This is a genomic window from Streptomyces sp. NPDC051567, assembly GCF_044454165.1.
GTDB lineage: Bacteria > Actinomycetota > Actinomycetes > Streptomycetales > Streptomycetaceae > Streptomyces.
In genome coordinates, this window is sequence record NZ_JBITDK010000003.1 from 181,156 (window position 1) to 235,368 (window position 54,213).

Genomic DNA, 54,213 nt, shown 5'->3' on the forward strand with positions numbered 1-54,213 from the left:
GACCTCGCGGTCCTCCTCCAACGGCTTCTGCCACCCGCTACGCAAGTACTCCTGCAACTGCTCCGGAGTACCCTGCAGCGCCTTCTTCGTCGCCTCCCGGACAGCGACACCGCCGACGTTGAACACCCGGCTCGCGTCGACGTAGTCATCGTCGTACTGGATCGCTTCGGACTCATCGAGGAACTTCTTGATGTCCTCGTCCGAGCCCCGGAGTGCCTGCTCGGCAGCCTCTCTGAGACCGGCGCCGCCGGTCTGCAGGGCGTAGACGGTCAGTGCCCGGTCCTCGAAAAGGACTGCGTCGGTATCGTCGATGTTCTCCCCGGCCATGGCCGGGGAACTGCCCAGCAGACCGACGGTCAGGGCGATGGGAACGAGGACTCCAGTAGCTCTGCGGAGTCCCCTCCCGATGGTCTTCGATCGTGTTGCGGAGCCTGACGCTCCGCCCAATAGCCTTCGCCGTTTCATGCGGCGTTTCCCCTCACTCACCCAATGCGGCTCTTCGCACATGCACGTTCACCGGGTGGTAAGCACAGGCCCTGGCCGCTACCCCCTTACCGCGCCTGTGAGTTGACATCGGTTGAGCTCAACAGCCAGCCTGGCTCCCCCCCGGGGCCATCGCACATCAGTACGAGACGACTATGATCTTACCTGTAATTCACTCTTCATAATTTGCAAGATCATCTCAGTGTGCCTTGCCCTGCCCTATCCCTGAAGGACTTTCGTGGCCATCTCCCGTACTCGTAAAGCACTGTTCACCGGTCTGGTCGGCTCAGTCGCAGCTGCCACCGTCATCGGCCTTGGTGTCGCCCACGCCGACCCCCAACCCACCAACGCGGCCGCCACTGAGATGCCGTTCGCCGTGGAGAACTTCTCCTACCCCGGCGCCGCGCAGATCCAGCAGGAGCAGCAGATTCTCCTCAAGCGAGGCGACGGCAACATCACCCTCGTCCCCTGCACCGGCAGCAACGACATCCTGGTCAAGTCACGCATCGGGCAGAAGTCGTTCTGCTTCGACGTCCGTGGCCCCAAGGGCTTCGTGACACTTGAGCTGAAGGACTCCTTCGGAATGTGGACCGGCGAGCACCCTGTCAAGGCCACCATCGACAGCAACGGCACGAAGACCGTCGTCGAAGCCCCCGCCAACGACTACCAGCCCATCGGTGAAACCGGCGACATCGGCCAGCGCTCCATCCTCGTCGAGCTCCGCGTCACCGGCTGATCGCGCGTACGCGCACCGTCCCTCGCGCATCCGCGCGCTGAATCTCCGTTCGTTTCGTAAGGAAGCTTCATGTCTCACCCCCGTCCGCGCACCGCGCGGATGTCCGCCGTTCTCGTCACCGCGGCGGCCACGGCCGTCTCGCTGGTGTCCGCCGCCGGTACCGCACATGCCGTAGGCGGGTCCGCCGCCAAGGAGGGAACGCACTCCTACGTCGGGCAGTTGAACATCGGTGACGAGGCCAGCAGTCGGGCCTGTTCCGGTGTGCTGGTCGATGCCAGCTGGGTGCTGACCGCCGCGAGTTGCTTCGCGCAGACGCCCGGCGGGGCGGTTCCGGCCGGCAAGCCCGCGCTGAAGGGCACGGCCACGTTCGGCAAGACGGTCGTGGATGTCATCGACCTGGTGCCGCGTGGTGACCGTGACCTGGTGATGGCCAAGCTCGCCCGCCCGGTCACCGACGTCCCCGCGGCGAAACTGGCCACGGCGGCATCCGCCAAGGGGGCCGATCTGACGGTCCTCGGCTTCGGGCGTACGAAGACCGAGTGGGTGCCCGGCAAGCTCCACACCGGTTCCTTCACGTCCGAGTCCGTCAGCGCCGTCGCTCAGCCGATGAGCAGCAAGGCCGGTACCACCGACACCGTCTGCCAGGGCGACACGGGCGGCCCGGTCCTCAACGGCAAGGGCGAGGTCACCGCCGTCTCCAGCAGGTCCTGGCAGGGCGGCTGCCTCGGCACCGACCCGGCCGAGACCCGCACCAACGCCATCGCCACCCGCGCCGACGGCCTCGGCAGCTGGGTGCGTACCACGGTCGAGCGGACCTTGATCAAGTCCGGCCAGGTCATCACCTCGGGCAGCACCCTCGTCGGTGACCACCTGAAGCTCACCATGCAGGCCGACGGCAACATGGTCATGTACCACAACAGCGGTGGCGAGGGTAAGGGCGCGTCCCTGTGGGCCTCCGGCACCTACGGCAACGCGGGCGCGTTCGCCGTCATGCAGGCCGACGGCAACCTCGTCATCTACAAGAAGGGCGCTACCGGCACCGATCCCTCCGGCGCACTCTGGAACACCAACACCTACAGCGCCGGCGCCTACCTCCACCTGCAGGACGACGGCAACCTCGTCATGTACAAGAAGGACAGCACCGGCCAGTGGAATGACGCCCTCTGGAGCACCGACACCTGGCAGCGCCCCAACAAGGTGCAGGGCGGGGAGCAGCTCCTGCCGGGTTCCTGGAGCCAGGGCGCGACGAAGCTCCTGCTGATGGCCGGCTCCGGCCATCTCGTCGTCTGGGACATGGTCGCGGGCAAGGAACTGTGGACCTCCGGCACCTGGAGCCCCGGCGCGTTCGCCCGGATGCAGACCGACGGCAACCTCGTCATCTACAAGAAGGACGGCGGCGAAGGCAAGGGCGGCGCCCTCTGGAACACCAACACCTACAGCGCCGGCGCCTACCTCCACTTCCAGGACGACGGCAACCTCGTCGTCTACAAGAAGGACAGCACCGGCCAGTGGAATGACGCCCTCTGGCAGTCCGGCACCTGGCAGTAACCACAACCGGACACCGGGGTGGGGCGGGTGGGGCGCCGGACAGACTCCGGCGCCCCGCTCCGCCCCACGGCAACCCGCCCGGACCCGTAACGGTCTGCCCTGTCACCCGACGGAACTCCGAAGAAGTGGCGCCTGCCCGACGGCGCTACTTGCCCAGCGCGCCCCCGCCGTTACGCGGCGGCGCGCTCGTCCTCGCCGGCGAAGGTGCGCCACAGTTCGGCGTACCGGCCGCCGCGGGCCAGGAGTTCGGTGTGGGTGCCGTCCTCCACGACCCGGCCGCGGTCCATGACCACGACGCGGTCGGCGCGGGCGGCGGTGGTCAGCCGGTGCGCCACGACGAGGGTGGTGCGGCGGCCCGCGAGCCGTTCGGTGGCCTGGTTGACCTGGGCCTCGGTGGCCAGGTCCAGGGCGGCGGTGGCCTCGTCGAGGAGGAGCACGTCGGGGTCGACCAGCTCGGCGCGGGCCAGGGCGATCAACTGGCGCTGGCCGGCGGAGAGGTTGCGTCCGCGTTCGGTGACGGTGTGCAGGTAGCCGCCGTCGAGCGTGGCGATCATCGAGTGGGCGCCGACCGCGCGGGCGGCGGCCTCCACCTCCGCGTCGCTCGCGGCGGGCCGCCCGTAGGCGATGGCGTCCCGGACGGTGCCCGGGAAGAGGTAGGGCTCCTGGGGGACGACCCCCAGCCGGTGGCGGTAGGCCGTCAGGTCGAGTTCCCGCAGGTCGGTGCCGTCGGCGGTGACCTTGCCGGAGGTCGGGTCGTAGAACCGGGCCACCATCTTGACCAGGGTGGACTTTCCGGCTCCGGTCTCGCCGACGAAGGCGACCGTCTGCCCGGCGGGTATGCGCAGGCTTATTCCGGCCAGTGCCTCGCCCTTGGTGCCCCGCTCCTCGGCGGCGCCGTACCGGAACCGTACGTCCTCGAACGCGATCTCGCCGCGCAGCTCCTTCACCTCGCGGGGATCGGCGGGGCGCGGGGTGGTGGTGGTCTCCCGCAGCAGCCCCTGGATACGGCCGAGCGAGACCGTGGCCTGCTGGTATCCGTCGAAGACCTGGGAGAGCTGCTGGACGGGGGCGAAGAAGAGGTCGATGTAGAGCAGGTACGCCACCAGCGCGCCGGTGGTGAGGGTCCCGGCCTCCACCCGGCCCGCGCCGACGATCAGCACGGCGGCGGCGGCTCCGGAGGAGAGCAGCTGGACGAAGGGGAAGTAGACGGATATCAGCCACTGTCCGCGGACCCGGGCCCGGCGGTAGGAGTCGCTGCGCTCCGCGAACCGGACGGCGCCCACGTTCTCGCGGCGGAACGCCTGGACGATGCGCAGCCCGGCCACGGACTCCTGGAGGTCGGCGTTGACGAGGCCGACCCGGTCGCGGGCCAGTTCGTAGGCGGCGACGGACTTGCGGCGGAAGAAGACCGTGCCGACGACCAGGACGGGCAGGGTCGCGAAGACGATCAGGGCGAGTTCGGCGTCGAGGACGACCAGGGCGATCAGGATGCCGAAGAAGGTGAAGACGGAGACGACGGCGGTGACCAGTCCGGTCTGGAGGAAGCTGGAGAGGGCGTCGACGTCGGTCGTCATCCGGGTCATGATCTTGCCGGTCAGCTCGCGCTCGTAGAAGTCGAGGCCGAGCCGCTGGAGCTGGGCGAAGATCTTCACGCGCAGCGCGTACAGCACCCGCTCGCCGGTGCGGCCCGTCATCCGGGTCTCGGCGAACTGCGCGGTCCACTGGCTGAGGACGACGAGGAGCGCGAGGGCGGCGGCGGCCCAGACCGCGCCGAGGGCGGCCTGTTCGACGCCCTGGTCGATCCCGTGCCGGATCAGGACGGGGAGCAGCAGCCCGGCGCCCGCGTCGACGGCGACGAGGCCCAGGCTGACGGAGAGCGGCACCCAGAAGCCGCGGAGCAGGCGGCGCAGGCCGTAGCTCTCCTCGGCCGACGCGGCCCGGTCCTCGTCCACCTCGGGGCGGTCGTCGGCGGGCGGCAGCGCGGCCACCTGCGCGAGCAGTTCGGGGGTGGCGGGCATCCCGCCCGCGGCGGCCCCGCCCGGCCCCGCCCCGCCCGGCCCGGCCCCGGGCACCCCGCCGGCGGGGCCCCCGATGACGGGTACGGCGGCCGGTACGGGACCCCCTGCGGCGGGGACGGCCCGGACGGCGGCGGGGACGGGGACGGTGGTGGGTACGGGGACGGTGGTGGGTACGGGGAGCACCGGGGCGGCGACGGCAGCGGTGGCGGCCGGTTCCTCCTGGCGGCGCCACAGTTCGGGGGTGATCCCGCCGGAGACCCTGCGCTTGGCGTTGACGGGCTCGGAGTCGATCTCGGCTTCGAGCTCGATCTCGCGTTCCAGGTCGAGGTCGAGTTCGGCGTCCCGCTCCAGCTCGCGTTCGAACTCCTCCATCGCCGGGGCCCCGGAGGTCTTCGGTGAGCCCGCGCCCAGCACGTCCGGGTCGGTGAGGAGCCTGCGGTACAGGGCGGAGCGGCGTTGCAGCTCCTCGTGCGTCCCGAGGTCGGCGAGGCGTCCCCGGTCGAGCACGGCGATCCGGTCGGCCAGCGCGAGCGTGGAGCGGCGGTGGGCGATCAGCAGGGTGGTGCGGCCGGCCATGACGGCCCGCAGCGCCTCGTGGATCTCGTGCTCGACGCGGGCGTCCACGGCGGAGGTGGCGTCGTCGAGGAGGAGGAGCCGGGGGTCGGTGAGGATGGCGCGGGCGAGGGCGACGCGCTGGCGCTGGCCGCCGGAGAGGGTGAGTCCCTGCTCGCCGACCTTGGTGTCGTACCCGTCGGGCAGGGCCCGTACGAACCCGTCGGCCTGGGCGGCGCGGGCGGCGGCCTCGATCTGCCCGTCGGTGGCGCCGGGGTGCCCGTAGGCGATGTTGGCGCGGATGGTGTCGGAGAAGAGGAAGGAGTCCTCGGGGACGATCCCGATGGCGGAGCGCAGCGAGGCGTAGGTCAGCTCGCGGACGTCGTGGCCGCCGACGCGGACGGTGCCCCGGTCGGCGTCGTAGAAGCGCGGCAGGAGCAGGGAGACGGTGGACTTCCCGCTGCCGGAGGCGCCCACGAGGGCGACGGTCTCGCCCTGCGCGATCGAGAGCGAGAACCCGTCGAGCACGGCCCGCCCGGGGTGGTAGCCGAAGCCGACGTCCTCGAACTCCACGGTGGCGGGGGCGTCGGCGGGCAGTTCGCGGTCGCCGTCGCGGATGACGGGTTCGGTGTCGATCAGCTCGAAGACGCGCTCGGCGCCCGCGCGGGCCTGCTGCCCGAGGGTGAGGACCATGGCGAGCATGCGGACGGGGCCGACGAGCTGGGCGAGGTAGGTCGAGAAGGCGACGAAGGTGCCGAGGGTGACCTGCCCCCGGGTGGCCATCCAGCCGCCGAGGGCCAGCATGGCGACCTGGCCGAGCGCGGGGACGGCCTGGAGGGCGGGGGTGTAGCGCGAGTTGAGGCGGATGGCGCGCATCCGCCCGGCGAAGAGGCGGCGTCCGGCGGTGCGCAGCTTGTCGGTCTCCTGCTCCTCCTGGCCGAACCCCTTGACGACGCGGACGCCGGTCACGGCCCCGTCGACGACGCCCGCGACGGCGGCGGCCTGGCTCTGCGCGTACCAGGTGGCGGGGAAGAGCTTCTTGCGGCTGCGCTTGGCGATGAACCAGAGGGCGGGGGCCATCAGGAGCGCGACGAGGGTCAGCGGCGGCGACAGCCACAGCATGATCCCGAGGGATATCCCGAAGAGGAGGAAGTTGCCGATGGTCATGGGCAGCATGAAGAGCAGCCCTTGGATCAGCTGGAGGTCGCTGGTGGCCCGGCCGACGACCTGCCCGGTGGACAGCTCGTCCTGCCGCCGCCCGTCGAGGCGGGCGAGGGTGTCGTAGATGTCGGTGCGCAGGTCGTGCTGGACGTCGAGGGCGAGCCGTCCGCCGTAGTACCGGCGTATGTAGGTCAGGACGTAGACGGCCAGGGCGGCGGCTATGAGCATGCCGGCCCAGGGGGTCATGGACCGGGTGTGGTTCCCGATGACGTCATCGATGATGACCTTGGTGACCAGCGGGACGAGCGCCATGACGGCCATCCCGGCCAGTGACGACCCGAGGGCGAGCAGCACGTTGAGTTTGTACCGCCACGTGTAGGCGGCCAGCCTGCGGCCCCAGCCCTGTTTCTCCCCCGCCGCCGTCTCTGCCGCCGTCACGTGATGCCTCCCCGTCGCTCCTGCCCTGCCGCCTCCCCCAACGCCCCGACCGGCGGATTTCATCCCCCCGCAACAATCGAACGGCTTTACGCGGTGCCGGGCGGTGCCACCCACTTCGTCGGCTGGCCGGTCACTCGGGCAACCGTCTCGAAGTCGGCGTCATAGTGGAGCAGGGTCAGACCTGAGAGCTCGGCGGTCGCCGCGACGAGGAGATCGACCGGCCCGGCACTACGATGCTCACCCCGGCTGGTGAGCTGCCGCTGTACAGAGCGGGCCCGGGCGTAGACGCTGTCCGGCATCGGAGTCCAGTTGAACAGCCTCTCCAGGAGTTCTTCCTTCTTCAGTCGGTCCGCGAGGGAACGGGCGGAGAAAAGGATCTCCAGTTCCGTCACCTCGCAGAAGCCGACGACGCCTTCGACCAAGTGGTCGCTCCACGCTTTACTGACATCCGCGTTCGTCATGATGCGCGCTACAGCGGAGGTATCGATCAGGTAGGTCAGCGAGCTCATCGGCGGTAGTTGGCCTTGTCCATGAGGATGTCGAAGTCGCCGCGCCCGCCCATTTCCATGAGCTCCTCAAGCGCCTGCAGCCTCCGACGACGACGCGCAACCTCGTGCAGGGCCGCGTTGACCGTGTCCTTCTTCGACCTCGTGCCCAGTATCGCGGCGGCCTCGGCCAACGCGTCGTCATCGACTTCCACGTAGAGGTTGGACATCACATATGTCTCCTATCTCGGTTACATATGAAGCATATCCTCGCGGTGAGGGTCGCGCAGCATTACAGCGTGTCGAACTCGTATTCCAGGACGTACGCCGAGGCGTCGAGGAGCGTCTCGTTGACCTCGACGGGCAGGAACCGACGCCGACGCACGCAGGTGGCCGCGCCGTCCCCGAGCCCGAGCACGCCGGCGACGGCCTGAGGTACCGGTTCTTCCGTGACGCCGAGGAACTCGACGACGGGGTCATGGTCCTCGATGTCAGCGGCCCAGATGGACCGCCCCCCGCCCCAGACCTGTGCGGACAGCCGCTGGATACCGCGCCGCCGGATACCGACCCGGAATTCGCGTACGAAGACCCCCGCCCCCTTGCGTGCCTCGGCCAGCCCCTCGGACTGGAGCACCCCGAGCGCCTGCCGTGCGGTCATCCGGGCGACGCCATAGGTGGCCATCAGGTCGTTCTCCCCGGGCAGCCGGTCCCCGGGACCGTACTCGCCCGACGCGACGGCGGCCTTGAGCGCTGCGGCGATCCGCTGGTACTTGGGCTGCTGCCGTCCGGCACCCTCACTCGGCATGCGGTCCTCCCTGCTCGTCTCCCTGCCCATACTGACGGCCGCACCCCGCCGCGCACTGCCTTCACACGCACCCGGGCCCTCCGCCGCGTCCTGAGGTGGGGGTGGGGCGTTGGAGGCAGGGGGGTTCGCAGGTTCGCAGGGAGGGGAAACGGATGGTCGGCCATGCGCGGTGGAGGGTCGGGCGGGGTGGGGAGGGCGGGCAGGAGGACGCCGAGGGGCCCGAGGTGGGCAGGCGGCGGGAGGAGATTCGGCTCGCGTTCACGCTCGGGCAGGCCGTGCACGATCGGCGGACCGCGCTCGGGATCTCGCAGACCGAGCTCGCGCGGCGGGCCGGGATGACGCGGCCGCAGGTGTCGGAGCTGGAGCTCGGCGGGACCGTGCCGACCGTGCCCCTGCTGGCACGGCTGGCGCGGGCCATGGAGTCCGAGCTGAGCCTGCGGCTCGTCGGAGAGACCTCGCAGGTCGTCTTCACCACCGCCTGAACCCGGCCGGAGGCCAGTGGCCGGGAAGCCGGGAGACCCCCGGCCTCAGCCTCAGAGGTGGGTCGGGGCGAACAGGCTGAGGGTGGCCGGGAGGAGGAGGACGGAGGGGCCGGGGGTTTTCAGGGCCTGGGCGAGGTCGGCCGTCAGGGTCTGCGGGGTGGTGGTGGCCGCCGGGACGCCGAAGGCGGCGGCCAGGGCCACGAAGTCCGGGCCGGGGAGGTCGGTGCCGGTCGTGGCGCCGAACTCGCGCAGGACGCCGTAGCCGCCGTCGTCCACGATCAGCCAGGTGACGTCCAGGTCGTGCTGGCGGGCCGTGGCCAGCTCCGCGATCGAGTACATCGCGCCGCCGTCGCCCGAGACGGCCAGTACCGGGGTGCCCGGCTCGGCGACGCAGGCGCCCAGCGCCGCCGGGAAGGCGTAGCCGAGGCCGCCCGCGCCCTGGGCCGAGTGCATGGTGTTCGGGTGCTTCGGGTCGAAGGCGGACCAGGCCCAGTAGGACAGGACCGTCATGTCCCAGAAGGACGGGGAGCGGGCCGGGAGCGCCGCGCGGACCGAGGCCAGGAGCTCCTGTTCCAGGGCCACGTCCTGGGTGGCGAGGCGGTCCGCGATGTCGGCCAGGACCATCCGGACCCGTTCGGGGGCGTCCGCGTCCTCGCGCTCGGCGACCGTCTCCAGCAGCGCCTGGAGCGCGAGGCGGGCGTCCGCGTGGATGCCCAGGCCCGCGTGGTTGGACTCCAGCTTGCCGAGGTCCGCCTCGATCTGGACGACACGGCCGGTGGGGAAGAAGGTGTGGTAGTTCGAGGACAGCTCGCCCAGGCCGGAGCCGACGACCAGGAGGACGTCCGCGTCCTCCAGGAAGTCCGTCATGTGACGGTCCTCCAGCCAGGACCGCAGGGAGAGCGGGTGCGTCCAGGGGAAGGCGCCCTTGCCGCCGAAGGTGGTGACCACGGGCGCGTTCAGCCGCTCCGCGAGCTGCCTGAGCTTCCCGGCGGCGTCGGAGCGGATCACCCCGCCGCCCGCGATGATCACCGGGCGGCTCGCGTTCTCCAGCCAGTGCGCGGCCACGGCGGTCAGCTCCGGGCGCGGGGCCAGCTCGTGCGGGGTCGCGTCCACCCCCGTGACCTGCGGGACCACCGTCCCGGCGGAGAGCACGTCCGCCGGGATCTCCACCCAGACCGGGCCGAAGGGCACCGTGAGGGCCGATTCCCAGGCTTCGGCGATCACCGACGGGATCTGGGAGGGGGTGCGGGCGGTGTGGACCGACTTCACCACCTCCCGGAACGACGCCGACTGGTCCCGCAGCTCGTGCAGGTGCCCGCGCCGGCCGCCGCCGAGGCCCGGGGACGGCACCTGCGAGGAGATCGCGAGGACGGGCGCGGAGGCCGCCGCCGCCTCCGCCAGCGCGGGCAGGGCCATCAGGGCGCCCGGCCCGGTGGAGAGCAGCAGCGGGACGGCCTCGCCCGTGATCCGGCCGTACCCGTCGGCCGCGAAACCGGCGTTGTTCTCCGTGCGCAGCCCGATCAGCCGCAGGTCGGAGCGGCCCACGGCGTCGAAGACCGCGAGCGCGTGCTGTCCGGGCAGCCCGAAGACGGTGGTCGCGCCGAGCGAGCGCAGCGTCTCCACGACCAGGTCCCCGCCCGTCCGGCCCGGCGGCGGCGCCAGGGCGGCGGCCGTCTGGGCCTCGGTGGGACGGAGTACCAGGTCGTGGTCGTGCGTCACGTCTACTTACGCGCCCTTCGGGTTCGCCGTCAGCGGTCAGCGGTCAGCGGTCAGCCGTCAGCGGTCGGTCTACTTCGCCCGCGCCGCCGAGATCTGCCGGCTCATGATGGTGGTCAGCTCGTACGCGGTGTGCGAGGCCGCGATCGAGGTGATCTCGGCGTGATCGTACGCCGGGGCGACCTCGACCACGTCGGCGGAGACGAGGTTGCAGGACGACAGGCCCCGGATGATCTCCAGCAGCTCGCGGGAGGTCATGCCGCCCGCCTCGGGGGTGCCGGTGCCGGGCGCGTGGGCCGGGTCGAGCACGTCGATGTCGATGGAGATGTAGAGGGGACGGTCCCCGATGCGCTGGCGGAGCTGGTCGGCGACCTCGTCGGCGCCGCGCCGGTAGACGTCGGCCGAGGTGACGATGCCGAAGCCCATCTTGGCGTCGTCGTCCAGGTCCTGCTTGCCGTAGAGCGGGCCGCGGGTGCCGACGTGCGAGAGCGCCTCGGTGTCGAGGATGCCCTCCTCGACGGCGCGGCGGAACGGGGTGCCGTGGGTGTACTCGGCGCCGAAGTAGGTGTCCCAGGTGTCCAGGTGCGCGTCGAAGTGGAGCAGGGCCACCGGGCCGTGCTTCTTCGCCACCGAGCGCAGCAGGGGCAGGGCGATGGTGTGGTCACCGCCGAGGGTCATCAGGCGGGACCCGGCGCCGAGCAGTTCGTCGGCGGCGGCCTCGACCGTCTCGACGGCCTCGTTGATGTTGAACGGGTTCACGGCGATGTCCCCGGCGTCCGCGACCTGCGCGAGGGCGAAGGGGGAGGCGTCCTGTGCCGGGTTGTACGGGCGCAGCAGGCGGGACGCCTCACGGATCGCGTTGCCGCCGAAGCGGGCGCCGGGCCGGTAGGAGACGCCGGAGTCGAAGGGCACGCCGACGACGGCCACGTCCGCAGAGCCGACCTCGTCCAGGCGCGGGAGGCGGGCGAAGGTCGCGGGGCCCGCGTACCGGGGGACGCGGGAGGAGTCGACGGGGCCGCGCGGCGGTGTGGTCATGGGGGTGCCCTTCTCTGGTCCGGGTCCGGGTCCGGGGTTCGGGTCCCGGGGCCCGGCTCGCCCGGCGTCCGGGCCCGGGTGCGGTACGGGGACGCGTGCGGGTGCGGTGGCTTCGAGCGTAAGGCGGCGCGGGCGGGACGCGAAGTGTACGTTCCTTCCATAGAACACCTCTGATGTGTACGGAGTATCCATGCAGGCCCAGGTTCAGGCCCCGCCCACTCCACCGGTTTCCCTCGGCGCGCTGCTCCCGGACCGGGAGCTGGGGCTGCTCCACCGCGCCGGGCCCGCCGGGGCCGAGATGCACGGGGTCCACGCCTCCGAGATGGCCGACCCCTCGCCGTACCTGCTCGGTGGCGAGCTGCTGCTGACGGCGGGCGCGGAGCTGGCGGGGCCGGATCGGGCGGGCGCGGACGCCGGGGAGTACGTCGCGCGGCTGGTCCGGGCGGGTGTGGCGGCGCTCGGCTTCGGGGTGGCCCCGGTCCACGAGACGGTGCCGGTCGCCCTGGCCGAGGCGTGCGACCGGCTCGGGCTCCCGCTCGTCGAGGTCCCGCCCGGGACGCCCTTCAGCGCGGTCGCCCGGTCTGTGTGGCGGCTGATGGCGGAGGCCCGGACCCGGGAGCTGCGCCGGGTGACCGAGGCCCAGCGCGCGCTGGCCGCCGCCGCGGCCCGGCCGGAGCCGGTCCCGGCGGTGCTCCGCCGCCTGGCCGCGAGCCTGGGCGGCTGGGCCGCCCTCCTCCCGCCGGGCCCCACGGCCGGTCCGGGCCCGGGGTGTGCCGCCGGAGCCCCCGCCGGGCCTGCCGCCGGAACCGGAGCCGCCGCTCCCGGAACCGAGGCCGCCCCGGACGCCCTGACCGCCCCGACCGCCCCGCCCCTCGAAGCCGCCGGGGTCGCGCCCGGGGCCGAGGCCATGGCCGCCGTCCCGCTGCTCGCCCGGCGGGTGGCCACCGGGGCCGTGGCGACCGCCACCGAGACCCTGGGCGGGCTCCACCTGGCCGCGTACGCCCTGGGCGAGGGCCGGGTCCTCGTACTGGCCGCCCCCGCCCGCGCCCCCGGCGACCACACCATCGCCTCGGCCGGCGCCGTCCTGCTCGCCCTGCTCACCGCCGACCGGCCGGCCGCCGGGCCCGAGGCCGCCGCCCTGACCCGCCTCCTCCTCGGCGGTTCCCCCGCCGAGGCCGTGGCGCCCGGCCCCTGGTACGCCGTCCACGCCCGTGGCCCCGGCGACCCGCGCGCCCTGGCGGCGGCGCTGGGCACCGCCCTGGCCGACCCGCGCGGGGACCTCGTACGCCTGCTCACCCGGCGGGACCCCGGCCCGCAGCCCGGCTGGCGGCTCGGGGTGAGCGCCCCGGCCGCGCCCGAGCGGCTGCCCGCCGCCGGAGCCGAGGCCGGACGGGCGCTGCACCGGGCCGAGGCGGCCCGTACCCCGCTGGTCCGGCACACCCCGGGCGGGCTGGCCGCGCTCCTGGACCCGGCCGAGGCCCGCGCGCACGCCGAAGCCCTCCTCTCCCCGCTGAAACCGCCGCACACCGGGACCCTGCGCGCCTGGCTGGCCCACCACGGCGGCTGGGACCGCACCGCCGCCGCCCTGGGCGTCCACCGCAACACCGTCCGCCAGCGCGTCGCCCGCTGCGCCGACCTGCTCGGCCTGGACCTGGACGACCCGGACACCCGGATGGAGCTGTGGTTCGCCCTGCGCCAGCTCCCGGAGGACGGGCCCGACCGTGCGGGAACCGCCGGACCGTGGACGGCGGAAGACCCCGCCCCTACGATGACCCGATGGCGTTGATCAAGCAGATCCAAGTCACCTTCGACTGCGCGGAACCCGAGCGCGTCGCCCGCTTCTGGTGCGAGGTGCTGGGGTACGTCGTCCCGCCGCCGCCGGAGGGGTTCGCCAGTTGGGGCGATTTCGATCGCGCGCTGCCGCCCGAGCGTCAGGGTTCGGCGTTCGCGTGCGTCGATCCCTCGGGCGTGGGCCCGCGACTGTTCTTCCAGCGCGTTCCCGAAGGCAAGGTCGTCAAGAACCGGGTCCATCTCGACGTACGGGTCGGCACCGGGCTCGTGGGTGAGGAGCGCCTGGCCGCGCTGGAGGCCGAATGCGCGCGCCTGCTCCCGCTCGGCGCGGTACGCGGGCAACTGCTGCACGCCGACAACTACGACGAGTCGTGCCTCCTGATGCATGACGTCGAGGGCAACGAGTTCTGTCTCGACTGAGTGGCCGCAGGAACGGACCGGTGCGGCACAGCGAGCCCCACGAGCCCGCGAGCCCGCGAGGCCACGAGCCCGTGGATTCAGGCACTCGTCACGCTCGGGCATTCGTCACGCTCGGGCATTCGGGCGAACTTCTGGGCGGCCGGTCGTCCGGCAGGGGCAACCGCGCCGGCCATCGGCCGGGGCTGCGGTAGGGACGTGGCAGACATGTCCCGCCCCTCCCCGCCTGCTGGAGTGCGCCCATGAGACCCCCCACCCGCAACCGCGCCGGGCTGATCGCCCTGATCGCGTTGCTGTTCACGACGTTCGGCATGCCGAACGCCGCCCCCGCCGCACCGAGGGCGTTCGCCACCTACGAGCGGTACATCGGCCTGGACTACGTCATCTCGCCCAACTCCACGATCTGGGTGCACTCCGTCTGCCCGTCCGGCACCCGCCCGTCGGGGGGAGGCGGGTACAACGACGAGGACTCCGTCTACATGGTCGCCTCCGTCCCCTCCCTGATCGACAACGCCTGGTACGCGCAGTTCGTCAACCCGACTTCCAACCGGTACGGCCGCGTGCACGCCGTCGCCATCTGTACGAACGCCCAGTCGTACGCCCACGAGCTGCGCCGGACCGCCTCGCCCTACGACTACTTGACCATGACGAGCTGGTGCGCGCCGAACGAACGGCTCAGCGGCGGCGGCTTCCGGGCCTGGGATTCGCGTCTGCGGGCCAACGCCACGTTCCCGGTGAACTCCGTCACCCAGCAGGTCACCGTCACCAATGCGACCGGTTCCAACATCGACGTGAGCGCCTATGCCGTGTGCGGCTTCGACCAGTACGCCACGCGGGGCGCTTCCTCCAGCGTCCAGGGCTACCAGAGCGGCACCGCGCAGGCGTACTGCAGCTCAAGGGAGGTGCGGACCGGTGGCGGCGGCTACGGCAACTCCTTCAACGACATCCAGATCCAGTACAGCTCCCCCACCGACAGCGGCTGGGTGATCCGGGGCAAGAACCTCTCCGGCGCCCCCCAGAACCTCCAGGCCAGCGTCCTGTGCGCGCCCCTGTAGGAACCGGCCACCACAACGGTCCCCGCTGACCGGCCGGTCAGCGGGCCGACCGGTCAGCGGGCCGGTCACTCCTCCGGCGGGGCCTCCAGGAGCGGCGCCGGGAGCCGGGCGCCCCGGCTGACCGCGACGCGGTGCACCTCGCGCAGCGACTCGGCCAGGCGCGCGGAGAGGTACCGGAGCTGGGTATCGGTGACCTTGAGATCGGTGATCATGTCGTCCGCGTGGCCGAGGAGTTCGGTGGCCATGCCGAGCTGCACGCTCTCGATGTTGTCGGCGACGCGGGAGAGGTATCCCGTCCCGTCGCTGGAGAGGTAACAGGGTCTGCCGTCCCGGCCCTCCCAGGGCAGCAGCCGCCCCAGATCCCGCGCCTGCCCGATCACGCCGCCACCTCCCGACCGTGGATCAGGCGCGGTCCGACGTCGACCCCGTGGAGCGCGAGCCACAGGGCCCACCGCCGGGCCCGCTGCCGCCGCGCTTCGGCCCGCCGCCTCCGCCGGAACGCGGCGGGCCCCGGCGGGGGCGGCCCGGGTACCGGGAGCCGCAGCGGCGGCTCGAAGAATCGGGCGAGGTGGTGCGGCACGTCGTCAGCTCCCTTGCTGGTGACCGACCCCCGGGCCGCCGTCAGGACCGGCCACGGGGAAGGTTTCGCATGTGTAGCGATCCAGTCACAGCGTGAGACCACCGGGAGTAGGCTCGCCAGGGGGAATTGGGTGACACCACCTACGTCACACGGGAGTTGACGATGGGCAGCATCTACGGGGACTGGCTGAAGTCCCAGCGCAAGGCGGCCGGCCTGACCCAACAGGACCTGGCCAACGCGGCGATCATGACCCGCTCACACATCGCCCACATCGAAGCGGGCCGTCGCGTCCCTTCCAGGGAGGACGCGCGACGGCTGGACATGGCCCTGGGCACGGGCAATGTGCTGAGCAGTTTCCTGCCGCAGGACGATGTGGCCGTCGCCGATTACTTCGAGCCCGCCCGGCAACTCGAACAACAGGCGACGATGATCCAGGAGTTCAGCTACGCATTGGTGCCTGGAATCTTCCAGACAAGAAGGTACGCACACGCGATCATGCGCGCGGGGTTCCCTCCACGGAGTGAGGAGGAGTGCGACAGCCTCGTTGTCACGCGGCTGGAGCGCGCGAAGATCCTCGCCGACCCGGTGACCCCCGTAGTGTGGGCGCTGTTGGACGAGGCGGCTCTACGGAGGCAAGTCGGCGGGCCGGAGGTCATGGCTGAACAGATCAGCCATCTCATCGGCCTGGTGGAATGCGAACGCGTGCGTGTTCACGTAATGCCTTCCAACCTCGGCTACCACTCCCTGCTCCAGGGCATGGTGTCTCTCATGTGGTTCGAGGACCAGCCACCGGCCGCGTACACCGAAGGCGCGTTCATGGGCAAGCTCCACGACTCCCCCGCACTGGTCCAACGCCTCCAAAGTGCATACGCTCTCGCCTTGAGCGACGCACTCCCGCAGAAACAGTCCCTGGCCCTGATGAGGGCGATTGCGAAGGAACACGAACAGCATGACTGAGCTCACCATCCAGGACTCGGCCACACTGAGCGGCTGGCGCAAGTCGTCCTACAGCAACAGCGACGGCGGCAGCTGCGTCGAAGTCCTGGACGGGTACGAGTCCGGGGTCCCCGTCCGAGACTCCAAGACCCCCCACGGCCCCGCACTGATCGTCCCGGCAGCAAGCTGGTCATCCTTCATCGCAGCCCTCAAGAGCACCTCACCTCCGGCCTGACCTGCACCTCACCAAAGGAACCGGACACCATGACTGAGCGCACCATCCCGGGCGCCTCCACACTTCACGGCTGGCGCAAGTCGTCCCACAGCGGCCCTGAGGGCGGCAGTTGCGTCGAGATCCTGGACGGGCACCCCGCAGGTGTCCCCGTCCGGGACTCGAAAACGCCCCACGGGCCCGCGCTGATCGTCGCCGCCGCGAGCTGGGCGGCCTTCGTCGTCGGGCTCAAGGGGACCTCGCGGCCGGTCTGACCTGGGGCTCCGCCGCCCTGTCCAGGACCGGGTGGCCGGGCCCTGGACAGGGTGGAAACCCACCGGTAACTTAGTCTGAGCAAGCGCTTAGCCATGCACAGACGAGGGCGGCGGACCGCCGCGACCGAAGGGAGCCGGCCCAGTGCGCCGTACCGTTTACACCGAGGACCACGAGGCGTTCCGCGAGACCATCCGCGCCTTCATCGAGGCCGAGGTCGTCCCCGTCTACGACGAGTGGTACGCGGCGGGCCAGGTGCCGCGCGAGTTCTACTACAAGCTCGGCGAGCTGGGCGTCTTCGGCATCGAGGTGCCCGAGGAGTTCGGCGGCGCGGGGCTGGAGACCTTCAAGTTCGAGGCCGTGATGGCCGAGGAGACCGCCCGCGCGGGCATCAACTTCGGCGGCTCCGGCGTCCACGTGCTGCTCTGCCTCCCCTACCTCAAGGCGTACGCCACCGAGGAGCAGAAGAAGCGCTGGCTGCCCGACTTCGCGACGGGCCGGACCATGTACGCCATCGCCATGACCGAGCCCGGCACCGGCTCCGACCTGGCGGGCATGAAGACCACCGCCAAGCTCTCCGAGGACGGCACGCACTACGTCCTCAACGGCGCCAAGACCTTCATCACCGGCGGCGTCCACGCCGACAAGGTCATCGTCTGCGCCCGCACCTCCGCGCCCACCGCCGGGGACCGCCGCCACGGCATCTCCCTCTTCGTCGTGGACACCACGTCCGAGGGGTACGCCGTCGGCCGCAAGCTCGACAAGCTGGGCCTGCGCACCTCCGACACCGCCGAGCTGTCCTTCTCCGACGTCAAGGTGCCCGTCGGGGACCTCCTGGGCGAGGAGAACAAGGGCTTCTCCTACCTGGGCCAGAACCTGCCGCAGGAGCGGCTCGGCATCGCCGTCGGCGCGTACGCGCAGGCCAAGGCCGCGATCCGGTTCACCCAGGCGTACGTGCAGGAGCGGACCGTCTTCGGGCAGACTGTCGCCTCCTTCCAGAACACCAAGTTCGAACTGGCCGCCTGCAAGGCGGAGGTGGACGCGGCCGAGGCCGTCGTGGACCGGGCCGTCGAGGCCATCGACGCCGGTGAGCTGACCGCCGCCGAGGCCGCCTCCGCGAAGCTCTTCTGCACCGAGGTCGCGCACCGCGTCATCGACAAGTGCCTCCAGCTGCACGGCGGTTACGGCTACATGAACGAGTACCCGATCGCCCGTCTCTACGCCGACAACCGCGTGAACCGCATCTACGGCGGCACCAGCGAGGTCATGAAGTCCATCATCGCCAAGTCGATGGGGCTCTGAGGGACCGGCCCTTCCACCGGCAGCCCCTCCACCGGCCATGAACGACGCGCTCAGTGACCTCCTCGGCCTGCTCGACCTGGAGCGGATCGAGGAGGACCTCTTCCGCGGCGCCAGCCGCTCCGTCCTGGTCCCCCGCGTCTTCGGGGGCCAGGTCGCGGCCCAGGCGCTGGCCGCGGCGGGCCGTACCGTGCCCGCGGACCGCGTCGCGCACTCGCTGCACGCGTACTTCCTGCGCACCGGCGACGCGGGTGCGCCCATCGTCTACTCGGTGGACCGCATCCGCGACGGGCGTTCCTTCACCACCCGCCAGGTCGTCGCCGTCCAGCACGGCCGGCCCGTCTTCCACCTCACCGCCTCCTTCCAGGCGTACGAGGAGGGCCTCGACCACCAGGCCGTCATGCCCGCCGCGCCGGACCCGGAGACGCTGGCGACCGCGGCCGAGTCGCTGCCCGCGTACCGGGCCGCCTTCCGCACGCCGGACACGGTGGAACGGCTGCTGGAGGCGCGCGGCGCGGTGGACCTGCGGTACGTCACCACCCCGCCCTGGGGCAGTGTGGGCGCGCCGGTGGAGCCGCGTTCGCTGGTGTGGTTCCGTACGGCGGGCAAGGTCGAGACGGACGACGCCCTGCTCCACACCTGCCTGGTCACCTACGTGTCGGACATGACGCTGCTCGATCCGGTGCTGCTGGCGCACGGGCGGGGCGGCTGGGCGGTCGGGGACGTGGTGGGCGCCTCGCTGGACCACGCCATGTGGTTCCACCGGCCGTTGCGGGCGGACGAGTGGCTGCTGTACGACCAGGAGTCGCCCTCGGCGGCGGCGGGCCGGGGCCTGGGCCAGGCGCGCGTCTGGACGCGGGACGGGCGGCTCGCCGCCACCGTCGTACAGGAGGGTGTCGTGCGCGTGCCGCGCGGGTGAGCGGCCGTACCGTCGCCGCATGCCTGAAGAGAACGGGTCCGGGGCGACGTCCGGGGCCGGAAGCCAGAGCGAGAGCGTCGCCACCGTCGTCGTCGCCGTGGTCACCAACCTGGGGATCGCGGCGGCCAAGGCGGTCGGCGGGGTCGTCAGCGGGTCCAGCGCGATGCTGTCGGAGGCCGCGCACTCGGTGGCCGACACGGTGACGGAGATCCTGCTGCTCACCTCGCTGAAACGCAGCGCGAAACCGGCCGACGAGGCGCATCCGCTGGGGTACGGGCCGGAGCGGTACGTCTGGGCGCTGCTGGCCTCGGTCGCCACCTTCGTCGGCGGCGCCGTCTTCGCCGTGTACGACGGCATCCACACGCTGGTCCACGGCGAGGAACCGGGCGACCCGGCGCTGTCGTACGTCGTCCTCGCGGTCGCCTTCCTGCTGGAGGGCTACTCGCTGCTGGTCGCGTGGCGGCAGATGAAGGGCGAGGCGGCGCGGCTGCGGGCCCCGCTGGGGCGGTACGTGAAACAGACCCCGGACACGGCGGTGAAGGCGGTCCTGCTGGAGAACGTGGCCGCGCTGATCGGCCTGGTGCTGGCGGCGGGCGGGCTGCTGGGGGCGCAGCTCACCGGTTCGGGCGTGTACGACGGGGTGGCTTCGCTGCTGATCGGGCTGTTGCTGGTGTGGGTGGCGTGGGAGCTGGGGCGTTCGAACGCGCAGTACCTGATCGGCCGGCCGCTCCCGGCCCCGATGCGGGAGCAGGTGCGGGAGGAGCTGCTGTCCGTGCCGCACATCGAGGGGGTGCTGGAGCTGACGACCCTGGTGCAGGGCCCGGCGGAGGTGCTGGTCGCGGCGAAGGTCGACTTCCACGACCTGGCGTCGGCGCGGCAGGTGGAGGCGGCGTGCGAGGAGGCGGAGGCGCAGTTGCGCGAGCGTTTCCCGGCGATCCGCCGGGTCTACCTGGACCCGACGCCCACGCCCCTGACCCCCGCGCCCCCGGCGCCCGTCCCGGTCCCGCCCGCCCCCTGACAGCTCCTGGGGCGCCCCCGCGCACGCGTCAGAGCAGGTCCGCGGCGGCCAGCAGGTAGGCCACCATCGCGTCGTAGTGGCGCGGGTCGCGGACGTGGTCGTCCAGCGGGACCGCGACCTGGAGGGTGCCCTCGGCCTCGCCGAGGAAGAGGGCCGGGTCGTTGCAGTCCGCGTAGCCCACCGCGTCCAGGCCCCACTGGGCCGCGCAGCCCGCCCAGCCGTGGTCGGCGACGACCAGGTCCGGCCAGGGGCGGCCCTCCGTCGCCAGGCCCTCCAGGATCGCGGCCATCGGCGCCGGGGAGTGGGTGTGCCACAGGGTCGCGCCCTGCTCCAGCACGGCGACGTCGGCGAACTGCCAGACCGAGCCCTCGTCCGCCGCGAGCCCCGCCGGGATCACCACGATCTCGCACCCGGCGGCGCGCAGCGCCCCGGCCGTGGCCCGGTGGACGTCGAGCAGCGCGCCCGGGTGGCCGGTGGCCAGCAGGACGCGCTGGCGGTCCAGGGCGGCCTTGCGCAGCCGCGCCGCCATCCGGTCCAGGCCGGCCACGGTCAGTTCCGGGTCGATGGTGTCCTGGCCCCGGCGGTGGGCCGCGTCGTCCACGACCCCGCACCGCTCGGCCATCACGGCGAGGACGTCCTGCTCGTCCGTCCAGCGGTCGCCCAGCTCCAGGCCGAGCCAGTAGTGCCGGTCGCCGTTGGCGAGCTTGCGGTAGTGGGACAGGTTGTTCTCGCGGGGGGTCGCGACCTGCCCCGCGATCCGGGTGCGGACCAGGTGGTCGACGAGTTCGGCGCGGGTGGGTACGGGCGTCTCTATCGGCTTCGGCATACGGCTCATTCTGCCGCCGCCGGGCCCCGCCCGGAGGGGTTCCGTCCACCTCACCCGGCCCGCCGGGGCCCCCGCCCGGGTCCACGGGCGCGGACCCCGCCCGGGTGGGGGCCCGGCTCCGGCGGGTACGGGCCCACGGGAGCGGGCCGCCCGGCGGGCGGGCCGTCCCTACGGGAGCGGCTGCTCCGAGAGTGCGCCGAAGGCGCCGTGCGCGAGGCTCCGCAGCAGTGACTCCGTCGCCTCCCGGCCCGGGGAGGCCAGGTGCGGGGTGGAGTTCAGCAGGCCGAAGACGGCGTGCACGGCGACCCGTACCTCCGCCTCGGCGGCCCGCGGGTGCAGTTCCCGTACGGTCTCCACCCACAGCTCCACGTACTGGCGCTGGAGCTGGCGGACGAGTTTGCGGTCGGCGTCGCGGAGCCGGTCGAGTTCGCGGTCGTGGAGGGTGATCAACGCCCGGTCGTCGAGGGCGAAGTCGATGTGGCCGTCGATGAGGGAGGACAGGACGGCCGCCGGGTTCCCGGCCGCCTCGGCCACCCGGTGGCGGCCGCCGGTCAGCAGCCGTTCGCTGATGCCGACCAGCAGCTCGGCGAGCATGGCGTCCTTGCCCGCGAAGTGCCGGTACAGGCCGGGGCCGCTGATGCCCACGGCCGCGCCTATCTCGTCGACGCCGACGCCGTGGAATCCGCGCGCGGCGAAGAGGCGGGCCGCCTCACTGAGGATCTGCTCGCGACGGGTGGGGACGGCCGCTCCGGTGCTCATGGGAATCCATTCTAGACAGGGCCGTTAGCGGTCGTTAACCTTGACCGCACAAGGGTTAACGACCACTAACGGCGTGCACCGAGCAAGGGAGCCCGACCGATGCAGCAGGCACCGGTGCTGACGAGCGCCGCGGACCCGGCGTCCGCGGCCTGGCGGACCAACGAGGCCGCCCACCGCGCGCTGGCCGAGGGCCTGCGCGCCCGGCTCGGAGCGGCCCGGCTGGGCGGCGGTGAGAAGGCCCGCGCCCGCCACACCGCCCGGGGCAAGCTCCTCCCGCGCGACCGGGTCGACGCCCTCCTGGACCCCGGCTCCCCCTTCCTGGAGCTGGCCCCGCTGGCCGCCGAGGGCATGTACGGGGGCGCGGCCCCGGCCGCCGGGGTCATCGCGGGCATCGGCCGGGTCAGCGGCCGGGAGTGCGTGATCGTCGCGAACGACGCCACCGTCAAGGGCGGCACGTACTACCCGATGACCGTCAAGAAGCACCTGCGGGCCCAGGAAGTGGCCCTGGAGAATCGTCTCCCCTGCCTCTACCTGGTCGACTCGGGCGGCGCCTTCCTCCCGATGCAGGACGAGGTCTTCCCCGACCGCGAGCACTTCGGCCGGATCTTCTACAACCAGGCCCGCATGTCCGGCGCGGGCATCGCGCAGATCGCGGCCGTCCTCGGCTCCTGCACGGCGGGCGGCGCCTACGTCCCGGCCATGAGCGACGAGGCCGTCATCGTCCGCGGCCAGGGCACCATCTTCCTGGGCGGCCCGCCGCTGGTGAAGGCGGCCACCGGCGAGGTGGTCACGGCCGAGGAGCTGGGCGGCGGCGAGCTGCACTCCCGGGTCTCCGGGGTCACCGACCACCTCGCCGAGGACGACGCGCACGCGCTGCGGATCGTCCGGAACATCGTGGCGACCCTGCCGGAGCGCGGGGCCCTGCCCTGGCCGGTCGAGGCGGCCGAGGAGCCGAAGGTGGACCCGTACGGGCTGTACGGCGCCGTCCCCGTCGACTCCCGCACCCCCTACGACGCCCGCGAGATCATCGCCCGGGTGGTGGACGGCTCCCGCTTCCAGGAGTTCAAGGCGGAGTTCGGGCAGACCCTGGTCACCGGCTTCGCCCACCTCCACGGCCACCCGGTCGGGATCGTCGCCAACAACGGCATCCTCTTCTCCGAGTCCGCGCAGAAGGGCGCCCACTTCATCGAGTTGTGCGACCGGCGCGGCATCCCGCTGCTCTTCCTCCAGAACATCTCCGGCTTCATGGTCGGCCGCGACTACGAGGCCGGCGGCATCGCCAAGCACGGCGCCAAGATGGTGACGGCCGTGGCCTGCGCCCGGGTCCCGAAGCTGACGGTGGTGGTCGGCGGCTCGTACGGGGCGGGCAACTACTCGATGTGCGGGCGGGCCTACTCGCCCCGGTTCCTGTGGATGTGGCCCAACGCCAAGATCTCCGTGATGGGCGGGGAACAGGCCGCCTCCGTGCTGGCCACCGTCAAGCGCGACCAGATCGAGGGGGCGGGCCAGGAGTGGCCCGCCGAGGCCGAGGAGGCGTTCAAGGCCCCGGTCCGCGCGCAGTACGAGGAGCAGGGCAACGCCTACTACGCCACCGCCCGGCTGTGGGACGACGGGGTCATCGACCCGCTGGAGACCCGGCAGGTGCTGGGGCTGGCCCTGACCGCGTGCGCCAACGCCCCGCTGGGCGATTCGGCCTTCGGCATCTTCCGGATGTGAGGACAGTGAGCACTGTGAGGAGTGTGAGGGACGTGTTCACCACTGTTCTGGTCGCCAACCGCGGTGAGATCGCCGTCCGCGTCATCCGCACCCTGCGGCGGACGGGCCTGCGCTCGGTCGCGGTCTTCAGCGACGCGGACGCCGACGCGCGCCATGTCCGGGAGGCCGACACGGCCGTCCGGATCGGCCCCGAGGCGGCCTCCGAGAGTTACCTGTCCGTGGACCGGCTGCTGGAGGCGGCCCGCCGCACCGGGGCCGGGGCCGTCCACCCGGGGTACGGCTTCCTCGCGGAGAACGCCGGGTTCGCGGCGGCCTGCGAGGCGGCCGGGCTGGTCTTCATCGGGCCGCCCGCCTCGGCGATCTCCCTGATGGGCGACAAGATCCGGGCCAAGGCCACGGTCGCGGCGGCGGGCGTGCCCGTGGTCCCCGGCTCCTCGGGCAGCGGCCTCTCGGACGCCGAACTCGTCGCCGCCGCCCGGGAGACCGGCCTGCCGGTGCTGCTGAAACCCTCGGCGGGCGGCGGCGGCAAGGGCATGCGGCTGGTGCGCGACGAAGCCCTGCTGGGCGAGGAGATCGCGGCGGCCCGGCGCGAGGCGCGGGCCTCCTTCGGTGACGGCACCCTGCTGGTGGAGCGGTGGATCGACGCGCCCCGGCACATCGAGATCCAGATCCTGGCGGACACGCACGGGAACGTGGTCCACCTGGGCGAGCGCGAGTGCTCGCTCCAGCGGCGCCACCAGAAGGTGATCGAGGAGGCGCCGAGCGTCCTGCTCACCCCCGGACTGCGGGCGTCGATGGGCGCGGCGGCGGTGGAGGCGGCGCGCGCCTGCGGGTACGTGGGCGCGGGGACGGTGGAGTTCATCGTGCCCGGCGGCGACCCGTCCTCCTACTTCTTCATGGAGATGAACACCCGCCTCCAGGTGGAACATCCGGTGACGGAGCTGGTGACCGGGCTGGACCTGGTCGAGCTCCAGCTCCGGGTGGCGGCCGGCGAGCCGCTGGGCTTCGGCCAGTCCGAGGTGACCCTGACGGGCCACGCGGTCGAGGCCCGGGTCTACGCGGAGACGGCCTCCCGGGAGGGCGGGCACGGGTTCCTGCCGTCCGGGGGGACGGTGCTGGCGCTGTCGGAGCCGTCCGGCGGGCCGGTGCGCACGGACTCCGGGCTCGCGGTGGGCGTCGCGGTGGGCTCGGCGTACGACCCGATGCTGTCGAAGGTGATCGCGTACGGCCCGGACCGGGCGAGCGCGCTGCGGACGCTGCGGGCGGCGCTGGCCGACACCGTCGTCCTGGGCGTCCCCGTCAACACCGGGTTCCTGCGCAGGCTGCTGGCCCATCCGGCGGTGGTCTCGGGCGAGCTGGACACAGGCCTGGTCGAGCGGGAGCTGCCGTCCCTGCTGCCCGGTCCGGTGCCGGACGAGGTGTACGCCACGGCCGCGCTGCTGGCCGGGCCCCGGGCTCCGGCGGGTCCCGGCTGGGTGGACCCGTTCGGGGTGCCCGACGGCTGGCGGCTGGGCGGGACCCCGGCCTGGACGGTCCGTCACCTGCGCCTGGCGGGCCAGGAGCCGGTGGAGATCCGGACCCGGGCGCGGGGCGCGGAGTCCGAGCTGCTGCTCGGCGGGGTGGGCGGCGGCACGGCCCCGGCGGCTCCAGCGGCTCCGGCCGGGGAGGCCGGGGTACCGGTCCGGGCCCGGGTCGTCACCCGTGGCCCCGACCGCGTCACGGTCGAACTCGACGGCCTCACCCACCGCTTCGCCTGGGCCGCCTCCCCGGACGGGCTCTGGCTCGGCCGGGACGGCGACAGCTGGCACGTCCTGGACCACGACCCCGTCGAGGCGAGCCTGCGCGGCGGGCCGGGCGGCGGCGCCGACGCGCTGGCCGCGCCGATGCCCGGGACGGTCACCGTCGTCAAGGTGGCGCTCGGGGACGAGGTCGTGGCCGGGCAGAGCCTGCTGGTCGTCGAGGCGATGAAGATGGAGCACGTCATCTCCGCCCCGCACGCGGGGACGGTCACCGGCCTGGACGTCTCGCCGGGCACCACCGTCGCCATGGACCAGGTCCTGGCGGTCGTCACCCCGGCGCGGGCGGCGGACGTGCCCGGACCGGCGGAGGCCGCCTCCGGACCCGCGCCCGGACCCGCGCCCGCCCCGGCGGCGGAGGCCCGGCGGTGAACGGGCCGAACGGGCCGAAGGCGCCGGACGGGACGCAGGCACCGGACGGGCGGGACGGGCCGAGCGGCCAGAGCGGGCCGGGAGAGTTCACCGGTCCGGCCGGGCTGCCCATGGCCGTGCCGGCCCCCGGTCTGCCGGCCCGGGTCCGCATCCACGAGGTCGGCCCGCGCGACGGGCTCCAGAACGAGAAGACGACCGTACCCACCGCCGTCAAGGCCGAGTTCGTCCACCGGCTGGCGGCGGCGGGCCTGGCCACCATCGAGGCCACCAGCTTCGTCCACCCGAAGTGGGTCCCCCAGCTCGCCGACGCCGAGGAACTCTTCCCGCTCCTCGCCGACGTGGGGGCCGCGCTCCCCGTCCTCGTCCCCAACGAGCGCGGGCTCGACCGGGCGCTGGCGCTCGGCGCGCGCCGGATCGCCGTCTTCGGTTCGGCCACCGAGACCTTCGCCGCCCGCAACCTCAACCGGACCGTCGCCGGGTCCCTCGCCATGTTCGAGCCCGTCGTGGCCCGCGCCAAGCGGGAGGGGGCCCACGTCAGGGGCTACCTCTCGATGTGCTTCGGCGACCCGTGGGAGGGCCCGGTCCCGGTCCACCAGGTGGTCGGCACCGCCCGCGCCCTGCTCGACCTCGGCTGCGACGAGCTGAGCCTCGGCGACACCATCGGCGTCGCCACGCCCGGCCATGTCCTGGCCCTGCTCCGCGCGCTGAAAGGGGCGGGCGTGGGCACCGACCGGATCGGCGTGCACTTCCACGACACCTACGGCCAGGCCCTCTCCAACACCCTCGCCGCGCTCCAGCACGGCGTGAGCACGGTCGACGCCTCCGCCGGCGGCCTCGGCGGCTGCCCGTACGCGAAGAGCGCCACCGGCAACCTCGCCACCGAGGACCTGGTCTGGATGCTCGACGGCCTCGGCATCGAGACCGGGGTAGACCTGGCCGCCCTCACCGCCACGAGCGGGTGGATGGCCGGGCAGTTGGGCCGCCCCAGCCCCTCCCGTACCGTCCGCGCCCTCTTGAACCAGGCACCGTCCCCCAAGGAGTGACGAAGACCATGTCCCTCGACCACCGGCTCACCCCCGAGCACGAGGAACTCCGCCGCACCGTGGAGGCGTTCGCGCACGACGTGGTGGCGCCCAGGATCGGCGACTTCTACGAGCGCCACGAGTTCCCGTACGAGATCGTCCGCGAGATGGGCCGCATGGGCCTGTTCGGCCTGCCCTTCCCCGAGGAGTACGGGGGCATGGGCGGCGACTACCTCGCCCTGGGCATCGCCCTGGAGGAGCTGGCCCGCGTCGACTCCTCCGTCGCCATCACCCTGGAGGCCGGGGTCTCCCTCGGCGCGATGCCGATCCACCTCTTCGGCACCGAGGAGCAGAAGCGGCGGTGGCTGCCGGGAATGTGCGCGGGCGAGAGCCTCGGCGCCTTCGGCCTGACCGAACCGGACGGCGGCAGCGACGCCGGGGGCACCCGCACCACGGCCGTCCGCGACGGCGACGAGTGGGTGATCAACGGCTCGAAGTGCTTCATCACCAACTCCGGTACGGACATCACCGCCCTGGTCACCGTCACCGCCGTGACGGGCCGCACGGCGGACGGCCGCCCGCAGATCTCCTCGATCATCGTCCCGTCCGGCACCCCGGGCTTCACGGTGGCCGCCCCCTACTCCAAGGTCGGCTGGAACGCCTCGGACACCCGCGAGCTGTCCTTCACCGACGTACGCGTCCCCCTCGCCAACCTCCTCGGCGAGGAGGGGCGCGGCTACGCCCAGTTCCTGCGCATCCTGGACGAGGGCCGCATCGCGATCTCGGCGCTCGCCACCGGTCTCGCGCAGGGCTGCGTGGACGAGTCGGTGAAGTACGCGAAGGAGCGCCGGGCCTTCGGCCGCCCGATCGGCGACAACCAGGCCATCCAGTTCAAGCTCGCGGACATGGAGATGCGCGCGCACATGGCCCGGGTCGGCTGGCGGGACGCGGCCTCCCGCCTCGTCCACGGCGAGTCCTTCAAGAAGGAGGCGGCCCTCGCCAAGCTGTACTCCTCGACGGTCGCCGTCGACAACGCGCGCGAGGCCACCCAGATCCACGGCGGCTACGGGTTCATGAACGAGTACCCGGTGGCCCGGATGTGGCGGGACTCCAAGATCCTGGAGATCGGCGAGGGGACCAGCGAGGTCCAGCGCATACTCATCGCCCGCGAGCTGGGTTTCCCCGGCTGAGCCGGGGCGGTCCCGCACCGGCCCCGGCCCTGGAGACCGGGCGGGGCGGTGCGGAGCGGTGCGCGGAGGGCAGGGCGGGGCCGGGCGGCGGGGGCCGGGTGAGCCTCGCCACAGGAGCCCCAGGGGGCACGGAAGGCCACACATTTCTAGCCAAGGTTAGGCTAACCTTCCCTGCGAACGGCCCGTGGTCACCTGACCTGATACGCACGAAATCGGATACATCGCCATGCCCAAGCCCCCCACCTCCCTCCTCTCCCGTCGCGGTGTCATCGCGGCCGGCGGCGCCCTCGGCCTCGTCGCGGCGCTCACCGCCTGCGGCGGTGCGGACCCCGCGAAGGACGAGAAGACGGGCGGCGCGGACCAGGGCGGCGCGGCCTCGGGCCCCTGGTCCTTCAAGGACGACCTCGGCAAGGAAATCACCGCCAAGTCGACGCCGAAGAACATCGTCGCCTTCACCGGCACCGCCGCCGCGCTGTACGACTACGGCATCCCCGTCAAGGGCGTCTTCGGCCCGACGAAGACCGCCGACGGCAAGGCCGACGTCCAGGCCGGTTCGATGGACATCTCCAAGGTCGAGATCCTCGGCAACGTCTACGACCAGTTCAACGTCGAGAAGTACGCGGCCCTCCAGCCCGACCTGCTCGTCACCAACACCTGGGACGGCAGCTACTGGTACGTGCCGGAGGCGTCCAAGGACAAGATCACGAAGCTGGCCCCGGCCGCCGCGATCTCCGTGGGCGGCGACGCCACCCTCGACAAGGCGCTGGCGCGCACCGCCGACCTGGCCCGGTCCCTCGGCGCCGACCTGGCCTCCCAGGCCAACACGGACGCCAAGGCCCGCTTCGAGGCCGCCTCCGCCAAGGTCCGCGAGGCCACCAAGGCCAACCCGGGCGTCAAGGTGCTCGTCGGCTCCGGCTCGGCGGACCTGTTCTACGTCTCCACCCCGAAGACCTCGGCCGACCTGAAGTACTTCGAGCAGCTCGGCGTCGAGTTCATCACTCCGCAGAAGCTGGACGAGGGTGGCTTCTTCGAGTCTCTGAGCTGGGAGAACGCCGGCAAGTACCCGGCTGACGTCATCCTGCTGGACAACCGCACCAGCGCCCTCCAGCCGGAAGCCCTGACGGCGAAGCCGACCTGGGCCCAGCTCCCCGCGGTCAAGGCCGGCCAGGTCGTGCCGCGCGTGACCGAGCCGATCTACTCGTACGACAAGTGCGCCCAGATCCTGGAGGACCTCGCGAAGGCCGTCCAGAACGCCAAGAAGGTCAGCTGACCTCAGCGCCGTGACGGGGGCCGTGCCCCGGGCTCGATGCCCGGGGCACGGCCCCCGGCGGCGCACCCGCATCGATTCCCGATCGATTCCCAGGGGGGACCCACCGCATGTCCGTCACCGCGCCCGTCACCGCGCCCGTCACCGCGCCCGACGCCCCGGCCGTCGCCCACTTCCGCTTCTTCGCGATGGAAGTGGTCCGCACCCGCCGCGTCGGCCACTCGTTCCTGCGCGTCACCTTCGGCGGCGAGTCCCTCACGGGCTTCCGCTCGGGCGGGTTCGACCAGAGCCTGTCGCTCTTCCTGCCGCTCGCGCACCAGGAGCACACGGTGCTCCCGTCCACGGACGAGGACACCTGGTTCGCCGCCTGGCGGGGGATACCGGACGAGGAGCGTCCGGTGATGCGCTCGTACACCGTGCGCGAGCAGCGGCGTACGGACGGGGGCACCGAGGAGGTCGACATCGACTTCGTCCTGCACGGCGCCGAGGAGGGGGCCGCGCACGCGGCGGGCTCCCCCGCCGCCGACTGGGCCGCGCGGGCCGTCGTGGGCAGCCGCGTCCTGGCGATCGGCCCGGCCGTCGCGGAGAACAAGTCCGTGCGGTTCCAGCCGCCGGCCGGCAGCGACGCGATCTGGATGTACGCGGACGAGACCGCGCTCCCGGCCGCCGCCGCGATCCTGGACCGGCTGCCCGCCGGGACCCGGGTGCGGGCCTGGTTCGAGGTCCCGCACGCGGACGACCGCCTGGACCTGGCCACCCCCGCGGACGCGGACATCACCTGGATCGTGCGCGAGAGCGCGGGCCGGGAGCGGACCGGGGCCGTGCTGGAGGCGCTCCGCGCGGACGGGCCGACGGCCGCCCTGACTCCGTACGTGTGGCTGGCGGGCGAGTCGGGCACGATTCGCGCGGTGCGCCGCCACTTCGTGCAGGAACGTTGCGTCGACCGGCGCGCCGTGCGCTTCACCGGGTACTGGCGGCTCGGCGCGAGCGAGGAGCAGTTGCTCGCCGAGGCGTACGCGGGCAAGGCCGCCAGCGAGGACCCCGCCTCCGCGCTGTAGACCGTCACAGAGCGCCGCAGACCGCTGTGAACCAGCCAGGCCGCCACAGGCCGTCATGGCTCGCCGTGGACCGTCGTGGACCGCGTGACCCCCGGGGCCCTTCGGGGCTCCGGGCGGCCCCGCACGACCTGAGCGACCCTGAACGACCCTGCTCGACCTTGAGCGACCCCGGGCGTCAACTCCCGTGGACCGTGCGAATTTCGGACAGATGGGCCCCGGCCGGAAGTCGGGGCTCATCCGCATTTGGATCAGGGCTTAGGTTAGGCTAACCTAAACTCCGCACTTCCACCCCCCTCTTCCCCTGCCCGGAGGAAAGTTGATGCGTTCGCATCTGCTCAACGAGACGACCGCGGACCTCTACCGGCGTTCCGTCACCGAGGGCGTCGACCGCGTCGCCGCCAAACTCGCGTCCACGCGCCGCCCCCACACCGGCATATCCGTCGACGAACTGGCCCCCGTCATCAACGGGATAGACCTGGACACGCCGCTGGACGACCCGGCCGCCGCCCTCGACGAGCTGGAAGAGGTCTACCTGCGCGACGCGGTGTACTTCCACCACCCGCGCTACCTCGGGCACCTCAACTGCCCCGTCGTCATCCCCGCGGTGCTCGGCGAGGCCATCCTCTCCGCCGTCAACTCCTCCCTCGACACCTGGGACCAGTCCATCGGCGGCACGCTCATCGAGCGCCGCCTCATCGACTGGACCGCCCAGCGCATCGGCCTCGGCCCCGGCGCGGACGGCATCTTCACCTCCGGCGGCAGCCAGTCCAACTTCCACGCGCTGCTCCTCGCCCGTGACGAGGCCTGCCGGATCGTCATGAAGGAGGCCCTGGACACCGGGCGCGAACTCCCGAAGTCCGAGGTCCTCCCCAAGCTCCGCATCTTCACCTCCGAGGCCAGCCACTTCAGCGTGAAGAAGTCGGCCGCCATGCTCGGACTCGGCTACGAGGCCGTCATCGCCGTCCCGGTCGACCGCAACCGCCGGATGGACACCGCGGTACTCGCCCTGGAGCTGGAGAACTGCCGCCGCGACGGCCTCTTCCCGATGGCCGTCGTCGCCACCGCCGGCACCACCGACTTCGGGTCCATCGACCCGCTCCCCGAGATCGCCCGCCTGGCCGCCGAGCACACCGCGTGGATGCACGTGGACGCCGCGTACGGCTGCGGACTGCTGGTCTCCCCCACCCGCCGGCACCTCCTCGACGGCATCGAGCGGGCCGACTCGGTCACGGTCGACTACCACAAGTCCTTCTTCCAGCCCGTCAGTTCCAGCGCCATGCTGGTCCGCGACCGCGACACCCTCAAGCACGCCACCTACCACGCGGACTACCTCAACCCGCGCCGGATGGCCGAGGAGCGCATCCCCAACCAGGTGGACAAGTCCATCCAGACCACGCGCCGCTTCGACGCGCTCAAGCTCTGGATGACCCTGCGCGTCATGGGCGCCGACGGCATCGGCTCGCTCTTCGACGAGGTCATCACCCTGGCCGCGGCCGGCTGGGACATCATCGACGCCGACCCGCGCTTCGAGGTCGTCGTCAAACCGCAGATCTCCACCCTGGTCTTCCGCTACGTCCCGGGCCCGGAAGCGGGCGAGGTCCGCGCCGACCTCCTCGACGAGGCCAACCTGCACGCCCGCAAGGCCCTGTTCGCCTCCGGCGAGGCCGTCGTCGCGGGCACCAAGGTGGACGGGAACCAGTACCTGAAGTTCACCCTCCTCAACCCGCAGACCACGACCGCCGACATCACGGCCGTCCTCGACCTCCTCGCGTCCCACGCCGAGCAGTACCTGGGAGAATCCCTTGTCCACGCCTCGTGAGCCCCGCCGGCCTCTCGACTTCATCGGTATCGGCCTCGGCCCCTTCAACCTGGGGCTCGCCTGCCTGACCGCGCCGATCGAGGAGCTCGACGGTCTCTTCATCGAGTCGAAGCCGCACTTCGAGTGGCACGCCGGAATGTTCCTGGACGGCGCCCACCTTCAGACGCCGTTCATGTCGGACCTGGTCACCCTCGCCGACCCGACCTCGCCGTTCTCCTTCCTGAACTACCTGAAGGAGAAGGACCGGCTGTACTCCTTCTACATCCGGGAGAACTTCTACCCGCTGCGGACCGAGTACAACGACTACTGCCGCTGGGCCGCGGACCGCCTGGAGAACGTCGCGTGGTCGACCTCCGTCACCGAGGTCACCTACGAAGAGCAGGCCGGCCTGTACGAGGTCCACACCGACCGGGGCGAGACCTTCCGCGCCCGCCGCCTGGTCCTGGGCACCGGCACCCCGCCGTTCGTCCCCGCCGCCTGCGAGGACCTCGGCGGCGACTTCCTCCACAACTCCGCCTACATGCAGAACAAGGCGGAGCTCCAGCGGAAGAAATCGATCACCCTGGTCGGCTCCGGCCAGAGCGCGGCCGAGATCTACTACGACCTCCTCGCGGAGATCGACGTCCACGGCTACCAGCTCAACTGGGTCACCCGCTCCCCGCGGTTCTTCCCGCTGGAGTACACCAAGCTGACGCTGGAGATGACCTCCCCGGAGTACGTGGACTACTTCCACGCGCTCCCGGAGCAGACCCGCTACCGGCTGGAGACCCAGCAGAAGAACCTCTTCAAGGGCATCGACGGCGAGCTGATCAACGCCATCTTCGACCTGCTCTACCAGAAGAAGGTCACCTCCTCGGGCCCGGTCACCACCAGCCTGCTGACCAACACCTCCCTCAACTCGGCGGCGTACGACACCACCACGGGCACGTACACCCTGGGGGTCCGCCAGGAGGAGCAGGAGCGCGACTTCTCGATCACCACCGAGGGCCTGGTGCTGGCCACCGGCTACAAGTACAGCGTCCCGGAGTTCCTGGCCCCGGTGCGCGAGCGGCTGAACTTCGACAGCCACGGGCGCCCCGACGCCGCCCGCAACTACAGCATCGACACCACCGGCCGCGGCGTGTTCCTGCAGAACGGCACGGTCCACAACCACTCGATCACCTCGCCCGACCTGGGCATGGCCGCGTACCGCAACGCGTACATCATCGGGGAACTCCTGGGCCGCGAGTACTACAAGGTCGAGAAGTCCATCGCGTTCCAGCAGTTCGCGGCTCCGGAAGGCACCCTCGCATGAGCACGTCCCCCACCACCCCCACCACCCTCTACAGCCGCACCGACGCGGCCCTCGGCACCTTCACCGTCCGCCCCCTGGACCCGAAGGCCGACGCGGAACTCCTGCACGGCTGGGTCACCCACCCCAAGGCCGCGTTCTGGATGATGCAGGACGCCACCCCGGCGGAGGTCGAGCGCGAGTACACGAAGATCACCGAGGCCGAGCACCACGACGCCTTCATCGGCCTCCACGAGGGCCGCCCGGCCTTCCTGATGGAGCGCTACGACCCGAGCCGGATCGAGCTGGCCGGGCTCTACGACGCCCGGTACGGCGACGTCGGCATGCACTTCCTCGTCGCGCCCAGCGACCGGCCGCTGCACGGGTTCACCCTGGCCGTCATCACCACCGTCATGGGGGCCGTGTTCGCGGACCCGGCCGCGACGCGCGTCGTGGTGGAGCCGGACATCCGCAACACCGCCGTGCACGCCCTGAACGCGGCCGTCGGCTTCGTCCCCGAGGGCCCGCTCACCAAGCCGGAGAAGGAAGCCCTGCTGAGCTTCTGCACCCGCGCCCAGTTCGAGGCCGCCACCGGCGCGGCCGGCACCACCGGCATCACCGGGGGTGCGATATGAGCCTCTCCGACGCCATCGCGCACCTCTCCCCCGAGCTGTGGGAGCGCGCCAACCGCTCCCTGGTCCGCAAGGCCCTGGCGGAGTTCTCCCACGAACGCCTGCTGACCCCCAAGCCGCTGGGCGACTCCCGGTACGCGGTCCTCAGCGACGACGGCACCGTCGAGTACCGCTTCACCGCCGCCCTGCACTCCCTGGACCACTGGGCGGTGGAGGAGTCCTCCCTCACCCGCCACCGGGACGGCGCCGAGCTCCCGCTGGACGCGATCGACTTCCACATCGAGCTGCGCGAGAGCCTGGGCCTGAGCGCCGAGGTCCTGCCCGTCTACCTGGAGGAGATCTCCTCCACCCTGGCGGGCACCGGCTACAAGTACACCAAGCCGCAGGTCTCCTCCGCCGTCCTCGCGAAGTCCTCGTTCCAGGACATCGAGACGGGCATGACCGAGGGCCACCCCTGCTTCGTGGCCAACAACGGCCGGCTCGGCTTCGGCGTGCACGACTACCGCGCGTACGCCCCGGAGACCGCGAACCCGGTCCACCTGGTGTGGGTCGCCGCCCGCAAGGACGTCTCCACCTTCACGGCGGGCGCGGGCCTGGACCACGACTCGTTCGTCCGCGCCGAGCTGGGCGAGGCCGCCCTCGCCGGTTTCGCGGCCCGGATGACGGAACTGGGCCTGGACCTGGCCGACTACCACCTGCTGCCGGTCCACCCCTGGCAGTGGTGGAACAAGACCACGGTCACCTTCGCCGCCGAGATCGCGAACCGCAGGCTGGTGCTGCTCGGCGAGGGCGAGGACGCCTACCTGGCGCAGCAGTCGATCCGTACGTTCTTCAACCGCAGCGCGCCGGAGAAGCACTACGTCAAGACCGCCATCTCGGTCCTGAACATGGGCTTCATGCGGGGCCTGTCGGCCGCGTACATGGAGGCCACCCCGGCCATCAACGACTGGCTGCACCAGCTGATCGCGGGCGACGAGGTCCTCCGGTCGGTGGAGTTCTCGATCATCCGCGAGCGGGCGGCGATCGGCTACCACCACCGCCAGTACGAGCGCGCCACCGACCGCTACTCGCCCTACCGCAAGATGCTGGCCGCGCTCTGGCGCGAGTCCCCGGTGGCCTCCCTCAAGGAGGGCGAGCGCCTGGCCACGATGGCCTCGCTGCTGCACGTGGACGCCGAGGGCAAGTCCTTCGTCGGCGCGCTGATCGCGGAGTCGGGCCTCACCCCGGCCGAGTGGCTGCGCTCCTACCTGCGCGCGTACCTGGTGCCGCTGCTGCACTGCTTCTACCAGTACGACCTCGCGTACATGCCGCACGGCGAGAACACCATCCTCGTCATCGAAGGCGGCGTGGTGAAGCGGGCGATCTTCAAGGACATCGCCGAGGAGATCGTGGTCATGGACCCGGACGCGGTCCTGCCGCCCGCGGTCGAGCGGGTCCGGGCGGACATCCCGGAAGACATGAAGCTGCTGTCGGTCTTCACGGACGTCTTCGACTGCTTCTTCCGCTTCCTGGGCTCCATCCTGACCTCGGAGGGCATCTGCACGGAGGAGACCTTCTGGCGGGCGGTGGCCGACTGCGGCCACGACTACCAGGAGTCCGTGCCGCAGCTCGCGGAGCGCTTCGAGCGGTACGACCTCTTCGCCGAGGAGTTCCAGCTCTCCTGCCTCAACCGCCTCCAGCTGCGGAACAACAAGCAGATGGTCGACATCGCCGACCCGGCTGCCGCGCTCCAGCTGATCGGCACCCTCAAGAACCCCGTCGCGCCCTTCGCGCGGCGGTGAACCGGGGGCGGGCGGTGTTCCCCGAAACGGTCCCTCGGGCACCCGCCCGCCCCTCCCCCACCCCGGCGGCGTGCCCGCGAAGCCCTGCCTGGCCTCCTCCGCGAGCACGCCGCCGGGGTGTGTGCGGTCAGTCCGTGGCCTTTGGGTGGCCGGTGCCCGCGTAGGTGATCCACGCGGTTCGGCCGGTGTCGTCCAGCAGGTACCAGACGCGTCCGCCGCCTGTGACCTCGTACTGCCAGCGTTCCAGTTCCTGGCCCTTGAAAGTGCCGGTACCGAGCTTGCCCTTGAGGCGGTGGTGACGGTCGGGATGGTCGACGGCCCGGGGGGTGGCACGGATCTTCTCGAAGGCACGACGCAGGTTGCCCGCCGCCTGGCGGCCCAGGTGTTCCCAGCCGTCGGCGGCCTCGGAGCTGGCGAAGCGAAGGTCGTACTCGTCCCCGGTCGGGGGCGGCGCGGCCCGGTCTCCGCGCTTCGGGCTCACTCCGCCGCCCCGGGAACGGGTACCGGCCCGAGATCGCCCTCGGGTTCGCGGGTGAGGAGGGCGAGCAGCGCGGGGTCCGCGTGGACCTCGGCGCTGTGGCGCCACTGGGTGAGCAGGAGCGCGATCGGGGCGAGGTTGTCCAGGGCCACCGCGCCGCGCGCGGTGACCACCAGCTCGCGGAGCAGGGTGTCGACGTCCTCCGCGGGCAGGAACGTGCTCCACGGCAGCGCCTCGGGCAGCGCCTGGCGCAGGGCGGCGATGTTCTCCGTCCTCGCCAGAGCCGTCAGCAGCCGCGAGGTGAAGTCCACGACCGAGGCGTCCCGCTCCATCTGCTCGACGCGCATCAGGGCCAGGTCCCCCGCGTCACGCCGCCGCAGCCGTAGCGCGCGGACGGCGTCCAGTCTGCGCGTGGTCGCGGCGGGGTGGTGGAGCAGCTCGCTGAAGGGCACGTCCTCATAGGCCGAAGTCATGACATCCACAGTAGCTCGGATGTCGGCTCTGCGGGTGCGACGCGCCTTCACCGCCCACGTGGGTGGGGTGGGGCTCCGCCGAGTCGGGATTCGGCAGCGCCCTCAGTGACGGGGGTGCTGGGGCGGCGAACATGAAGGCAACCCGCCGCCCGCCCAGCACGGGTCCGCTCGCCGTTCCGTCCTCCCGCACTCCGGTGCACTCCGGCATGGTCCGCACTCCGCATGGGGCGCGGGGGTGCGGACCACCGGCCCGGCGCGGTCAGATGCCGGGCCGGTGACCTCGCACCGTCCTCAGGTCAGCCTCAGGCCGTCTTCACGGAGAGCTCGGCCCAGACCCGCTTCCCGGGTCCGCCGCGCTCCCCGAAGGCCCACCGGTCGGCGACGGCCGCGACGAGGAACAGTCCCCGGCCGCCATCGCCTTCGCCGTCCGGCACCGCGACCTCCGGCAGCCCGGGGCAGGCGTCGTGCACCTCGACCCGTACGCCGTCGGCGATCCGCACGTACCGCGTCTCGATCTCCCGGTCCCGGGGCCCCACCGCGTGCCGTACGGCGTTGGTGACGAGTTCGGACGCGACCAGCAGGGCGTCCCCCTCCAGCTCGGAGAGGCCCCAGTCGGCGAGCGCCTTGCGCAGCTCCGCCCGCGCGAGCGCCACACACCGCGCCTCCCGCCGCCACCGCCGCACCACTTGCTCCTGCTCCCTCACCGGGCCACCGCCCACCCGTGCGGGCCGATAAAATGCACCATGTTGACGCTCCTCGTAAGCGTTGGCCACGCCCCCGGACCGTTCGCGCGGTCGCGGGGGTCCTCTCGTCTGAGCACATGACAGCCATCACCCTTTGTCGCCAGCAGCAACTTTGAGTGACGCAAGGCCCAGCCTGCTCTGCTCACACGCGTTCCGCAAGCGGCTCTTTGGAAATGGTTCCATGATCTTTTGCGCGAGGTAGTCTCTGGCGCATACGCCCAGTTGGGAGAGTTCAATGTCCGTTGGTAGGCCACCAGTTCGACGTCGTCGCCTCTCGGCGCTCCTCATCAAGTTCCGCGAGGAAGCCGGCAGGACGACCGACGACGCGGCCGAACGGATCGGCTGCCACCGAACGAAGATCAACCGGATCGAGAACGCCCGATTGGGCATCTCCCTCGGCGAGCTGCGCGATCTGCTCACCTTCTACGGCGTCACGAGCGACACCCAGATCGAGGAGATGGTGGCACTCGCCGGGAAGGGGCGGCCTCCTGGCTGGGTGCAACGAGTAGTTGCGACACGCGAGTCCTACTCCGACTTCATCAGTTACGAGGAAACAGCCCGCTCCATCCGCTCACTCCAGACGATCTTGATCGCGGGACTGTTGCAGACGCCGGACTACGCGCGAGCTGCGATTGGCTCCGTGCAGCCGCTGCTCTCCCGCGAGCAGGCCGATGCCTTGGTGACGGCACGACTGGAACGACAGGCACTCCTTCACCGTCCCGAGCCGCCGCGCTTCTCGGTCATCCAGCACGAGGCCGCGCTCCGTATGGAGGTGGGCGGCCGTCTGGTCATGGGGCAGCAGCTCGACCACTTGGTCCGCATGTCGGAGAGTCCGGCCATCGAGCTGCGTGTGGTCTCCAACCAGGCCGGTGCCAGCGCGGCACTGTTCGGGCCCTTCGTCTTGTTCGACTTCGCCAATCCGGCGTTCCCGGACGTCGTATGCCTTGAGCACCGGACGGGGACGGTCTTTCTGGAGTCCCCGGAAGAGACCGAGGAGTACACGCCGATCTTCGATCTGCTCCGTCAAGTCGCGCTGAGCCCGGACGCCAGCCGGGAACTGATCACTTCCGTACGCAAGGACATGTAGATGCAGACCGAAACGACGCCCCACATGAACACCGCCGATCCACGAAACACCACTTGGCGCAAAAGCAGCTACAGCGGCGTGGGCGGCGACTGCGTCGAGGTGGCGGAGACCGCCGACGGCGGGCGGGCCGTACGCGACAGCAAGGACACCGCCCGCACCGGCCTCCGGTGCACCGCACCCGCCTGGGCCGCCTTCCTCCACGGAGTGACGGGCTGGATCAGTCCGCTGCGGTAAGGGCGTCGACCAGCAGCCTCCCTTGTGGGGCGCCTCCGCGGAGCAGCAGAGCGGCCACCTTGTGGAGCTCCCCCCAGGCGTGGGGGCGGCCGATCTCGGCAGCGTCCGCCAGGATGCCGAGCGCGGCGTCCAGCGCGGCGTCGGCCTCGCCCGCCCCGGCGAACGCGTGGGCGAGGCAGGCCCCGTACCAGGCTCGGTCGCGGCGGAACTCGGGCGCGAACCCGGCCAGCCCTACGGTGAGGTCATCGACTGCGGCCCGCCAGTCGCCGAGGTGCAGGTCTGCCATGCCCCGCTGCGCGGCGAACCAGTGCGGCCCGTAGAAGTACAGCCAGGGCGGGTTGTCGGTCGCGCCGCTGATGATCCGCTGCGCTTCGTCGAGCCTGCGGTGAGCGGCTGTCCGGTCGCCGTCGAGGGCGTAGCCGCGTCCGGCCATCTGCACCGCCATCGCCCGGGTGGCTGTCGACGCTCCCGGCGTGCCCGCTGCTGCCTCGCCGAGCCGGACGCATCGCCGCCCGTTGCCCTGCGACCAGGCGAGGTGTGCCTTCATGCTCATGGTCGTGGCCGCCATGTCGCCGTGTCCGGACTCCAGCGCCCAGTCGTAGGAGCGGTCGAACCAGCCGAGCGCCACCGGCGCCCGGTCCTGGTCCTGCGCCATCCACGCGAGGAACTGGGCGTACTCGGCCAGCAGCTTGACCAGACGGTCGGCGACCGCGCCACGGGCCTGCCCGTACAGACCCGCCACCGCCTCGAACTGGGCCAGGACAACACCGTTCATGACCCGCGAACCGAGGGTGTCCTCGGCCCGGCGGTGCTCCGCGAGCAGCCGTTCCATGGCGGCCAGCGACGGCACGTCCAGCCGCAGACCTGCGCCGATGGCCGCCAGCCGGCCGGTCTCCGGGTCGGCGACGACACCAGGCAGCACGAGGGACGGCAGCGGCAGGACAGCCGGAATGCTGTCCGCCAGTAGTTCGGCGGGTACGCCCAGGCCCTTGATGATGCGCTGCCGCACCTCGACCGAGGTGACCGCCCGGCGCCGGTTCTCGATCGCCGACACGTCCGACTGCGCCAGGCCGACGAGCGCGCCCAGCTCGCTCTGGGAGGAGCGGGTCAGCGTCCGCCACGTCTTCAACACCGCTGCCCAGTCCCCGCCCGCCGCGGCGGCACGCAGGTCGGGATGGGCCCATACATCCGGCTGGGAGTCCATCCCCGAAATATAGGCCGGTCCTATAGGCCACTGCGGTGGCCTCGGCCAACAGCCGTCTGCGAGCGTGGAGTTCATCGACCGCCACGCACTCCTCAGCCCTTGTCAGGTGCGTGCGCGGCCAGATGCCCGTGCCACATTCCGCATGGGCCGTTCCATCCCGACGAACGCAGAGAAGAGGGAGTGAGATGAACGAGCCGGAGAACACGAAGGGTTCGGAGAACGTGGCCGAACTGCCCGCCGTGATCGACCTGGGTGACGCGGCCACGCTGACCCAGGGTTCCACCAGCAGCAGCGTGGAGGGCAAGCAGACGCCGTACAACTGATGTCCCCGCGTAGCTGATGCACCAGGCGGCGGCCTCCGTCAGGGGCCGCCGCTCTGCGTTCCGCACCTCGATCAGATGAGAGGAAGGTCGGATGCGTTGGTTTGGAGGGTGCGCGCCTGGCGGACCCGCCGTGTTGCCCGCCGGGGCGCGGCTGGTGTGGGGCGAGCCGCCGTTGTGGGCAGTCGGCCCGTCACCGGAGCAGCAGGTGAGGGTGGTGGAGAGTCCCTGCGGATTCCGGTTCGCCGTGTTCGGTCCCTGCGCGGCCGACGAGGATGCGCTGGCCCGTGCGGCGGCGACGCCGGACCTGGCACGTGCGGTAACCGGGTGGGCGGGTTCCTTCGTGGTGGCGAGGGTTGCCCCCTCCGGGGCGTTGGAAGTGCTGAGTGATGCGGCGTCGGCGCTCCCGCTCTTCACCGTGCGGACACCGGGTGGTGTGGTCTGGGGTTCGTCGTCGCTGGCCCTGTCGTCCCTGGCCGGTGGGCGGGTGGACACCGAGTGGCTGCACTCGTTCCTGCTGGACCGGCAAACGCCGCTTGCGGGGCGTAGCTCCTGGGCCGGGGTGGTACCGGTTCCGGCAGGGCACCGGCTGCTGCTCGGTGAGGGAGGAGCCATGGCGGTGACGTCCTGGTGGACGCCGTCGCGCCGCTCGTACGACGCGGCCGTCCCGCTGGTGGCGACCGCCCTCGGCGAGGGAGTACGGTCCCGGGCGGACGGGGTCGCCGTGTCCTCGGACGTGGCGGGCATCGATTCCACCTCGGTGGCGGTGCTCGCCGCACGGCACGGACCGGTCCTCGGGCTGACGGCCCACCCCGAAGGGATCTCCGAAGGCGGCGACCTGCGATTCGCGCGGGCGCTGGCACTGGCGGTACCGGGGCTGGAGCACCTTCCGTTCCCGCTCCACCCCGAGCACCTGGCGTTCAGCCCGGCGAAAGTGCGGCTGCCCGCGACGGATGAACCGGCGCCCTCGTCCGGGCTGTGGGCCATGCTCTCCGCCCAGCTGCTGAACGTCGCCGGACGTGGGTCGGTCCGCCACCTGACGGGAGACGGGGGCGACAACTTGTTCATGGCACCGCCCGTACATCTGGTCGATCTGGCGCGGCGGTGGCGGCTCCTGCGGCTGGGGCAGGATGCGCTGGCATGGTCGCAGTTGAGGAGGGTCAGCCCCTGGCCGTTGGTCGGGGCGGCCCTCACGCGCTCGGTGTCCCAGCTGTACCGGCCGTGGCTGGTGAGGCCGCCATGGCTCCTCGGCCCAGCCGGCGCTCCTCCCCCTTCGCCGAAGGACGCGGACGCGGTGCTGATCGCGGATGTCCGCGGCGCGGCGCGCAGTGCCTACGCGGACGTGCAGTTGGCGGACGCCCTGGGGGTGGAGCTGCACCATCCCTACTTCGACGGGGCGCTGTTGGACGCGGTGGTCTCGGTACCGTCCTGGGAGCGGTTCTCCGTACATCGGTACAAGCCGCTGCTGGTCGACGCGGTGGGCCCGGTTCTGCCCGAGGCACACCGGGGGCGCGCGGCGAAGGGAGTGTTCGCCGGGGACTTCCACCGTGGAGTACGGGCGAACCTGCCCGGTCTGCTGACCTCGGCGGACGGCCGACTGGCAGGCATGGGGCTGATCGATCCGGGTCCGTTGCGGGTGGCGCTGCACGGTGTGGCCTTGGGAGCCAGGTCGGTATGGCCGCCCCTGCTGGCCGCGCTGGTCGCCGAGATGTGGCTGGAGGCGGTCGAATCCGCGAAGTCGACGCTCTGGGCGCCGGTCGGGAAGGTCGCGCGATGAGCGAGGACGTGGTGGCGGTGATGCTGCCGGCCTCCTGTGCGCTGATCAACTATCGGACCGGCCGCACCGAGCTGCGGGCCGCCCTCCCTGCCGGTCGGCATCTTCCCGTGGGCGCCGTGGTGGTGGAGCATCTGGAGGAGATCCCCTCATGGGGAACCATCGAGGTGACGGCAGCGCTCACCCGGCCGCCTTCGGCCCCGTGGGCGTGGAGGCTGGCAGCTCTGCCCGTGCTTGCGGCAACGGCCGCCGTGGCCGCCACCGGGGACCGCGCGGGGAAGTTCCACCGGCTCGTTCGACTGGCCTGCATCGGCCGCTCGCTGCCTCCCGCCGGCCGGCCTCGGACTCAGGCGGCGGTGCACGCTGTGCGGTGGGCGTCCCGGATGATGCCCGCCGGTGGGCCTGTCTGGAACAGTCCGTCGCGGCAGCCTTGCTCCTCGCCGTCACCGGGGTGAGGGGCGAGTGGCGGCACGGGGTCGCCGGAGACCCGGTGCGACTGCACGCATGGATCGTTGACCGGAACGGGTGTCCGGTGGACGAACCCCCGGACACCGCCCTGTATGCCGTGACGTACACGCCGGACGGACCGGGCCCCGCTCGCCGGGGACCGGGAAGGAGGACGACAGGATGAGCGAACCGAAGGTGCTGCTGCGCGGGAACCGGCTCGGCCTGGGCCAGCCACGCCGTGAGATGCTGCCCGAATACCACCGCTGGGAGAACGACCCCGGAACGGTCCTCGGGTACGGCAACCAGTTCCCACAGGCGTGGGAGACCCGCGAGGCCGGTTGGACCGGTCAGCGCGGGAACCACAACTATCCGCAGTTCGAGGTGGTGCGGCTGGATGACATGAAGCCCATCGGCATCACCACACTCATGGTGAACACCTTCGTCCGGACTGCCGAGTTCGTCATCGTCCTGGCCCCGGAGGCACGCGGGAAGGGCTACGCCATCGAGGCGACCCGCTTGACACTCGACTGGGCCTTCCACCTCGGCGCCCTCCGCATGGTGTGGCTGAAGGTCCTCGCACCGAACGAGGCCGGGATCGCCGCGTACGAGAAGGCCGGGTTCCAACGGTCGGGCAGGCTGCGTCAGTCCGGGTTCTGGCTCGGCCGACCGGTGGACGAGCTCCTGATGGACGCCCTGCCCGCAGACCTCCCCGGACCGTCTGCCGTGGCGGCGCACCTCGACGCCGAGAACACCGAGAACACCGACCGGGCGGCCGTCTCCACCCAGGACACCTGACCATCAGCAGCCTCAGCCCCCACCACTCACCAAGTGGGGGCGGGGCTGCGCGTTCGCAACGGGTCAGCCGTTGGGGTCGCGGGTGAGGGGGGCCTACCCCCAGGGGACGTCCGGGGCGCGGTGGAAGGAGATGTTCTGGGCGTCCAGGCGGGGGGCCTGGGCGGACAGGCGTTGGCGGTAGGTGTTCCAGCCCAGCGCGCCCTTCGGGGACCAGCCCAGTTCGGCGAGGCCGAGAATCCTCGGGAACGCCATCTGTTCCAGCTCCGCGCGGGTGCCGATCCGCTCCGTCCACAGGGCCGCCTCCACGCCGAGGACCGCCGACTCCTCCACCCCGGCCAGGTAGGCGCCCGGGTCCCAGTCGTAGGCCCGGCGCACCGGCACGTACCCGGCCCACTTCGTGCCCGGCGCGGTCTCCTTGGCGTACTTCATGTCCAGGTAGAGCCGGTCCGCCGGGGAGAGGATCAGCCGGTGGCCCGCCTTCGCGGCCGTGGTCACCGCCGCCTTCTCCGCCGCCGGGGTCCTGTCGTGGCCCCAGTACTGGATCACCGCGCCCGGGACGGGCCGCGCCGCCGTGAGCTGGTGCCAGGCGACCACCGTCTTGCCGTGGCGCCCCACCACCTGCTGGGCCCGGTCCATGAAGGCCGCGTAGTCGGCCGCCGGGGTCGCGTGGGCCTCGTCGCCGCCGATGTGCAGGTAGCGGCCCGGTGTCAGCTCCGCCAGCTCGCCGAGCACGTCCGCGACGAACTCGTACGTCCGCTCCTTGCCGACGCACAGCGAGCTGAACCCGACCTCGATCCCGGTGTAGCGGGCGGGGGCCTTCCCGTCGCAGTTGAGTTCGGGGTACGAGGCGAGGGCCGCGTTGGTGTGGCCCGGCATGTCGATCTCGGGGACCACGTCGACGTAGCGCTCGGAGGCGTAGGCCACCAGCTCCCGGTAGTCGTCCTTGGACCAGTACCCGCCCGGCCCGCCACCGGCCTCGCTCGCGCCGCCGTACTCCGTCAGCTTCGGCCACGAGTCGATCGCCAGGCGCCAGCCCTGGTCGTCGGTCAGGTGCAGGTGCAGCGTGTTGATCTTGTACTGGACGAGCTGGTCGATGTACCGCTTCGTCTGCTCGACGGTGAAGAAGTGCCGCGCGATGTCGAGCAGGGCGCCCCGGTAGGCGAACCTCGGCGCGTCGGTGACCGTACCGCCCGGGACCGTCCCCGGACCGGCCACCGGCACCAGCTGCCGCAGCGTCTGGCCCCCGTGGAAGAGGCCCGCCGGGGTCCGCGCGGTGAGGGTGATCCCGTCCGCGCCGGTCTCCAGCCGGTACCCCTCCTCCCCCACGTCCCGGGCCTCCCCGTCGAGCCGGAGCCGGATGCCGTCCCCCTCTGCTCCGTCGACCACCGGCAGCGGCAGCCCGCTCGGCCCCCGCAACTGCTCCGCGAGGAGCTCGCCGACGCGCCGGACCTCCTCCGGCGAGCCGGGGCCGGAACCGGGGCCGGTACGGATGACCGTGCCCGGCCCGAAGGCGTAACCGGCGCCCCGGGCGCGGGCGGAGACCGGGGCGGGCAGCAGCCGTTCGTAGGGGGCGAGGGTGACGGGGCGTTCGTCGCCGGGCCGGGCGTCGTCGCTCCGGGCGGCGGTGCAGGAGGCGGTGCTGGAGGCGACCGCGCCGAGGACGAGGAGGGTGCCGAGCGTGCGGCGCAGGACTCTCATGGCCCAGGTATAGACCAACAGGCCCGTCATGGCCGATGCAAGAATCACCGGATGGCGGAAATCATCCAGAAGGACGGCACATGGACCTTCGACGGGGACACGGTGCGCATCGTGCCGGGCCGCGACAAGGGGGTGGGCCTGCTGCGCCAGAACCTCGGCGAGGTCGCCGTCCCCCTGCGCGCGGTGGCCGGGATCAGCCACGAACCGGGCCGCAAGGCGGGCCGGCTGCGGCTGCGCCTGCGTGACGGCGCCGACCCGCTGCTCCAGGTGACCGCCGGGCGGCTGCCCGAGGCCTCGGACCCGTACCGGCTCACCGTGGAACCGGACCGGACCGGGGTGGCCGAGTACTTCGTGGACGCGGTCCGCAACGCCCTGCTGCTGGAGCAAGTGGAGCCGGGCCCCTCGGACGCGTACCTGCTGCCCGGGCCCTCCGTGCCGATCACGGTGGGCGCGGGCGACGGGACGGCGGCCTTCGACGGGGACCGGGTGAGCCTGGAGTGGAACTGGACGACGGAGGAGGCCAAGCGCTCCGGCGGCCCGCGCGCCTTCCGCGTCGGGGAGGTGCGGGCGGTGGAGTGGTTCCCGTCCAAGGGGCTGGAGAACGGGTGGCTCCGCTTCACCCTGGCGGGCGCCCCGCCGGCGCCCCCGCCCAAGTACGACCCGCACGCGGTGGAGCTGTTCGGCTTCAAGAAGGACCCGCTGATGGCGCTGGTCGCGGCGGCCGTGGCGGTACGGATGCCCCACCCGGCGGCCTCGTCCGCCGCCGCGCCGCCACCCGTCCCGGAGCTGGCGGCCGGTCCCGCCGCACCGGCCGCCGGAGCGGAGCCGCCCGAGGACCCGGACGCCCTGCTGCGCCGCCTGCGCGAGCTGGGCGAACTGCACCAGGCGGGCATCTTGACGGCCGAGGAGTTCACGGCGGCCAAGCAGGCGGTCCTGCGCCGCTTCTGAACGGTCCCGTACTGATTCTGATCGGTCCCGTGCCGTTCCTGAACGGCCCTGCGCCGCTTCTGAACGGCCCTGCGCCGCTTCTGAACGGCGGGGCGGGGAGAAGCATGGGGGAGAAAAGAACAGCTCCCTGGTCCAGACCAGCGTGATCCTGCCCGATATCGGGCAGGATCTTTGCGTTCCACCCCCTGGCCCGTCACTATCTACGAGTGCTCGACCGCCGCCCGTCGCATGACGACCTCGTCGACCACCTGGTGCGCAGCACCGCGCTCCAGCGCGGTGAGGCCGCCCGGGTGGTGCTCGACGTCCTCGCCTACTTCGACGAGACGACCGAGGAATTCGTGCGCCGCCGCCACCGCGAGCTCCAGGCCCGTGGCGCGGTCAACGCGGAGATCTTCGAGCGCGTCGCGGCCGAACTGCCGCACCGCGCCGTGGCGCCACCGGAGCTCTCGCTCCGGCAGCTGCGCCGCATCGTCTACGGCTGAGCCGAGCGACCGAACCTCAGGAGGGGCAGGACCGTATGTGCGGAATCGTGGGTTACATCGGCAGGCGTGACGTGGCACCGCTGCTGCTGGAGGGGCTCCAGCGGCTGGAGTACCGGGGCTACGACTCGGCGGGCATCGTCGTCAGCAGCCCGAAGTCCGGCGCGCTGAAGATGGTCAAGGCCAAGGGCCGGGTCCGGGAGCTGGAGGCGCGCGTACCCAAGCGGTTCGCGGGCACCACCGGCATCGCCCACACCCGCTGGGCCACCCACGGCGCCCCCAGCGACCGCAACGCGCACCCGCACCTGGACGCGGAGGGCAAGGTCGCCGTCGTCCACAACGGCATCATCGACAACGCCTCCGCGCTGCGCGCCCGGCTGGAGTCCGAGGGCGTGGTCTTCGCCTCCGAGACCGACACCGAGGTCCTCGTCCACCTCGTCGCCCGTTCCGGGGCCGACTCCCTGGAGGAGAAGGTCCGCGAGGCGCTCAAGGTCGTCGAGGGCACCTACGGCATCGCCGTCATGCACGCGGACTTCGCCGACCGCATCGTCGTCGCCCGCAACGGCTCCCCGGTCGTGCTGGGCATCGGCGAGAAGGAGATGTTCGTCGCCTCCGACGTCGCCGCGCTGGTCGCCCACACCCGCCAGGTCGTCACCCTCGACGACGGCGAGATGGCCACCTTGAAGGCCGACGACTTCCGCACGTACACCACGAGCGGGACGACGACCACCGCCACGCCGGAGACCGTGGAGTGGGAGGCGGCCTCGTACGACATGGGCGGCCACGACACCTACATGCACAAGGAGATCTCCGAGCAGCCCGACGCGGTGGACCGCGCGCTGCGCGGCCGGATCGACGACCGTTTCTCCACCGTGCACCTGGGCGGCCTGAACCTGGACCCGCGCGAGGCGCGTTCCATCCGCCGGGTCAAGATCCTGGGCTGCGGCACCTCGTACCACGCGGGGCTCATCGGCGCGGGCCTGATCGAGGGCCTGGCCCGCATCCCGGCGGACGCCGAACCCGCCTCCGAGTTCCGCTACCGCAACCCGGTCGTGGACCCCGACACCCTCTACATCGCGGTCTCGCAGTCCGGTGAGACGTACGACGTGCTCGCGGCCGTCCAGGAGCTCAAGCGCAAGGGAGCCCGCGTCCTGGGCGTGGTCAACGTGGTGGGCTCCGCCATCGCCCGCGAGGCCGACGGCGGGGTGTACGTGCACGCCGGGCCCGAGGTCTGCGTGGTCTCCACCAAGTGCTTCACCAACACGGTCGTGGCCTTCGCGCTGCTCGCCGTGCACCTGGGCCGTATCCGGGACCTGTCCGTCACCGACGGGAAGCGGATCATCGAGGGCCTGCGCAGGCTGCCCGCGCAGATCCAGGAGATCCTGGCGCGGGAGGACGAGATCGAAAAGCTGGCGGCCGAGTACGCCGAGGCCAAGTCGATGATGTTCATCGGCCGGGTCCGCGGCTACCCGGTGGCCCTGGAGGCCTCCCTCAAGCTCAAGGAGATCTCCTACATCCACGCCGAGGCGTACCCGGCCTCCGAGCTCAAGCACGGCCCGCTCGCGCTGATCGAGCCGGCGATGCCCACGGTCGCGATCGTCCCCGACGACGACCTGCTGGAGAAGAACCGGGCGGCGCTGGAGGAGATCAAGGCCCGCAGCGGCCGCATCCTCGCGGTGGCCCACCGCGAGCAGGAGAAGGCGGACCACACGATCCTGGTCCCCAAGAACGAGGACGAGCTCGACCCGATCCTGATGGGCGTCCCCCTCCAGCTCCTCGCCTACCACACGGCCCTTCACCTGGGCCGCGACATCGACAAGCCCCGCAACCTGGCCAAGTCGGTCACGGTCGAATAGCCCGACTCCTCCACATGACGGCGGCCCCCGGGATGCACTTCCCGGGGGCCGCCGCGCGTCCGCGAACCTCAGAACACGGACCTCGGAACACGGACCTCAGAGCAGGTGGTCGGCCTTCCCTGCCTTGATCTCCCGGATGAGCGCCTGGAGCGCCCCGGCGCTGTCGGTCAGGTACACGTCCTCCTGCCCGGCGACGGCGATGTAACTGTTCCCGTCCCCGTCCGTCCCGAAGCGGTAGCAGTTGTTCCCCTCGCCGCAGAAGGCGTCTTCCCAATCGATGGCGTTCATGGTTCTCCTCAGAGATCGCATGTGGTCAGAGCAGGTGATCGGCTTTGCCGGCCTTGATGTCCCGGATCAGGGAGCGCAACGCGTCACCGTTGTCGGTCAGGTACACGTCCTCCTGCCCGGCGACGGCGATGTAACTGTTCCCGTCCCCGTCCGTCCCGAAGCGGTAGCAGTTGTTTCCTTCGGCACAGAAGGCGTCTTCCCAGTCGATGTCTGACATGGCGGGCTCCTCAGAGTTGGCGGGCGATGTCGTGCATGAAGTCGCGCGAGGCCGTCTCGTCGAGGGTGCGCTCATCCATCCAGCGCAGGTGCGCGTCATACTTCGACAACTGTGCCTCGGCATGGGTGAATTCCGGGCCGTGGGCGGAATCAAGCTGCACGGTGTCCAGTTGGGGCACCGCCCCGTGGGCGTACAGCACCGCGTGCCCGGCTCCGGGAAACGCTCCCGCGTCCACCTTCAGCACGCGCAATGTGATGTTGGGCCGCTCCGTCGCCTCACAGAGATACGCCAGTTGGGCGCGGGTCGCACGGCGGCCACCGAACTGCATCCGTACGGCGGCCTCGTGCACATAGCCGACGTACTCACGGGCACCCTCGCCCTCCAGGACCTGCTGCCGCATGAGGCGGTGCGCCACCCGCAGCTCGACCTCGGACTGCGGCAGCGGCGGGATGGCGGAATCGAACACGGCCCGCGCGTAGTCGCTCAGGTGCAGAAGGCCCGGCAGGTGCACGGTCTGCATGGTGCGCAGGCGGGTCGAGTTCCACTCCAGTTCGGCGACGTCCAGCAACCCCTGGGGCAAGGACCCCCGGTACTGCTCCCACCAGCCCCGGGCCCGGTTGGCCGCCATGCCCACCACGGCGTCGATGTACGCCGTGTCCGCGCATTCGTAGTTGCTGGCCAGTATCCGTACCCGCTCGGGCGACGCGGCCCGAACCCCCGACTCCATGTTGGACACCTTGGTGCGGTCGAGGCCCAGCAGTCCTGCCGCGTACTCGGTGGTGGCGTCGGCAGCGGTGCGCATCTTGCGCAGTTCCGCTCCGAGCCGCTTCTGGCGCTCCGTAGGCGTTGCTCTCGTCGGCATGCGGGCCAGTCTGCCCGGCCGGATGCCACGGGTCCATCTCGACAGGGGGTAATTGCCTCCTGACTGTGGCACCCGTGCCACAACATGCCCTACGGTGGGTAACGCAACGCTCACCCAAGGGAGTTGAAGCGCACCGGCTTGCCCTGCCCACCCGCAGCGCGAGCGGCACGGCCACGACTCTCCGGCCCGCAAGGAGTCAGCGATGTCCACCTTCACCACCTGTCAGACGCCCCTCGCGCCCGACCGGCCCGCCCCGGCCTCGCCCCACACCCTGAGCTACAGCCTCACCCTGCCCGGGGAGGCGTACGGGGCGGCGGTCGCCCGCAGTGCCGTCGCGGCGGCGCTGCACGCCCATCACCTCGACCCGCTCGCACAGGCGGCGGCCCAGGTGACCGGTGAGCTCGTCGCCGCCGCCTGGCGGGTCGCCCCCGGCGAGGACCACTACCTCTCCGTCCGCTACCGGGACGCATCGCTGCGGCTGATCGTCTACGACGCCCACGCCGTCCACACCCAGCCCCGCCTGGCGGGCCTCTGCGAGGCGCGCCGCCGCGCCACGCTGCGGCTGCTCGGCGCCGTCGTACGTGAATGCGGAGGCGACTGGGGCTTCGGCCCCTCCCGGGAACCCGGCGGCGGCACCCGCACCTGGGCCTCGCTCCCCCACACCGGAGCCGCCGCCTTCGGCGCCGCCGCATAGCGGACGAAGGCCCGACAGCGGCGGTTCACACGCCGGGGTCCACACGTGCCAGGGGTGCCGCCGGAATCCTCCGGTGGCACCCCTGGCGCGTACGTGCCGAACGCCGACCCGGACAATCCCGGGGCGGTCCGCCGGGTCAGCCCGGGGCGACCGCGCCGCGGCGGGAGGAGCCCGGGAGGGCCACCGGCCAGTGGGCCAGGGCCGCGGTGGCCCCGTACCAGGCCAGGAGCCCGGCGAGGGCCGCCGCCCAGCCGGCGGCCTTGCCCAGTCCGCCGGTGCCGCTGAAGGCGGCGACCGCGAGGAGGACCAGGGAGAGGGTGAACAGGCCGTAGACGGCCTGGCCGAAGAGTCCGCCCGAGGCGCCCAGGGTGAGCGTGAGCCCGAGCAGGGCGAACAGGACGAAGAACGATCCGGCGGCGTCCGCCGAGACCTTTCCGTCGGCGGCGGTGAGCCCGGCGGCCCAGGTGAACCAGAAGGCGCCGAGGCCCGCGAACGCGGTCCCGTTGAAGCCGTTGCCGCCGCGGAATTCGAGGATTCCGAGGACGAACAGGGCGAGGCCCCCGACATAGGTGGCGAGCGAGACGGAGTCGGCCGGGGTCACGCCGGCGATGACGCCGGTGTGGCCGATGCCGAAAGCGAGAAGGGTGAGCCCCAGGGCGATGTGCCCGAGGGTCGAGGTCGAGGCCGTGCTTCCCGCAGAGACGCCATTGTCCACGGCGGGCTCCCTTCGATCTGCAAGTGGTGATGCTGCCTGCCAGCAGCATTTATCTACCCTTTACAGAGGTTCACAACCGCACAATCGACGCGGGAACGGTCACGGGATGACAACGACCGGTCGCTGCGCGCGTTTGGCCAGCCGCCCCGCGACCGAGCCGAAGATCCGGCCGACGATGCCGTGCGTGGAGCCGACGACGATGGCGTCGGCCGAGTACTCCCGGCCGACCTCCTCCAGCTCGTGGCAGATGTCCCCGCCGCGCTCGACCAGGATCCACGGCACCTCCGCCAGGTAGTCCGCGCAGGCGAGCTCCAGCCCGAGCACCTCGGTGCGGTGGTCGGGGACGTCCACGAAGACGGGGGGCTCGCAGCCGGCCCACACGGTGGTGGGCAGCCGGTTGGCCACATGCACGATGATCAGACCGGAACCGGAGCGCAGGGCCATCCCGATCGCGTAGGCGAGTGCGCGTTCGCTCGACGTGGAGCCGTCGAATCCCACGACGACGCCGTGCCGGAAGGCCGGGTCGCAGGGGTGACGTGTCTGTTCCACCGCGCGCAGATCGGCGGCCGACGCGGGGTCGGCGAGGCGCTTGCGCTTGCGGTCCGCGGGTTCGGAGAATTCGTGACCGGCCATGGGTGTCTCGGCGAGAGGTCCTCGGAGGAAGCGACGGGCAACGGACGACGGGCAACAGGCAACGGGAGATATTGGCGACGCAGTGTGACGGAGTTCTGTCCGGGAAGCATCTTCCCCACCCCATACCCACCAGGGTACGGCGACACTCCCGCGGCGCGCAGGGCTTGCCGCCCCTGGAGAGCGTCCCAGGGAGCATGCCGGAGCGGGGCCGCCTTGGCAATGTCCGCTGGTCCCTACAGCCAGTGACGAGCCGGGCGGATGCCACCCGTACGCGCAGTGACCGAGTGCGCCGCGCGGCGTTGGACACGGGTCCGACCGCCCAGGAAGAGCCCGTGGGGAGTGCGCCGTGCCCGGTCATCCGGTTCACCCGGTCCAGCCCGACGGACCGGCGCGGCCCGTCCGCACGCCCCCGCGCCACGCCCCTTCCCCCCGCTCCGCCCTTCACCCGTCCGTGCGCCCCGCCACCGGCCCCCACGACGACCCCGCGGGTGACGTGGTGCGCTGGGCGGCCTTCAGCTGCCTGCTCGTGCCGGTGGTCCTCGTCGTCTACGGGACCTCCTTCGGCGGGGCCGCCGTCGCGACCCTGGGCCTCCTCGCCGTCACGGCCGCGTGCCGGGCGATGCTGCGCCACGCGGAGCGGGCGCAGCGGGCCGCCGCGCGGGAGCCGGCGCGGGCCGTCCCCCGGGGGCGCCACGCGCACGGCGGAACGCACGACGGAACGCACGGCGGGTCCGGAAGGCATCGTGGGCCCGGACCGCGCGGGCCCGCGACGGACTGCGGGGCCGGAACGCACCGCGGCTGCCACCGCTCCGGACCGGCCCCCTCTCACGACTGACCGGTTCGCACACCCACACCCGCATGTTTTCAGCCAACTTCCCGGCAGGGTACCCCCCTTGCCGGAATGTCCCCCCGACCCCGCCACCACCAGCGACGACGGCCCCTCCGGGCGCCGTCCACCCCACGGGTACTGGCCATGGCCGGTCGGCGCACTTCCCACTCGGGTAGCGGAACGGAACGCTTCCTGATCGAATGCTTTTCGCCAAGTTGCCAAGTCGACATAGCGGTGCGTGCTGAACTTGTCACGCCGACACCACGGGACGCAGTAGATTCGATCATGTATTTACGGCGGGGGAGCCACGTGCAAGGCCGAGGGGAAACGTGCAGGTGCGACCAGACCAAGGAGTCGCGACACCCAAGGGGGGCTTAGCGCCATGAGCCAGGATTCCACCGCCGTCGTCGCGGACGCGGGGCGGAAGCTCGCGGGGCGTCGCCGCAAGGAGATCGTCGCGGTGCTGCTCTTCAGCGGCGGACCGATCTTCGAGAGTTCCATCCCGCTGTCCGTGTTCGGCATCGACCGGCAGGACGCGGGAGTTCCACGCTATCGACTGCTCGTGTGCGCCGGGGAGGACGGTCCGCTGCGGACCACCGGCGGACTCGAACTGACCGCGCCGTACGGCCTGGAGGCGATCGCCCGAGCGGGCACCGTCGTCGTCCCGGCCTGGCGCTCCATCACCTCACCGCCGCCACCGGAGGCGCTCGACGCGCTGCGCCTGGCGCACGAGGAGGGGGCCCGGATCGTCGGACTGTGCACGGGAGCCTTCGTGCTCGCCGCCGCCGGTCTGCTGGACGGGCGGCCCGCGACGACGCACTGGATGTACGCGCCGACGCTGGCCAAGCGGTACCCGTCCGTCCACGTCGATCCGCGCGAGCTGTTCGTCGACGACGGCGACGTACTGACGTCCGCGGGCACCGCGGCCGGAATCGACCTGTGCCTGCACATCGTGCGCACGGACCACGGCAGCGAGGCGGCCGGGGCACTGGCCCGCCGGCTCGTCGTGCCGCCGCGCCGCACCGGTGGCCAGGAACGCTATCTCGACCGGTCACTTCCGGAAGAGATCGGCGCCGACCCGCTGGCCGAGGTCGTCGCCTGGGCACTGGAACACCTCCACGAGCAGTTCGACGTGGAGACGCTGGCGGCGCGCGCCTACATGAGCAGGCGCACCTTCGACCGGCGGTTCCGCTCCCTGACCGGCAGCGCGCCGCTCCAGTGGCTGATCACCCAGCGGGTGCTCCAGGCACAGCGGCTGCTGGAGACCTCCGACTACTCGGTCGACGAGGTCGCCGGGCGGTGCGGGTTCCGCTCGCCGGTCGCCCTGCGCGGGCACTTCCGGCGGCAGCTGGGGTCCTCCCCGGCCGCCTACCGCTCCGCCTACCGGGCCCGCCGGCCGCAGGCCGACGTCTCCCAGTCGTCCGAGGTCCCGGTTCCGCACCCGCGCACCCCGCAGCCCCAGCGGGCGGCGGCGGCCCTGGCCGCGGCCGGCCAGACGGTCACCGACCTGTACGGGGGCCGCGTCCTGCGGGAACACGCCTAGGGCCTAGGGCCCCCGCCACGGGCACAGCGGTACGGAGGTCCCCCACCGGTCACCACCGAGGGGGGACCTTCCGCATAAGGTGGGACGCATGAACGACCGCATGGTGTGGATCGACTGCGAGATGACCGGGCTCTCGTTGACGGACGACGCACTTATCGAGGTGGCCGCACTGGTCACCGACTCGGAGCTCAACGTGCTCGGCGAAGGCGTGGACATCGTGATCCGCCCGCCGGACGCGGCCCTGGAGACCATGCCGGACGTGGTGCGCGAGATGCACACCGCCTCCGGCCTGCTCGACGAACTGGCCGGCGGGACCACCCTCGCGGACGCCGAGGCACAGGTCCTCGCGTACGTACGGGAACATGTCAAGGAGCCGCGCAAGGCTCCGCTCTGCGGGAACTCGGTCGGTACCGACCGCGGCTTCCTGCTG

55 protein-coding genes and 1 pseudogene (2 of these 56 cut by a window edge) are annotated in these 54,213 nt (G+C 71.9%); 36 read left to right on the forward strand and 20 right to left on the reverse strand.

Annotated elements, in window-relative coordinates; genetic code table 11:
* Positions 1-327, reverse strand: partial view of a polymorphic toxin-type HINT domain-containing protein gene (locus ACIA5F_RS04935; protein ID WP_399349191.1) — the start only. Its footprint begins 3,513 nt before the window's first position; only the first 327 of its 3,840 coding nucleotides appear in the window; the start codon lies at positions 325-327; its stop codon lies off the left edge, out of view.
* 520 nt (positions 328-847) lie between these two features.
* Here ACIA5F_RS04935 and ACIA5F_RS04940 point away from each other — a divergent pair.
* Complete coding sequence (locus ACIA5F_RS04940; protein ID WP_399349193.1) at positions 848-1,219, forward strand: hypothetical protein; 372 nt, start codon at positions 848-850, stop codon at positions 1,217-1,219.
* Between the two features lie 69 nt (positions 1,220-1,288).
* Positions 1,289-2,767 (forward strand): trypsin-like serine protease, encoded by a 1,479-nt coding sequence (locus ACIA5F_RS04945; protein ID WP_399349195.1) that lies wholly within the window; start codon positions 1,289-1,291, stop codon positions 2,765-2,767.
* A 170-nt stretch (positions 2,768-2,937) separates the two neighbouring features.
* Here ACIA5F_RS04945 and ACIA5F_RS04950 read toward each other — a convergent pair whose 3' ends face one another.
* The 4 genes and pseudogenes from ACIA5F_RS04950 to ACIA5F_RS04965 all read right to left on the reverse strand — a co-directional run.
* Positions 2,938-6,936, reverse strand: coding sequence for an ABC transporter ATP-binding protein (locus ACIA5F_RS04950; RefSeq protein ID WP_399349197.1), 3,999 nt, complete (start codon positions 6,934-6,936; stop codon positions 2,938-2,940).
* A gap of 86 nt (positions 6,937-7,022) precedes the next feature.
* Complete coding sequence (locus ACIA5F_RS04955) at positions 7,023-7,445, reverse strand: PIN domain nuclease (RefSeq protein ID WP_399349199.1); 423 nt, start codon at positions 7,443-7,445, stop codon at positions 7,023-7,025.
* Entirely contained in the window at positions 7,442-7,651 is a 210-nt protein-coding gene (locus tag ACIA5F_RS04960; RefSeq protein ID WP_399349201.1) for a type II toxin-antitoxin system VapB family antitoxin, read from the reverse strand. The genes ACIA5F_RS04955 and ACIA5F_RS04960 overlap by 4 nt, the downstream gene beginning before the upstream one ends.
* Before the next feature lie 134 nt (positions 7,652-7,785).
* Positions 7,786-8,226, reverse strand: a pseudogene (locus ACIA5F_RS04965) (GntR family transcriptional regulator); the annotation flags it as partial.
* A gap of 152 nt (positions 8,227-8,378) precedes the next feature.
* On the opposite strand from ACIA5F_RS04965, the gene ACIA5F_RS04970 reads away from it, so the two are divergent.
* On the forward strand, positions 8,379-8,708 hold the full coding sequence (locus tag ACIA5F_RS04970) for a helix-turn-helix domain-containing protein (RefSeq protein WP_399349203.1): 330 nt from the start codon (positions 8,379-8,381) through the stop codon (positions 8,706-8,708).
* Between the two features lie 51 nt (positions 8,709-8,759).
* Here the strand turns inward: ACIA5F_RS04970 and ACIA5F_RS04975 are convergent, their stop codons facing one another.
* Positions 8,760-10,427, reverse strand: coding sequence for a thiamine pyrophosphate-binding protein (locus ACIA5F_RS04975; protein ID WP_399349205.1), 1,668 nt, complete (start codon positions 10,425-10,427; stop codon positions 8,760-8,762).
* A 69-nt stretch (positions 10,428-10,496) separates the two neighbouring features.
* The gene (gene speB / locus ACIA5F_RS04980; protein WP_399349207.1) at positions 10,497-11,459 is read right to left on the reverse strand and encodes an agmatinase; all 963 of its coding nucleotides are present in this window, start codon (positions 11,457-11,459) and stop codon (positions 10,497-10,499) included.
* A gap of 190 nt (positions 11,460-11,649) precedes the next feature.
* Between speB and ACIA5F_RS04985 the strand changes: the two genes are divergently transcribed.
* From ACIA5F_RS04985 to ACIA5F_RS04995, 3 genes are all read left to right on the forward strand, one after another.
* Positions 11,650-13,245 (forward strand): helix-turn-helix domain-containing protein, encoded by a 1,596-nt coding sequence (locus ACIA5F_RS04985; RefSeq protein ID WP_399349209.1) that lies wholly within the window; start codon positions 11,650-11,652, stop codon positions 13,243-13,245.
* The gene (locus ACIA5F_RS04990; protein WP_399349211.1) at positions 13,236-13,670 is read left to right on the forward strand and encodes a VOC family protein; all 435 of its coding nucleotides are present in this window, start codon (positions 13,236-13,238) and stop codon (positions 13,668-13,670) included. Before ACIA5F_RS04985 ends, ACIA5F_RS04990 begins: the two co-directional genes overlap by 10 nt.
* Positions 13,671-13,909: 239 nt before the next feature.
* Positions 13,910-14,722: a hypothetical protein gene (locus ACIA5F_RS04995; protein ID WP_399349212.1), complete on the forward strand. Its 813-nt coding sequence runs from the start codon at positions 13,910-13,912 to the stop codon at positions 14,720-14,722.
* Positions 14,723-14,787: 65 nt separating this feature from the next.
* On the opposite strand, the gene ACIA5F_RS05000 is transcribed toward ACIA5F_RS04995, so the two are convergent.
* Positions 14,788-15,102 carry a hypothetical protein gene (locus ACIA5F_RS05000; RefSeq protein WP_399349214.1) on the reverse strand — a complete coding sequence of 105 codons (315 nt, stop codon included), beginning with the start codon at positions 15,100-15,102 and terminating at the stop codon, positions 14,788-14,790.
* Between the two features lie 362 nt (positions 15,103-15,464).
* Between ACIA5F_RS05000 and ACIA5F_RS05005 the strand changes: the two genes are divergently transcribed.
* From ACIA5F_RS05005 to ACIA5F_RS05030, 6 genes are all read left to right on the forward strand, one after another.
* On the forward strand, positions 15,465-16,259 hold the full coding sequence (locus tag ACIA5F_RS05005) for a helix-turn-helix domain-containing protein (RefSeq protein ID WP_399349216.1): 795 nt from the start codon (positions 15,465-15,467) through the stop codon (positions 16,257-16,259).
* Positions 16,252-16,473 (forward strand): DUF397 domain-containing protein, encoded by a 222-nt coding sequence (locus ACIA5F_RS05010; protein WP_399349218.1) that lies wholly within the window; start codon positions 16,252-16,254, stop codon positions 16,471-16,473. The genes ACIA5F_RS05005 and ACIA5F_RS05010 overlap by 8 nt, the downstream gene beginning before the upstream one ends.
* A gap of 29 nt (positions 16,474-16,502) precedes the next feature.
* Positions 16,503-16,724 carry a DUF397 domain-containing protein gene (locus ACIA5F_RS05015; RefSeq protein WP_399349220.1) on the forward strand — a complete coding sequence of 74 codons (222 nt, stop codon included), beginning with the start codon at positions 16,503-16,505 and terminating at the stop codon, positions 16,722-16,724.
* A gap of 142 nt (positions 16,725-16,866) precedes the next feature.
* Positions 16,867-18,024, forward strand: coding sequence for an acyl-CoA dehydrogenase family protein (locus ACIA5F_RS05020; RefSeq protein ID WP_399349222.1), 1,158 nt, complete (start codon positions 16,867-16,869; stop codon positions 18,022-18,024).
* 37 nt (positions 18,025-18,061) lie between these two features.
* Positions 18,062-18,940 (forward strand): acyl-CoA thioesterase, encoded by an 879-nt coding sequence (locus ACIA5F_RS05025; protein ID WP_399349224.1) that lies wholly within the window; start codon positions 18,062-18,064, stop codon positions 18,938-18,940.
* Positions 18,941-18,959: 19 nt separating this feature from the next.
* Positions 18,960-19,958, forward strand: coding sequence for a cation diffusion facilitator family transporter (locus ACIA5F_RS05030; RefSeq protein WP_399349226.1), 999 nt, complete (start codon positions 18,960-18,962; stop codon positions 19,956-19,958).
* A gap of 28 nt (positions 19,959-19,986) precedes the next feature.
* On the opposite strand, the gene ACIA5F_RS05035 is transcribed toward ACIA5F_RS05030, so the two are convergent.
* Positions 19,987-20,793, reverse strand: a complete 807-nt coding sequence (locus tag ACIA5F_RS05035; RefSeq protein ID WP_399349228.1) for a phosphatase — start codon at positions 20,791-20,793, stop codon at positions 19,987-19,989.
* Positions 20,794-20,952: 159 nt separating this feature from the next.
* Complete coding sequence (locus ACIA5F_RS05040) at positions 20,953-21,543, reverse strand: TetR/AcrR family transcriptional regulator (protein ID WP_399349230.1); 591 nt, start codon at positions 21,541-21,543, stop codon at positions 20,953-20,955.
* A gap of 99 nt (positions 21,544-21,642) precedes the next feature.
* Between ACIA5F_RS05040 and ACIA5F_RS05045 the strand changes: the two genes are divergently transcribed.
* From ACIA5F_RS05045 to ACIA5F_RS05090, 10 genes are all read left to right on the forward strand, one after another.
* Positions 21,643-23,259: a carboxyl transferase domain-containing protein gene (locus ACIA5F_RS05045; RefSeq protein ID WP_399349232.1), complete on the forward strand. Its 1,617-nt coding sequence runs from the start codon at positions 21,643-21,645 to the stop codon at positions 23,257-23,259.
* Between the two features lie 32 nt (positions 23,260-23,291).
* A complete protein-coding gene (locus tag ACIA5F_RS05050) occupies positions 23,292-25,427 on the forward strand; it encodes a biotin carboxylase N-terminal domain-containing protein (RefSeq protein WP_399349234.1) in 2,136 nt (711 codons plus the stop codon).
* Positions 25,428-25,537: 110 nt separating this feature from the next.
* Entirely contained in the window at positions 25,538-26,470 is a 933-nt protein-coding gene (locus ACIA5F_RS05055; protein WP_399349583.1) for a hydroxymethylglutaryl-CoA lyase, read from the forward strand.
* An 8-nt stretch (positions 26,471-26,478) separates the two neighbouring features.
* Positions 26,479-27,639 (forward strand): acyl-CoA dehydrogenase family protein, encoded by a 1,161-nt coding sequence (locus tag ACIA5F_RS05060; protein ID WP_399349236.1) that lies wholly within the window; start codon positions 26,479-26,481, stop codon positions 27,637-27,639.
* Between the two features lie 226 nt (positions 27,640-27,865).
* A complete protein-coding gene (locus ACIA5F_RS05065) occupies positions 27,866-28,909 on the forward strand; it encodes an ABC transporter substrate-binding protein (protein WP_399349238.1) in 1,044 nt (347 codons plus the stop codon).
* A gap of 107 nt (positions 28,910-29,016) precedes the next feature.
* Complete coding sequence (locus ACIA5F_RS05070; protein ID WP_399349240.1) at positions 29,017-29,964, forward strand: siderophore-interacting protein; 948 nt, start codon at positions 29,017-29,019, stop codon at positions 29,962-29,964.
* A gap of 319 nt (positions 29,965-30,283) precedes the next feature.
* Positions 30,284-31,783: a pyridoxal phosphate-dependent decarboxylase family protein gene (locus tag ACIA5F_RS05075; RefSeq protein ID WP_399349242.1), complete on the forward strand. Its 1,500-nt coding sequence runs from the start codon at positions 30,284-30,286 to the stop codon at positions 31,781-31,783.
* Entirely contained in the window at positions 31,767-33,077 is a 1,311-nt protein-coding gene (locus ACIA5F_RS05080; RefSeq protein WP_399349244.1) for a lysine N(6)-hydroxylase/L-ornithine N(5)-oxygenase family protein, read from the forward strand. Before ACIA5F_RS05075 ends, ACIA5F_RS05080 begins: the two co-directional genes overlap by 17 nt.
* Positions 33,074-33,688: a GNAT family N-acetyltransferase gene (locus tag ACIA5F_RS05085; RefSeq protein ID WP_399349246.1), complete on the forward strand. Its 615-nt coding sequence runs from the start codon at positions 33,074-33,076 to the stop codon at positions 33,686-33,688. The genes ACIA5F_RS05080 and ACIA5F_RS05085 overlap by 4 nt, the downstream gene beginning before the upstream one ends.
* Positions 33,685-35,466 (forward strand): IucA/IucC family protein, encoded by a 1,782-nt coding sequence (locus tag ACIA5F_RS05090; protein WP_399349248.1) that lies wholly within the window; start codon positions 33,685-33,687, stop codon positions 35,464-35,466. Before ACIA5F_RS05085 ends, ACIA5F_RS05090 begins: the two co-directional genes overlap by 4 nt.
* 127 nt (positions 35,467-35,593) lie before the next feature.
* On the opposite strand, the gene ACIA5F_RS05095 is transcribed toward ACIA5F_RS05090, so the two are convergent.
* The 3 genes from ACIA5F_RS05095 to ACIA5F_RS05105 form a co-directional block, all read right to left on the reverse strand.
* A complete protein-coding gene (locus ACIA5F_RS05095; protein WP_399349250.1) occupies positions 35,594-35,947 on the reverse strand; it encodes a hypothetical protein in 354 nt (117 codons plus the stop codon).
* Positions 35,944-36,417 carry a hypothetical protein gene (locus tag ACIA5F_RS05100; RefSeq protein WP_399349252.1) on the reverse strand — a complete coding sequence of 158 codons (474 nt, stop codon included), beginning with the start codon at positions 36,415-36,417 and terminating at the stop codon, positions 35,944-35,946. The genes ACIA5F_RS05095 and ACIA5F_RS05100 overlap by 4 nt, the downstream gene beginning before the upstream one ends.
* Before the next feature lie 302 nt (positions 36,418-36,719).
* The gene (locus tag ACIA5F_RS05105) at positions 36,720-37,121 is read right to left on the reverse strand and encodes an ATP-binding protein (protein WP_399349254.1); all 402 of its coding nucleotides are present in this window, start codon (positions 37,119-37,121) and stop codon (positions 36,720-36,722) included.
* A 274-nt stretch (positions 37,122-37,395) separates the two neighbouring features.
* Between ACIA5F_RS05105 and ACIA5F_RS05110 the strand changes: the two genes are divergently transcribed.
* A complete protein-coding gene (locus ACIA5F_RS05110) occupies positions 37,396-38,247 on the forward strand; it encodes a helix-turn-helix transcriptional regulator (RefSeq protein ID WP_399349256.1) in 852 nt (283 codons plus the stop codon).
* A complete protein-coding gene (locus ACIA5F_RS05115; protein ID WP_399349258.1) occupies positions 38,248-38,481 on the forward strand; it encodes a DUF397 domain-containing protein in 234 nt (77 codons plus the stop codon).
* Here the strand turns inward: ACIA5F_RS05115 and ACIA5F_RS05120 are convergent.
* Positions 38,465-39,685 (reverse strand): helix-turn-helix domain-containing protein, encoded by a 1,221-nt coding sequence (locus ACIA5F_RS05120; RefSeq protein WP_399349260.1) that lies wholly within the window; start codon positions 39,683-39,685, stop codon positions 38,465-38,467. The two genes, ACIA5F_RS05115 and ACIA5F_RS05120, sit on opposite strands and share 17 nt — an antisense overlap.
* Before the next feature lie 185 nt (positions 39,686-39,870).
* Between ACIA5F_RS05120 and ACIA5F_RS05125 the strand changes: the two genes are divergently transcribed.
* From ACIA5F_RS05125 to ACIA5F_RS05145, 5 genes are all read left to right on the forward strand, one after another.
* A complete protein-coding gene (locus ACIA5F_RS05125; protein WP_399349262.1) occupies positions 39,871-40,008 on the forward strand; it encodes an albusnodin family lasso peptide in 138 nt (45 codons plus the stop codon).
* A 91-nt stretch (positions 40,009-40,099) separates the two neighbouring features.
* Positions 40,100-41,782, forward strand: coding sequence for an albusnodin/ikarugamycin family macrolactam cyclase (locus ACIA5F_RS05130; RefSeq protein ID WP_399349264.1), 1,683 nt, complete (start codon positions 40,100-40,102; stop codon positions 41,780-41,782).
* Entirely contained in the window at positions 41,779-42,234 is a 456-nt protein-coding gene (locus tag ACIA5F_RS05135; RefSeq protein WP_399349613.1) for a hypothetical protein, read from the forward strand. Before ACIA5F_RS05130 ends, ACIA5F_RS05135 begins: the two co-directional genes overlap by 4 nt.
* Entirely contained in the window at positions 42,150-42,410 is a 261-nt protein-coding gene (locus tag ACIA5F_RS05140; RefSeq protein ID WP_399349266.1) for a lasso peptide biosynthesis B2 protein, read from the forward strand. The genes ACIA5F_RS05135 and ACIA5F_RS05140 overlap by 85 nt, the downstream gene beginning before the upstream one ends.
* Positions 42,407-43,021, forward strand: a complete 615-nt coding sequence (locus ACIA5F_RS05145; RefSeq protein WP_399349268.1) for a GNAT family N-acetyltransferase — start codon at positions 42,407-42,409, stop codon at positions 43,019-43,021. Before ACIA5F_RS05140 ends, ACIA5F_RS05145 begins: the two co-directional genes overlap by 4 nt.
* A 93-nt stretch (positions 43,022-43,114) precedes the next feature.
* Here ACIA5F_RS05145 and ACIA5F_RS05150 read toward each other — a convergent pair whose 3' ends face one another.
* A complete protein-coding gene (locus ACIA5F_RS05150; RefSeq protein WP_399349270.1) occupies positions 43,115-44,719 on the reverse strand; it encodes a beta-N-acetylhexosaminidase in 1,605 nt (534 codons plus the stop codon).
* A 51-nt stretch (positions 44,720-44,770) separates the two neighbouring features.
* Here ACIA5F_RS05150 and ACIA5F_RS05155 point away from each other — a divergent pair, with 51 nt between their 5' ends.
* The 3 genes from ACIA5F_RS05155 (at position 44,771) to glmS (ending at position 48,002) form a co-directional block, all read left to right on the forward strand.
* Positions 44,771-45,667 (forward strand): DUF4429 domain-containing protein, encoded by an 897-nt coding sequence (locus tag ACIA5F_RS05155; RefSeq protein WP_399349272.1) that lies wholly within the window; start codon positions 44,771-44,773, stop codon positions 45,665-45,667.
* A gap of 206 nt (positions 45,668-45,873) precedes the next feature.
* Positions 45,874-46,149 (forward strand): hypothetical protein, encoded by a 276-nt coding sequence (locus ACIA5F_RS05160; protein WP_399349274.1) that lies wholly within the window; start codon positions 45,874-45,876, stop codon positions 46,147-46,149.
* A 35-nt stretch (positions 46,150-46,184) separates the two neighbouring features.
* Positions 46,185-48,002: a glutamine--fructose-6-phosphate transaminase (isomerizing) gene (gene glmS, locus ACIA5F_RS05165; protein WP_399349276.1), complete on the forward strand. Its 1,818-nt coding sequence runs from the start codon at positions 46,185-46,187 to the stop codon at positions 48,000-48,002.
* Between the two features lie 96 nt (positions 48,003-48,098).
* Here the strand turns inward: glmS and ACIA5F_RS05170 are convergent, their stop codons facing one another.
* Genes ACIA5F_RS05170 through ACIA5F_RS05180 form a run of 3 tightly spaced genes read right to left on the reverse strand, consistent with a single transcriptional unit; the run spans position 48,099 to position 49,369 of the window.
* Positions 48,099-48,290, reverse strand: a complete 192-nt coding sequence (locus ACIA5F_RS05170; protein WP_399349278.1) for a hypothetical protein — start codon at positions 48,288-48,290, stop codon at positions 48,099-48,101.
* A gap of 25 nt (positions 48,291-48,315) precedes the next feature.
* Entirely contained in the window at positions 48,316-48,507 is a 192-nt protein-coding gene (locus ACIA5F_RS05175) for a hypothetical protein (protein ID WP_399349280.1), read from the reverse strand.
* 10 nt (positions 48,508-48,517) lie between these two features.
* Positions 48,518-49,369 (reverse strand): helix-turn-helix domain-containing protein, encoded by an 852-nt coding sequence (locus ACIA5F_RS05180; RefSeq protein ID WP_399349282.1) that lies wholly within the window; start codon positions 49,367-49,369, stop codon positions 48,518-48,520.
* A 202-nt stretch (positions 49,370-49,571) separates the two neighbouring features.
* Between ACIA5F_RS05180 and ACIA5F_RS05185 the strand changes: the two genes are divergently transcribed.
* Positions 49,572-50,063: an ATP-binding protein gene (locus tag ACIA5F_RS05185; protein ID WP_399349284.1), complete on the forward strand. Its 492-nt coding sequence runs from the start codon at positions 49,572-49,574 to the stop codon at positions 50,061-50,063.
* Positions 50,064-50,199: 136 nt separating this feature from the next.
* Here the strand turns inward: ACIA5F_RS05185 and ACIA5F_RS05190 are convergent, their stop codons facing one another.
* A complete protein-coding gene (locus ACIA5F_RS05190) occupies positions 50,200-50,778 on the reverse strand; it encodes a GPR1/FUN34/YaaH family transporter (RefSeq protein ID WP_399349286.1) in 579 nt (192 codons plus the stop codon).
* A 99-nt stretch (positions 50,779-50,877) separates the two neighbouring features.
* Positions 50,878-51,411, reverse strand: coding sequence for a universal stress protein (locus tag ACIA5F_RS05195; RefSeq protein ID WP_399349288.1), 534 nt, complete (start codon positions 51,409-51,411; stop codon positions 50,878-50,880).
* Positions 51,412-51,862: 451 nt separating this feature from the next.
* Here ACIA5F_RS05195 and ACIA5F_RS05200 point away from each other — a divergent pair, with 451 nt between their 5' ends.
* The 3 genes from ACIA5F_RS05200 to orn form a co-directional block, all read left to right on the forward strand.
* Positions 51,863-52,246: a hypothetical protein gene (locus ACIA5F_RS05200; RefSeq protein WP_399349290.1), complete on the forward strand. Its 384-nt coding sequence runs from the start codon at positions 51,863-51,865 to the stop codon at positions 52,244-52,246.
* A 376-nt stretch (positions 52,247-52,622) separates the two neighbouring features.
* On the forward strand, positions 52,623-53,783 hold the full coding sequence (locus ACIA5F_RS05205) for a helix-turn-helix domain-containing protein (RefSeq protein WP_399349292.1): 1,161 nt from the start codon (positions 52,623-52,625) through the stop codon (positions 53,781-53,783).
* A gap of 88 nt (positions 53,784-53,871) precedes the next feature.
* On the forward strand, positions 53,872-54,213 hold the 5' portion of the coding sequence (orn, locus tag ACIA5F_RS05210) for an oligoribonuclease (protein WP_399349294.1). Its footprint extends 261 nt past the window's final position; the window shows 342 of its 603 coding nt (coding positions 1-342); it begins with the start codon at positions 53,872-53,874; its stop codon lies beyond the right edge, outside the window.

What these genes read in the sequence shown, in the direction of transcription:
- ACIA5F_RS04940 (WP_399349193.1), top strand. Translation starts at nt 848, where the DNA reads ATGCCGTTCGCCGTGGAGAACTTCTCCTACCCCGGCGCCGCGCAGATC.
- ACIA5F_RS04945 (WP_399349195.1), top strand. Translation starts at nt 1,289, where the DNA reads ATGTCTCACCCCCGTCCGCGCACCGCGCGGATGTCCGCCGTTCTCGTC.
- ACIA5F_RS04955 (WP_399349199.1), bottom strand. Translation starts at nt 7,445, where the DNA reads ATGAGCTCGCTGACCTACCTGATCGATACCTCCGCTGTAGCGCGCATC.
- ACIA5F_RS04960 (WP_399349201.1), bottom strand. Translation starts at nt 7,651, where the DNA reads ATGTCCAACCTCTACGTGGAAGTCGATGACGACGCGTTGGCCGAGGCC.
- ACIA5F_RS04970 (WP_399349203.1), top strand. Translation starts at nt 8,379, where the DNA reads ATGGTCGGCCATGCGCGGTGGAGGGTCGGGCGGGGTGGGGAGGGCGGG.
- speB (WP_399349207.1), bottom strand. Translation starts at nt 11,459, where the DNA reads ATGACCACACCGCCGCGCGGCCCCGTCGACTCCTCCCGCGTCCCCCGG.
- ACIA5F_RS04985 (WP_399349209.1), top strand. Translation starts at nt 11,650, where the DNA reads ATGCAGGCCCAGGTTCAGGCCCCGCCCACTCCACCGGTTTCCCTCGGC.
- ACIA5F_RS04990 (WP_399349211.1), top strand. Translation starts at nt 13,236, where the DNA reads ATGGCGTTGATCAAGCAGATCCAAGTCACCTTCGACTGCGCGGAACCC.
- ACIA5F_RS04995 (WP_399349212.1), top strand. Translation starts at nt 13,910, where the DNA reads ATGAGACCCCCCACCCGCAACCGCGCCGGGCTGATCGCCCTGATCGCG.
- ACIA5F_RS05005 (WP_399349216.1), top strand. Translation starts at nt 15,465, where the DNA reads ATGGGCAGCATCTACGGGGACTGGCTGAAGTCCCAGCGCAAGGCGGCC.
- ACIA5F_RS05010 (WP_399349218.1), top strand. Translation starts at nt 16,252, where the DNA reads ATGACTGAGCTCACCATCCAGGACTCGGCCACACTGAGCGGCTGGCGC.
- ACIA5F_RS05015 (WP_399349220.1), top strand. Translation starts at nt 16,503, where the DNA reads ATGACTGAGCGCACCATCCCGGGCGCCTCCACACTTCACGGCTGGCGC.
- ACIA5F_RS05025 (WP_399349224.1), top strand. Translation starts at nt 18,062, where the DNA reads ATGAACGACGCGCTCAGTGACCTCCTCGGCCTGCTCGACCTGGAGCGG.
- ACIA5F_RS05030 (WP_399349226.1), top strand. Translation starts at nt 18,960, where the DNA reads ATGCCTGAAGAGAACGGGTCCGGGGCGACGTCCGGGGCCGGAAGCCAG.
- ACIA5F_RS05035 (WP_399349228.1), bottom strand. Translation starts at nt 20,793, where the DNA reads ATGAGCCGTATGCCGAAGCCGATAGAGACGCCCGTACCCACCCGCGCC.
- ACIA5F_RS05040 (WP_399349230.1), bottom strand. Translation starts at nt 21,543, where the DNA reads ATGAGCACCGGAGCGGCCGTCCCCACCCGTCGCGAGCAGATCCTCAGT.
- ACIA5F_RS05045 (WP_399349232.1), top strand. Translation starts at nt 21,643, where the DNA reads ATGCAGCAGGCACCGGTGCTGACGAGCGCCGCGGACCCGGCGTCCGCG.
- ACIA5F_RS05055 (WP_399349583.1), top strand. Translation starts at nt 25,538, where the DNA reads ATGGCCGTGCCGGCCCCCGGTCTGCCGGCCCGGGTCCGCATCCACGAG.
- ACIA5F_RS05060 (WP_399349236.1), top strand. Translation starts at nt 26,479, where the DNA reads ATGTCCCTCGACCACCGGCTCACCCCCGAGCACGAGGAACTCCGCCGC.
- ACIA5F_RS05065 (WP_399349238.1), top strand. Translation starts at nt 27,866, where the DNA reads ATGCCCAAGCCCCCCACCTCCCTCCTCTCCCGTCGCGGTGTCATCGCG.
- ACIA5F_RS05070 (WP_399349240.1), top strand. Translation starts at nt 29,017, where the DNA reads ATGTCCGTCACCGCGCCCGTCACCGCGCCCGTCACCGCGCCCGACGCC.
- ACIA5F_RS05075 (WP_399349242.1), top strand. Translation starts at nt 30,284, where the DNA reads ATGCGTTCGCATCTGCTCAACGAGACGACCGCGGACCTCTACCGGCGT.
- ACIA5F_RS05085 (WP_399349246.1), top strand. Translation starts at nt 33,074, where the DNA reads ATGAGCACGTCCCCCACCACCCCCACCACCCTCTACAGCCGCACCGAC.
- ACIA5F_RS05090 (WP_399349248.1), top strand. Translation starts at nt 33,685, where the DNA reads ATGAGCCTCTCCGACGCCATCGCGCACCTCTCCCCCGAGCTGTGGGAG.
- ACIA5F_RS05100 (WP_399349252.1), bottom strand. Translation starts at nt 36,417, where the DNA reads ATGACTTCGGCCTATGAGGACGTGCCCTTCAGCGAGCTGCTCCACCAC.
- ACIA5F_RS05110 (WP_399349256.1), top strand. Translation starts at nt 37,396, where the DNA reads ATGTCCGTTGGTAGGCCACCAGTTCGACGTCGTCGCCTCTCGGCGCTC.
- ACIA5F_RS05115 (WP_399349258.1), top strand. Translation starts at nt 38,248, where the DNA reads ATGCAGACCGAAACGACGCCCCACATGAACACCGCCGATCCACGAAAC.
- ACIA5F_RS05120 (WP_399349260.1), bottom strand. Translation starts at nt 39,685, where the DNA reads ATGGACTCCCAGCCGGATGTATGGGCCCATCCCGACCTGCGTGCCGCC.
- ACIA5F_RS05125 (WP_399349262.1), top strand. Translation starts at nt 39,871, where the DNA reads ATGAACGAGCCGGAGAACACGAAGGGTTCGGAGAACGTGGCCGAACTG.
- ACIA5F_RS05130 (WP_399349264.1), top strand. Translation starts at nt 40,100, where the DNA reads ATGCGTTGGTTTGGAGGGTGCGCGCCTGGCGGACCCGCCGTGTTGCCC.
- ACIA5F_RS05135 (WP_399349613.1), top strand. Translation starts at nt 41,779, where the DNA reads ATGAGCGAGGACGTGGTGGCGGTGATGCTGCCGGCCTCCTGTGCGCTG.
- ACIA5F_RS05145 (WP_399349268.1), top strand. Translation starts at nt 42,407, where the DNA reads ATGAGCGAACCGAAGGTGCTGCTGCGCGGGAACCGGCTCGGCCTGGGC.
- ACIA5F_RS05150 (WP_399349270.1), bottom strand. Translation starts at nt 44,719, where the DNA reads ATGAGAGTCCTGCGCCGCACGCTCGGCACCCTCCTCGTCCTCGGCGCG.
- ACIA5F_RS05155 (WP_399349272.1), top strand. Translation starts at nt 44,771, where the DNA reads ATGGCGGAAATCATCCAGAAGGACGGCACATGGACCTTCGACGGGGAC.
- glmS (WP_399349276.1), top strand. Translation starts at nt 46,185, where the DNA reads ATGTGCGGAATCGTGGGTTACATCGGCAGGCGTGACGTGGCACCGCTG.
- ACIA5F_RS05170 (WP_399349278.1), bottom strand. Translation starts at nt 48,290, where the DNA reads ATGAACGCCATCGATTGGGAAGACGCCTTCTGCGGCGAGGGGAACAAC.
- ACIA5F_RS05175 (WP_399349280.1), bottom strand. Translation starts at nt 48,507, where the DNA reads ATGTCAGACATCGACTGGGAAGACGCCTTCTGTGCCGAAGGAAACAAC.
- ACIA5F_RS05180 (WP_399349282.1), bottom strand. Translation starts at nt 49,369, where the DNA reads ATGCCGACGAGAGCAACGCCTACGGAGCGCCAGAAGCGGCTCGGAGCG.
- ACIA5F_RS05185 (WP_399349284.1), top strand. Translation starts at nt 49,572, where the DNA reads ATGTCCACCTTCACCACCTGTCAGACGCCCCTCGCGCCCGACCGGCCC.
- ACIA5F_RS05195 (WP_399349288.1), bottom strand. Translation starts at nt 51,411, where the DNA reads ATGGCCGGTCACGAATTCTCCGAACCCGCGGACCGCAAGCGCAAGCGC.
- ACIA5F_RS05205 (WP_399349292.1), top strand. Translation starts at nt 52,623, where the DNA reads ATGAGCCAGGATTCCACCGCCGTCGTCGCGGACGCGGGGCGGAAGCTC.